Origin of the sequence: Aquabacterium sp. (genome assembly GCF_016195855.1) — a bacterium.
Classification (GTDB): Bacteria; Pseudomonadota; Gammaproteobacteria; order Burkholderiales; family Burkholderiaceae_C; genus Aquabacterium.
The window spans coordinates 285,318-342,988 of sequence record NZ_JACPYU010000010.1 but is presented as its reverse complement, the minus strand read 5'-3'; the positions used below and the strand labels follow the sequence as shown (position 1 = coordinate 342,988).

Below are 57,671 nucleotides of genomic sequence, written 5' to 3'. Positions count from 1 at the left end.
CCTTTGCAATGGGCCAAGCAAACCGCTCTTCGCCGTATTCACGAATGACCTCCGCGATCTCGTCCGCCGAAGCGTGCGCCAGATAGTCGGCCGCGCTCTCGCCCTGCGTGGTGTCCATGCGCATGTCCAGCGGCGCATCGAAGCGGAAGCTGAAGCCGCGCGCGGGGTTGTCGATCTGCGGGGACGACACGCCGATGTCCATCAGCAAGCCATGCACGGCCGGTAAACCCAGGTCGGCCACCACATCCGCCCACGACGAGAACGGCGCATGCACGATCTGAAAGCGTGGGTCGGTGATGGCGTTGGGGCCCTGCGTGGCGTGCGCGATCGCCTCCGGATCGCGGTCCAGCGCGATCAGGCGCGCCTGCGGACCCAGCTTGGACAGCAGCAGACGCGAGTGGCCGCCGCGACCAAAGGTGGCATCGACGTACACGCCCTGCGGATGCGGGCCGACGGCCGGATCCCACAAGGCATCGACCGCCTCGTGCAGCAGGACAGTTTGATGCTGCCAAGGTGTGACTCCTTCCTGCATCGCGTCAGAAGGTGAAGTCTTGAAGCGCCTCGGGCATGGGCTGAGCCATGACCTCGGCTTCGTGTGCGGCGTACTTCTGGGCATCCCACAACTCGAAGTGGCTGCCCATGCCCAGCAGCATCACATCCTTGGTGAGGCCGGCTGCGGCACGCAGTTCAGGGGAGATCAGCACGCGCGCGGCGCTGTCGATCTCGACGTCCATGGCATTGCCCAGAAAGATCCGCTTCCAGCCGGCTGCCGACATGGGCAGGGCGGCAACCTTGTCGCGGAAGGTTTCCCACGCGGGGCGCGGGAACACCATCAGGCAGCCATCGGGGTTCTTGGTGATGGTCAACTGGCCCGCGCAAAGGGCTTGCAAAGCGTCGCGATGGCGCGAGGGAACGGCCATCCGCCCCTTTGCGTCCAGCGACAACGCTGATGCCCCTTGAAAGACCAAGCTCACACAAAACCCCACGAATTTGCACTAAATCCCACTTTATCGCATCCGCACCCCCAAAACAAGGGAAAAGCAAAAAAAAGTTCAATGAAATCAAAGACTTAGATGCGATTGCGGCGGAAAAATGCAGAAAAAAAGTCCTTATGAATCAAGGACCTGCAATAGGGTCTGGAAGTGGAGGATGAGGAATTTCCCCCTTTGGGGCTGGGGTATCTCCCCACCGCAGCGCAGGCCGCCCAAGGCTGGCTGAGGGATCGGCGCGGATCGAAGTGGGCCCCAAGCCGATGCTTTTCCCGGCTTGAAACCCGGCCGCCGCGTCCCATCATTCAAAACAGGCTAGGCAGATTCCCACCTGCCAGCCCTCTGATCGCGGGAAAGATGCCCGACTTTCCTGACATGGATCAATCAAACTCATTGCGAATCGTTCGCATTTAAATCTAGAATGGCACCATGAAATCGCAACGCCACCCTCATCACAGCACGTCGCCAGCCACCACGCTGGACAAGCTGCCCGTGCGGGCGGTGGCGACGATCCAGGACATCAAGGCCGGCCACCACGATGGCGGTGCCCTCAAGCGCCGGCTGATGGAGTTGGGTTTTGTTCCGGGCGAGCGCGTGCAGGTGCTGCGCCGCATCTTCTTTGGCCGTGGCCCCCTGGCTGTCCGGGTGGGCACCAGCACCTTCGCCATGCGCAAGCTGGAATCCTCGCTGATCGAAGTCGTTGTGGCCTGATCGCTCAGCGTTTGTATTGTCTCATTGGCCAGTAGCAGGAGCGACTCCATGGCGGCAGCGACACCCGATGTGTCAACCTCTCCGCTGATCGCCCTGGTCGGCAACCCGAACTGCGGCAAGACCGCCCTGTTCAACCGCCTGACGGGTGCCAAACAGAAGGTCGGCAACTACGCTGGCGTCACCGTCGAGCGCAAGGAGGGGCAGTTTGTGTCCCCCAAAGGCCAGGCCTGGCGCCTGCTGGACTTGCCCGGCGCCTACAGCCTGCTGGCCGCCACCCCCGATGAAGCCATCACCCGCGATGTGATCGCCGGCGTGCGCGCGGGCGAATCGGCCCCTGTAGGCCTGGTCTGCGTGGTGGACGCCACCAACCTGCGCCTGAACCTGCGCATGGTGCTGGAGTTGCAAACCCTGGGCGTGCCCATGGTGCTGGCCATCAACATGATGGACCTGGCCACCAAGCGCGGCATCCACATCGACACGGCCAGGTTGCAACAAGCACTGGGCATCCCGGTGGTCGAGGCCGTGGCCGTGCAAGCCGGTGGCGAACGGGCCCTGCTCGCACAGCTTGACCAGCTGGACTGGGCCGGCCTGCCCAAACCCTCTGCCCCCCGGCCCATGCAGCGCATTGCGCAAACGCCGGTGGAAGACACCCACAAGCGCGTGAGCGCGTTGCTGGCCACCTGCGTGACCATGCCGGAACAAGGCTCCCACCTGACCGCCGTGCTGGACCGCTATGTGCTGCACCCGGTCATGGGCCCGCTGATCCTGGCCGGGCTGATGTTCCTGGTCTTCCAGGCCGTGTTCACCTGGGCCAAGCTGCCCATGGACCTGATCGACAACGGCATGGGCCTGGTGGGCGACTGGGTCAAGGCCCACATGGCCGACGGCATGCTGCGCAGCCTGCTTGTGGACGGCGTGATTGGCGGGGCCGGCAGCGTGCTGGTCTTCCTGCCGCAGATCATCATCCTCTTTGGCTTCATCCTGGCCCTGGAAGACTCGGGCTACCTGCCACGCGCCGCCTTCCTGCTGGACCGCATCATGGGCAGCGTGGGCCTGTCAGGCCGCGCCTTCATCCCCTTGCTGTCCAGCTTTGCCTGCGCCATCCCCGGCATCATGGCCACACGCACCATTGCCGACCCGCGCGACCGCCTGGTCACCATCCTGATTGCCCCCTTGATGACCTGCTCGGCGCGCCTGCCGGTGTACGCCTTGCTGATCGCGGCCTTCATTCCTGGCCGCACGGTGTGGGGCATCTTCAACCTACAGGGCCTGGTGCTGTTCGCGCTGTACATGGCGGGCATCCTCTCGGCCATGCTGGTTGCGCTGGTGCTCAAGAAGCTGATGAAACAAGGCAGCGCCCAGCCTTTGCTGATGGAGCTGCCCGACTACCACGTGCCGCACCTGCGCAACCTGGCACTGGGCCTGTGGGAGCGCGCCAGCATCTTCGTCAAGCGCGTGGGCACCATCATCCTGTCGCTGATGATCATCCTGTGGTTCCTGTCGAACTTCCCCTCGCCACCGGATGGCGCCACGGGCCCGGCCATCCAGTACAGCCTGGCAGGCATGGCCGGCCGCGCGCTGGAGGTGATCTTCGCCCCCATTGGCTTCACCTGGCAGATCTGCATTGCGCTGGTGCCCGGCATGGCGGCACGTGAAGTGGCCGTGGCCGCCCTGGGCACGGTCTACTCCATGTCCCAGACGGGTGACGAGCTGAGCAGCGCACTGCAAGGCCTGATCGGTCAATCCTGGTCGCTTCCCACCGCCCTGTCGCTCATGACCTGGTATGTGTATGCGCCGCAATGCCTGTCCACCTTGATCGTGACCCGCCGCGAGACCAATGGCTGGCGTGTACCGATGATCATGCTGGGCTATATGTTCGCCCTGGCCTACCTGGCCTCGTTTGCGGTGTACCACCTGGCCCTGCGCTGGGGAGCCTGACATGCATCTGGACTGGCAAACCCTCGCCACCCTGGCCATTGGCCTGGCGGCCGCGCTGTACCTGGCGCGCCGGTGGTGGCCGGGGCTGCGCGGGCTGTTTGCCGCGCCCAACGCCAGCCCGCCCACCGCGGCCTGCTCGTCCAGCCAAGTGGCATCACCCTCCTCATCCTGTGGGAACGGCTGCGGCAACTGTGGTCACCAGGCCACCCCAGCCAAGGACCACCGCATCCAGGTGATCCGCACCCGGCAGGGTTAATCCGCTAGGGAAACACGCCAACCCTGCCAGGCATCGGGACTTCGGACCCCACAGTCGGGGGATGCATCCCCCCCGTGCCGGGGATGGCTGGTGGCGCCTCCCGCTTCCTACACTGAGCCCATTCAGAATTAATTCAGGTCAAACCCCTGTCATCCGCACAAAATGCGACCGCTGTACGCCATTGCGCCGTTGGCCTTGTTGCTGGCACTCTTCGGGCCCACGCCCCACGAGGCCGACAAGGTGCTGGCCGACTTCATGGACCACTTCCTGGGCCACAAGGCGTCACAGCAGCTTGACAACAGCACGGACGCCCGCGCCAACAAGCCTGCACTGGCCGGCGCGGTGGTGGAAACCGCCTTCAGCCGCTGACGCCCGCTGATAACCGCTTGCCGCCCGGCAAAGTCGATTTAATTGCCCCCTGTTTGACGCAGCCTTGTGCCGGCGCATTACACTGCGCTCTGCTCCGGGGTGTGCCTCACGTTCAAACGTGCTGGCGCTGAGATGGAATACCGAACCCGCTGAACTTGATCCGGTTCATACCGGCGAAAGAAGAGCTGTACCTGATGCGAGTGGTCCGCCCTCGCCCCTTGCGTCCAAGCATGGATGAACCAGGGGCCTGATCACAACTCGCAGCGCCTGACACCTGTCAGGTTCCAGGCACCCCTCGGAGCATGTGTTGCCACTGCCATCCGAAGGAGCTGCCCATGAACGCACCCGATCCAGCTGTCGCCCTGCAAGCGCTTGATGAACTGACGCGCCTGACGCGCGAACCCCTGCCTGCGTCACGCAAGGTTTACGTGCAAGGCAGCCACGATGGCGTGCGTGTGCCCATGCGCGAGGTCAGCCTGACCAACGGCGAGGCCGTCACCCTGTACGACTGTTCGGGCCCGTATACCGATCCGAACGTCAGCATCGACGTGACCCGTGGCCTGCCGGCCGTGCGCGAAGCCGCCGTGGTGGCCCGTGGCGACACCGAAACCTACGAAGGCCGCTCGATCCAGGCCGTGGACGATGGCCTCAAGCCTGACGAACACCATGACGAGCGCATGGCCGCCCTGCGTGCCGCTGCCGCCGGCCTGCAACGCACGCCGCGCCGCGCCAAGGCGGGCCACAACGTCACGCAGATGCACTACGCGCGCAAAGGCATCATCACCCCCGAGATGGAGTTCGTGGCCCTGCGCGAGAACCAGCGCCGCCTGGATCTCGCCGAAGACTGGCGCAACAAGTACGGCGTGGACGCCGAACGCGAAACCCGCCTGCGCGGCAACCCCATGGGCGCCGCCATCCCCCGCGAGATCACGCCCGAGTTCGTGCGCGAGGAAGTGGCCCGCGGCCGCGCCATCATCCCGGCCAACATCAACCACACCGAGCTGGAGCCCATGGCCATTGGCCGCAACTTCCTGGTCAAGATCAACGCCAACATCGGCAACTCGGCGGTCACATCGAGCATCGAAGAAGAAGTGGAAAAGCTGGTGTGGGCGATCCGCTGGGGTGCCGACAACGTGATGGACTTGTCCACCGGCAAGCACATCCACACCACGCGCGACTGGATCGTGCGCAACAGCCCCGTGCCGATTGGCACCGTGCCCATCTACCAGGCGCTGGAGAAAGTCGGCGGCGTAGCCGAAGACCTGACCTGGGAAATCTACCGTGACACGCTGATCGAGCAAGCTGAACAGGGTGTGGACTACTTCACCATCCACGCCGGTGTGCGCCTGCCCTTCATCCACCTCACGGCCAACCGCCGCACCGGCATCGTCTCGCGTGGGGGCTCCATCCTGGCCAAGTGGTGCATCTCGCATCACAAAGAGAACTTCCTGTTCACGCACTTCGAAGAGATCTGCGAGATCATGAAGGCGTATGACGTGAGCTTCTCGCTGGGCGATGGCCTGCGCCCGGGCTCGCTCAGCGATGCCAATGACGAAGCCCAGTTTGCCGAGCTGAAGACGCTGGGCGAGCTGACCCAGATCGCCTGGCAGCACGATGTGCAGACCATGATCGAAGGCCCTGGCCACGTGCCCATGCACCTGATCCAGGCCAATATGGACGAGCAGCTCAAGCACTGCCACGAGGCGCCCTTCTACACACTGGGCCCGCTGACCATCGACATCGCCCCGGGATACGACCACATCGCCTCGGCCATCGGCGCGGCCATGATCGGCTGGATGGGCACGGCCATGCTGTGCTACGTGACGCCCAAGGAGCACCTGGGCCTGCCCAACCGCGACGACGTCAAGCAAGGCCTGATCGCCTACAAGATCGCCGCGCACGCGGCCGACATCGCCAAGGGCCACCCCGGTGCCCGCGCCCGTGACGATGCGCTCTCGCAAGCGCGCTTTGACTTCCGCTGGCAGGACCAGTTCAACCTCGGCCTGGACCCGGAGACGGCACGCGACTTCCACGACGAGACCCTGCCCAAGGACGCCTCCAAGGTGGCGCACTTCTGCTCGATGTGCGGCCCCAAGTTCTGCTCGATGAAGATCACGCAGGAGGTGCGGGAGTTTGCCGCGGCACAGGGCGTGGGCGAGGGCGAAGCCCTCACCCGTGGGATGGCCACCAAGTCCGAAGAGTTCAAGAGCGTGGGCGGCGAGCTCTACATCCCCATCAAGGCCGAATCGACCAAGCAACAAGGTTGAGCCACACCATGGTCACCTCACTACGCATTGGCATCGCCGGCGCGGGCGTGCTGGGGCGCCTGGCGGCCTGGCAACTGGCCCGCCTGGGTCACCAGGTCAGCGTCTTCGATCCGGCCGAGGGCCCCGGCCCCAGCTTTGACGGGCAAGGCGCGGCCGGCTTCACGGCCGCCGGCATGCTCAGCCCGCTGGCCGAGCTGGATGCCGCCGAAACCGATGTGGCCGAGCGCGGCTGGCATTCGATCGAACGCTGGGCGCAGATCACGCAAGAGCTGGCTCGCCTGCACCACCGCCCGCCCCACTTCGACCGCGAAGGCAGCCTGATGGTGGCCCACGGAGCCGATCTGGGGGCCGCGCGCCGTGTGCTGTCGCGCATCGAAACGGGGGCGCGCCAATGGCCGCAGCAGCCTCAGGCCCTGACACCCACCGCCTTGCAAGCCCTGGAGCCCGCCCTGCACGGCAGCGCCGGCCCCCTGCACGCCTGGTTGTTGCCAGGCGAAGGAGCGATCTGTACCGTGGGCACGCTCAAAGCCCTGCAAGCCACCGCGCCCGGCGTGCAGTGGCACTGGCAGCACCGGGTTGAGGCCTTGTCCGCGGGCCAGCTCAGCAGCATCAGCCCCGACCACCCCGAGCCGCAAGCCCACGCCTTTGACTGCGTGATGGACCTGCGTGGCACCGGCGCGCGGGCGTCGACCCCGGTACGCGGGGTGCGCGGCGAGGTCATCTGGCTGCATGCACCTGGCGTGGCCCTGCGCCGCCCGGTGCGCCTGCTGCACCCGCGCCATCGTGTCTACATCGTGCCCCGCCCCGGTGACGTGTTCGTCGTCGGCGCCAGCGAGATCGAAAGCGAAGACCGCTCGGCGGTGTCGCTGCGCTCGGCCGTTGAGCTCATGGCCGCCGCCCACAGCGTGATCCCCGCGCTGGCCGAAGCCCGCATCCTGCGGCTGGACACCAACCTGCGCCCCGCCCTGCCCGACAACCGCCCCGAGATCCACACCGAGCCTGGCCTGATCCGCATCAACGGCTTGTACCGGCACGGCTGGCTGCTGGCGCCGTCCCTGCTGGACGAGGCCTTGTCGCGCGCGGGCCTGGGCGCCTGACGCCACCGAATCCGAGGCCACCGAGCATGAGCCCCACCGCACCCGCCCTCATCACGATCCGCACCGACCAGGGTGCCTTGCAGTTGCCTGCGGGCAGCACGCTCGGCCACGCCCTCGACCACCTGCTGGCGGTGCTGAACAAGCAGCCCGAACAAGTGGCCACCGCCGTCAATGGCGAGTTCGTGCCGCGTGGCGCGCGTGCAGACCATGTCCTGCAAGACGGCGATGCCGTGCTGTGCTTTTCACCAATCACTGGAGGCTAAACATGGCCCCCAGCTCACTTGCGTTCGCGGCCCCCGAGGGGCGCGCATCCCTTGGGGCGGCCCGGCGGGATGCATGCCCACCGCTCACTCACTGAAAGAGACCTGACATGGCAGACACATGGTCCATCGGCGACAAGCCACTCTCTAGCCGCTTCCTGCTGGGCACCGCCGGCTACCCCTCACCCCAGGTGCTGCGCGAAGCCATCGAGGCTTCCGGCGCCCAGGTGCTGACCCTGGGCCTCAAGCGCACCCTGGCCGTGCCCGGTGGCGGGGGCGACAACGGTTTCGTGCAGATCATTCGTGATGCCGCTCGTGATCTGGGTGCGAACCTGCTGCCCAATACAGCCGGTTGCCGCAGCGCCCGCGAGGCCATCAACCTGGCCCACATGGCGCGTGAGCTGCTGGGCACGCACTGGATCAAGCTGGAGGTGGTCGGCGACGAGCAGACACTGCAGCCCGATCCCTTCGAGCTGGTCGAGGCCGCACGGCAACTGGTCAGCGATGGCTTCGAGGTGCTGCCTTATTGCACCGACGACCTGGTCAGCGCGCAACGCCTGGTGGACGCCGGGTGCCGCATCCTCATGCCCTGGGCCGCGCCCATCGGATCGGGCCTGGGCCTGCTCAACCCCTGGGCCCTGCGCACCCTGCGCGCACGCCTGCCGCACATCACCCTGATCGTGGACGCCGGTCTGGGGGCCCCCTCGCACGCCGCCGCCGCGATGGAGCTGGGCATGGACGCCGTGCTGCTGAACTCGGCCGTGTCCCAGTCCGGCAACCCGGTGGCCATGGCCCGCGCCTTTGCCCACGCCATCCAAGGCGGGCGAGCAGGCTTCACGGCCGGCCTGATGCCCACCAGCGATGTGGCCGTGGCGACCACACCCGTGGGTGGACAACCCTTCGTGATTCTTTAAGCCCCCCCTACGCGCTGCGCTGGCTTGCAGCCCGCGCCCTCCCGAAGACGGGAGGGCCCTTCGCCAGGCTCGGACAGTCCTCAAGGACTGTCCAAGTCCGGGCTTAGCCCCCCAGGGGGCACCACTGATGGACCGGCGGAGCCGGATCCATGGTGGTTGCTGGATCTTCTGGCTACTCGTTAATGATGGCGTTCTTTGATGGCTGACACATCGTCTCTTCCTATCATCTGGAGCATCGCCGGGCACGACAGCAGCGGTGGTGCCGGCCTGAGCGCCGACCAGCGCGCCGCCGACGCCATGGGCGCGCACTTGTGCCCCATCGTGGCTTGCGTCACGGCCCAGCACTCATCGGGTGTCGAGGCGATCTTCCCGCTGCCGCTCAACCAGCTCCAGGCCCAACTGCAGGCGCTGAGCCAGGACATGCCCCCCAAGGCCATCAAAACCGGCCTGCTGGGGAACGTGGACCTGATCCGCGCGGTGGCGGCCTGGGTGAAACAGCTGCGCGAGCACCACCCTGAGCTGCCCCTGGTGATCGACCCCGTGCTGGGTGCATCGGCCGGCGGCGCGGCCTTCAGCGACGACGCGGTGGTGCAGGCCTACCGGCGTGAGCTGCTGCCCCTGGCCACCTTGATCACGCCCAACCGCGCCGAGGCCCTGCGCCTGCTGGGCAAACCGGCACGCCACGATGGCGACGCCAACGAACTGCCCGATCTGGCCTCGCTGCTGCGCTCGATGGGCGCACAAGCGGTGGTCATCACCGGCGGGGACGCCCCGCAAGCCGACTGGGCTGTGGACTGGCTGGACACGCCCCACGCGCAAGGCTGGCTGTGCAGCCGCCGCGTGCCCACCCGCCATCACCATGGCAGCGGCTGCACCTTCGCCAGCGCCGCCGCCAGCGCCATGGCCCAAGGGCATGTGAGCGCCGACGCGGTGGTGCTGGCCAAGATGCTGACCACGCAAGCCCTGCTGCATGCCCATGAAGCCGGCCATGGCCCCGGCCCGGTCATGGCCCACATGGGCCAGCCGCTCGGGCCCCTGCCTTACCTGGGCATCGGCCGGGCCCTGCCCTGGCAGGTTCTGCATGGCGACAGCAGCGGCGCACCCTTGTTCCAGCCCTTCGAGCCACCGGCCGACGGGCTCTACGGCATCCTGCCCGACAGCGCACAACTGGATGCCGCGGCCCAGGCCGGGCTGCGGTGCCTGCAACTGCGACACAAGGCCAGCGAGGGGGTGCTGGCCCACATCGAAGCCAGCACCCACGCCTGCATCCAGCACGACGCGCTGCTGTTCGTCAACGACCACTGGCAACACGCCTTGCAGCAAGGCCTGCAGCCCGAGCTGAAACTCGGCCTGCACCTGGGCCAGGAAGACCTGCTCGCACTGGACGAGCCGGCACGCCAGCAGCTGCTGGCCGCCCGCGGGCGCGTGGTGCTGGGCCTGAGTTCGCACAGCGCCTGGGAGCTGGCGCGTGCGGCCGGCTGTGGCGCCAGCCTGATCGCCTGTGGGCCGGTCATGCCCACCACCACCAAGGACATGCCCTGGACCCCGCAGGGTGAACACAATCTGCGCTGGTGGACCCGGCACAGCCCGGCACCCGTGGTGGCCATTGGCGGGCTGCTGACCCCGCAGGACGTCGAACGCTTTGCAGCATGCGGGCCGGCGGCCCTGTGCGTGGTGCGCGGCCTGGGCCAGTCGGACAGCGAGATGCGCGAGCGCGTCCCGCCACTGCGCGCCGCCGTGCGCACCGGGCGTGCACGGGGCCTTGAGCAGGGCGCCCGGCCCCGACGCGGGCTGGATCTGCCCCAGCCCGTGCTGTAGTTGCACAACGTGGCCCCTACCCTGCGGGCGACTCGCTTTTCAGCCTGCACGCTTTCTGATAGCGTTGGGGACACCCGGGTGATGTCAGCAGCCTGGTTACAACAAGCGGAGGAACGCCCTGATCACGCCCCCCGTCCGTCGGCCGCCAGCCTGGCGCCTCTACCTGTACGTGCTGGCGCCTGCCTTGGTGATCGTGGGCCTGGTGGGTGCACTGGCCATCGGCAGTGTCAAGGTGCTGGGGGCGGTGCGAGGCTATGTGGGCGGCGAAAGCCTGTGGTCCAAAGCGCGCAGCGAAGCCGTGCAGCACCTGCGTGAATACGCCAGCAGCCACGCCCCCTCTGAGTTTGTCCAGTTTGAAGCCGCCCTGAAGGTCCCCCTGGGCGACCGGCGCGCGCGCGAAGGCCTGATGCAGGCCCACCCGGACATGGCCGCCATCCGCCAAGGTTTCAAGGATGGCGGCAACCACCCCGACGACATCGACGGCATGATCCAGCTGTTCCTCTACTTTGGTCAGCAGCCCCTCTTCAAACCGTCGATCCTGGCCTGGGTGGAGGGCGACGGGCTCATCGCGCAGCTGCAGGACACGGCCCGGCGGCTCAAGCAACAGGTCGGGCAGCAAGCCTCGCCTGCCGACATCAAAGCCACGCTGGCCCGCGTCAATGAGATCAACGTCCGCCTGTTCCAGGCAGAAATCGCCTTCAGCCGCAACCTGGCGCACGCCTCCCGCATCACGGAACAACTCCTGATCGGCACCATGGCGCTGACCGTGGTGGCCCTGTCGATGGCCGGCTATGTCGTCATGCGCCGTGGCCTGCATCGCCAGCAAGCCTATCAACAGGATTTGCGGCGCGCCAACCGGCGCTGGGAGCTGGCGGTGGTCGGCGCGGAGCTGGGCCTGTTCGACATGGACGTGGACGGCACCGAGATCACCCTGGACGCGCAGGCAGCAGCCTTGTATGGCCTGGGCCGAAGCGCCGTGACCCTGCCTGGCCGGACATGGCTGGAGAGCGTGGTGCCCGAGGACCGACGCCGGGCAGACCAGTTGCGCGAGGAAGCGGCGACCGGCCGCGGCCTGTTCCGGCTGACGATGCGCATCGTGTTGCCTGATGGGCAAAGCCGCTACCTGGAAACCATCGGCAGCCTGTCCGAAAACGGCGACGCAACCAAACCCAGGCTGACGGGCGTGGTGCGCGACGTCACCCAGGAAAAGGCGCGCGCGCGCCTGGCCCTCGAGCGCGATGCGGCCGAGCGGGTCGCCTCGTCCCAACGGGGTTTTCTCTCACGCCTGAGCCACGAGCTGCGCACACCGCTCAATGCCATCCTCGGCTTCGCCCAGCTGCTGTCGATGGACCACCTCCACCCCCTGCCACCCACCCAGCACAAGCAGGTGGAATGGATCCTCGATGCGGGGCATCAACTGCTCAAGCTGGTGGAAGACGTGCTGGACCTCAGCAAGGTCGATGCCGGCGAGATCGGCATGCGCCTGCAGGACTGCGATCTAGGGACCGTGCTCGACAGCAGCCTGGTGCTGATCGAATCGGCCCGGCAGAAAAACGACATCAGCCTCATCAACCGCGTATCGGGCGGTTCCCTGCGGGTGGCCGCCGACGCGCAACGGCTGCAGCAGGTGCTGATCAACCTGCTGACCAATGCCTGCAAATACAACCGGCCTGGTGGCCACGTGACCATCGACGCGCACGAAGAGGCGGACCAGGTGCGCATCGAGATCGCCGACAACGGCATCGGCCTGACGCCTGAAGACGCGGCCTCGCTGTTTCAACCCTTCAGGCGGGTGGCCGCGGCGTCCGTGGGGATCGAGGGCTCAGGACTGGGCCTGTACATCGTCAAGCAGCTGGTCGAGCGCATGAGCGGCACCGTGACCGTCAGCAGCGAACCCGGCGTGGGCTCGCGCTTCACCGTCAGCCTGCCCAAGGCCGCGCTGCCCGATGAGCCTGTCGAGATCACGGCAGCCGCGCCTTCCGACGCCCTCCATCCCGAGGCGATCAAATCCGAAGCGCTCAATGGCTGAGCGTCTATGGCTGAGCTCAGTGGCTGACTGACTCGAACTCACCCTGGTCCAGCCACTCCCGCAGGCTCTTGACCATGTCGCGGTCGTGGTGCAGCCAGGCGTTGTGCCGGTACTCGTTGTAGTAGGCCTCTTCCGCGGTTTGCTCGCCCAGCGCCACGTACACGAACCGCAGCACCATCTGCTTGGCCTGGGGCTCTTCGATGGTGATGGTCAGTCGGATGGGGGCCGTCTCACCGTGTGGCTGGGGCGTGAACTGCAGGCTCTGTTGGGCCACGGCCTGGACCTCGTCCTGCATCACGTGCTGGCCAAAGCGCAGGGTGCGCGCAAACACGCCCGGCGCGGTTTCCTGCCAATCGCAGGACTCGGGGCCATTGGGGAAACGCTGCGGTGTCTGCACACGCACCATCAGGCCCAGCCAGAGTTGCGCACGGGTGAAGCCAGGCACCACCGTCTGCACGGTGACCTGGGGGGAATTGATTTCAATGATGTGCTCGAAACGCATGAGGTGAGCTTACTGCAAGGCAGATCAACACCAGACGGTGCGGTGGTTTTCACATGGCTGAAACGGCGCACGCTGGCTTGACGCGAATATCAGCGCACGTCATCAGGATGATCTCAACGTCACCCAGGTTAGCCCTTGGGCAGACTACACTCGCACCTGCTTGTTTCGTCAACTCCTGCCGCGTTCAGGCGCGGCCACCCGCCCATGTCTCAGTGCACGACCTCCTCCCAGGCTGAAGCCTCGTCCGCGAAGTCAGCGGAACCGGCAGCGAAACCCATCCAGATCGTGCCCAAAAAAGCCGTGCTCAACAGCCACGGCTGCGGCGGGGACTGCACGGACCACGACGACAGCAATGCCCCCTGGCCCCGCGTCAAGGTGCTGGAGTTGCTGAACCTGCCCTTCAACGACCTGATGTGGCAGGCCCAGCAGGTGCACCGCGCCCACTGGGATGCCAACGAGATCGAACACGCCACGCTGCTGTCGGTCAAGACCGGCGGCTGTCCGGAAGACTGTGGCTATTGTCCGCAATCGGCCTCGCACGACACGGGCGTGGAAGCCAGCAAGCTGATGTCGCCCGACGAGGTGCGCGAAGCCGTGGTGGCCGCGCGCGATGCCGGCGCCAGCCGCTTCTGCATGGGTGCCGCCTGGCGCGCCCCGAAAGACCGCGACATCGAGAAGGTGGCCGAGCTGATCGGCGTGATCAAGGACGAGGGCCTGGAGGCCTGCTGCACCCTGGGCATGCTGACCGACACCCAGGCCAAGTCGCTCAAGGACGCCGGCCTGGACTACTACAACCACAACCTGGACACCGCCCCCGAGCTGTACGGCGACATCATCTCCACGCGTGACCTGCAGGATCGCCTGGACACCCTGGGCCATGTGCGCAGCGCCAATATCAAGGTGTGCAGCGGGGGCATTGTCGGCATGGGTGAGACCCGTGAAGGCCGCGCCGGCCTGATCGCGCAACTGGCCAACCTGCCCACCTACCCCGAGTCCGTGCCCATCAACGACCTGGTACGCGTGCCCGGCACCCCGCTGGCCGACACCCCGCCACTGGACCCGCTGGAGTTCGTGCGCACCATCGCCGTGGCCCGCATCACCATGCCCACGGCGCGGGTACGCCTGTCGGCTGGCCGCCAGGCCATGAGCGAGGCCGTGCAGGCCCTGTGCTTCCTGGCTGGCGCCAACTCCATCTTCTATGGCGACAAGCTGCTGACCACCGGCAACCCCGCCTTCGACAATGACCAGGCCCTGATGAAGAAGCTGGGCCTGCGCAGCGGCAAGGCCGTGACCGCCCGGGTGAATGCAGCCTGAAGGCCGTCCCCGTGCATGAGGGACAGCACCGCCGCGTAGGCTGAAACCGACACCCGGTTGTTCCCTCAATTGGCGACCTCATGAGGACGCCATAATCATGTGACTCCCCTACCCCAGGGAAGGAGCGCATTGATGCCGGTCACTCGTCGCCAGCTGTTCAGCCTGCGGGCCACCGTAGGCTATATCGTTTTCGCTGGCGCCTGGATCTTGCTGTCAGACCGGATCCTGGAGTCCTTCAGCGATCCGCGCACGATCGCGCGTTACTCCACGCTCAAGGGCCTGATCTTCATTGCCCTGACGGCCGCCATCTTGTGGGTCACCTTGCAGAACGTGCCCCCGGAAGAGGACATTCGCCTGGCCGACGAGGAGCCTCATCAGGCCATCGGCATGCGGATGCTCTGGGGCATCCTGCCCCCGGTGCTCGGCGCAGCCATTCAATGGGCCTTCTGGCCGCACATCACGCCCTTTGCCTGGCTCCTGCTTTACCCCGCGGTATTCACGGCCGCGTGGCTGGGCGGCTGGTTGTCGGGCTTCATGGCCACGGCCTTGTCGGCCCTTCTGTGCTGGTATGCCTTCGTGCCACCGCAGATGGTCTGGACGCTCGACAAGCCTGCATCGGTCATCGGCATCGGTGTCTTCTTTGCCATGGGCACCCTTGTCAGCCTGGTCATGGCCTGGCTCAGAAGGGCCGAGCACCGCGCAGGCAACAGCAAGTTCGAAGCCCTGGTCGAGCAGACGCTGGCGGGCATCTACATCATCCAGGGTGACCGCTTTCGCTACGTCAACCCCGAGTTCGCACACATGCTGGGCTATGACGACCCTGACCAGATCATCAACAAGGTCTCGGTCAGCGCCGTGGTCTCCCCTCACGACCGGGCACGTGTGGCCGAGCATTTGCAAAGTCGATTCAACGACCCGAGCAAGGAAGCCCGTTATGGCTTCACCGCTTTGTGCCGGGATGGCAGCACGATCGAGCTGGAAGTACATGGCCGGGGGCTGGACACCACCACAGGCCGGGTGATCATTGGCCTGGCGCTGGACGTGAGCGAGCGGCGCCGGACCGAACTGGCGCTGCAGGAGAAACAAGCCCTGCTCGACCGCATGAGCCTGCTGGCCAAGGTCGGCGGCTGGCGTGTGGACGTGGACACCAAGCTGGGCACGCGCACCGATGGCGCCGCACGCATCCTGGATCTGGACCCCAGCCTGCCCGAATCACTCCTGTTCAAGGACGGCCTGCGCTACTTCCAGGGCGAACATCATGCGCTGATCACCCAGGCGATCAGGCGGGCCATCGAGCAGGGCCAGCCCTATGCCCTGGAGCTGGAGTTGATCAGCGCCAAGGGTGTGCGCAAATGGATCCGCACGCAAGGTGAGCCCATCTGGCAGGACGGGCGCGTGGTGCGCATCGAGGGCGCGCTCCAGGACATCAGCGAGGTGCAGCAAGCGCGCGCCGCCCTGCAAGCCCATCAGGAGCGGCTGGAGCAGACGGTGCGCGAGCGCACGGCCGAGCTGGAGGTGGCCCGCCAGGAAGCCGAGCACCTGGCGCGGATCAAGTCCGAGTTCCTCGCCAACATGAGCCACGAAATCCGCACGCCGCTCAACGGGGTGCTGGGCCTGGCGCAAATCGGCTACCGCGACCACAAGGGGCCGGCCCGCGAGGTGTTCGAGCAGATCATCGCCTCGGGACGCCTGCTGCTGGGCGTCATCAATGACATCCTGGACTTCTCCAAGATCGAGGCGGGCAAGCTGCACATCGAATACCAGCCGCTCGACCTGCATCAACTGCTGTGGCGCTCCAGCAAGCTGGTGCAGGACAAGGCCAGCGAAAGAGGCCTGAACCTGGTCGTCGACATGGATCCTGATCTGCCGACGTCCTGCCTGGGTGATGCCTTGCGCCTGGAGCAGATCCTGCTCAATCTGCTGTCCAACGCGGTCAAGTTCACCACCAACGGCACGGTACGCCTGACCGCCTGCGCGCGCCAGGATCGCCTGGTGCTGAGCGTGACCGACACCGGCATCGGCATGACACCGACCCAGTTGGAGGGCCTCTTTCGCCCTTTCGAGCAGGCCGATGGTTCGACCACACGGCAATACGGCGGCACCGGCCTGGGCTTGAGCATCACCAAACGGCTGGTGGAGATGCTCAATGGCGTCATCCACGTGCACAGCACACCCGGGCAAGGCACGCGCTTCGAGGTCGTGCTCCCGCTGATCCTGGGCGAGCAAGCCGCCGCACCGGCGTCTGCGGCCTCGGAGGCCTGGATGGCATCCGCCCCCGCCCCGCTGGACGGTGTTGAAACCTTGCGTGCCCCCAGGCTGGCAGGTGTGCGCGTCCTGGCCGCCGAAGACAACCTGGTCAACCAGATGGTGTTGACCGAGCTGCTGGGCTATGAAGGCGCACAGGTGACCATGAGCGAAAGCGGCAGCGCCGCCATTGCGCAACTGGCCCGAAACGGCACCCAGGCCTATGACCTCGTGCTCATGGACATCCAGATGCCCGGCATGGACGGCTACGAGGCCACCCGGCACATCAAGGCCATGGCCCCGCACCTGCCGGTGATCGGCCAGACGGCCCACGCCATGGCCGAAGAGCATGCCAAGTGCCGAGAGGCCGGCATGGTGGACCTGGTGATCAAGCCCATCGAGCTGGAAATCCTGGTGCAAACCATTCGCCGGCACGTTCCCGCCTCGACCACCTCGGTGCACTGAGACAGGCGAAGCGGTCATTTGGCCGTGAAAAACGTGTTTAGACCTGACATGGCCTGACCGGCCAACAGCGCACGATAGGTGCAAGGTGAGCGTTTGTCTCGCATCTGCCCCCGTTGCCCCTCGCGCCATGGATAAAAAACAGCAAGCCCCCCGGTCCGGTCGTGCCGCGACCAAAAAAGCCCCAGCCCGCCAGGCCAGCACCGCCAGCAAGCCGCGCAAAGCGGCCTCAGGCGATGTGATCCCCTCCAGCCGGCAACGCCGCATCGAGGCCATCGTGAGCGATCAGGCCACCGAGGCGGCACAGCAGGCCAAGCTCGCCGCCCTGCACGACATCGTGCGGCAGACGCCGCCACATGATCTGGCCCATGCGCTGGAGGCGGTGCTCAAGGGCTCGGCCCCCGATGACGCGGCCCTGCTGCGCGCGGCCTTGCAGGGCAAGCTCAACGGCAACGCCCCCAAGCTGAACCCCGACGAGGAGCTGGCGCCGCACTGGCGTGATGCCACGGCCTACCCCTACAACAACCTCATGGCCCGCAAGAGCTACGAGAAGCAGAAGTACCGCCTGCAGGTCGAATTGCTCAAGCTGCAGGCCTGGGTGAAGGCCACCGGCGCCAAGGTCGTGATCCTGTTCGAGGGACGTGATGCGGCCGGCAAAGGCGGCACCATCAAGCGCATGATGGAACACCTCAACCCGCGCGGTGCGCGCGTGGTGGCGCTGGAAAAACCCAGCGATGTGGAGCGCGGCCAGTGGTACTTCCAGCGCTATGTGCAGCACCTGCCCACGGCCGGCGAGATCGTGCTGTTTGACCGCAGCTGGTACAACCGCGCCGGGGTCGAGCATGTGATGGGCTTTTGCTCACCCGAGGAATACCGCGAGTTCATGCGCCAGGCGCCCGAGTTCGAGCGCAACCTGGTGCGGTCGGGTGTGCACCTGATCAAGTTCTGGTTCTCGGTGAGCCGCAAGGAGCAACGCCGCCGCTTCAAGGAGCGCGAGACGCACCCGCTCAAGCAGTGGAAGCTGTCACCGGTTGACCTGGCCTCGCTGGACAAGTGGGACAACTACACGCGCGCCAAGGAAGCGATGTTCTTCCACACCGACACGGCCGACTCGCCCTGGACGGTGATCAAGAGCGATTGCAAGAAGCGCGCGCGGCTCAATGCCATGCGCTACCTGCTCTACAAGCTGCCCTATGCCAGCAAGGACCTGGGCAATGTGCCCCAGCCCGACCCGCTGCTGGTGGGGCGCGCCAATGTGGTCTACGAGCGGGGTGAGACGCCGGCAGCGCCGCACGACGAGAACTGAGCGAGGCGGCTCCGTCGCGCGGTCAGTCGGGTGGTCAATCGCGTTTCTTGGGCACCCACGCCCAGACCATCTCGCACTGAATGGGCTCCTGGCCCGATTCGTCGGTGATGGTCACCGGCACGGTCACTTCGCCCTTGTCCTGCGTGAGGATCTGCTGGATCTGGTCGGGGCGCAGCTGGGCCACGGCCTTCATGTCGCCCACCGAGCGCTTGAGGTAATCCACCTTCATCGTCTTGATCAGGGGCAGCTTGTCGTCGGGCACGTTCATGCCCACGCAAAAGCCGGTGGCCGTTTCGGCCAGCAGGGCCATGGCCGCCGCGTGCACACCCTTGATGTGGTTCTGCACCTTGCGGCGGTTGCGGATGCTGACCACCACCCGTGCGTTGCTGAGCTCTTCAAAACGCAAGCTGGCCGTGCCCACCAGTGGCACCACATTGCCCAGCACGAAGCTGGTGAGCCAGGGGCTCAGCGTGCCAGGCAGGCCCTGGAACTTGGCAACGGTGCGACTGAGTTGATTGGGCTTGCTGCTCATGCGGACTCCATGTGAACTGGGGCCGCATGGTAGCGGATTGCAGCCCCCGAATCACGCCCCGGCCGATGAAGGGGTCGCCAGAAGATCCGCGAGCACGGCCGCATCAAAGGCCGGTGCATGGGGTGCGATCAATGCGCGCTGGTCCGTGCCACTCACGCCCATCCAGCCCGCCAGGACGGCGGCCAGCTGGTCCACGGCCATCGAGGGCAGCAGCCGACCCTGGCCGATGTCCTGCGCGCCCAGCAGGCCGGGGTCGGGCAAATCGCCATAGAAGCGCCCGCCACGCACGGCACCACCCAGGACGAAGTGGTAGCTGCCCCAGCCATGGTCGGAGCCATCGCCATTGCTGCTGAGCGTGCGCCCGAAGTCGCTGGCGGTGAAGGTGGTGACCTGATCGGCCACACCCAGCTCGTTGGTGGCGTCGCCAAAACTCTTGAGCGAGCTGGCCACCTGGCCCAGCAGCACGGGGTGTCGGCTCATCAGGTTGTCGTGCATGTCAAAACCGCCCAGGGTGACAAAGAACACCTGCCGCTTGAGGCCCAGCTTGCTGCGTGCGGCGATCATGCGTGCCACCATCTTCAGCTGGGTCGCCAGGCTGTTGTCCGCGGCGAAGGCCGTGGTCAAGGCGCCGGTGCCAGACAGCGCAGCGCTCAGGTTAACTTGCGCGTCGATGGCCCGGCTCATCACCTGCGCGTGCGCGCGCGCCATCACATGCGTGCTGCTGGTCTGGGTCACCACGCGCTTGAACAAGGCCGAGCAGGCGGCCGAGCCATACATGGTGCCGTCTATGGGCTGCAGGGGCGCGGGCCCGTAGGGGTTGAGCATATAGGGCACCACCTGCTCCCCCGAGACATACACCGCGTTGCCTGCGAGGTTGATGCAGGTGAAAGCAGCCTGGCCATTGCCCGAGGCGAACAGATCCCCCATGCGCCCACCCCACCCCGGCTGCGCGCCCTCCTGGTGGTAGGACTGCCAGGCGGACTGCTGGTCATTGTGCGAGAACAGCTTGGGGGGCAAAGGCACGTTCTGCGCCTTGTAGCCTGCCAGCGTGGTGGGCTGAACCAGCGGCCCGATGTTGAGCAGCACAGCCAGCTTGCCGGCATCGAAATACGGCTTGATGGGCGCCAGCGCAGGGGCCAGGGCCATCTGGCGGGCACCTGTCAGTGGCACGGTGGGTTGCAAGGCTGTGGCCTGCAGGCTGCTTTGCGCCAGCGACAAACCACCGCGCGCGGCGGCATACAGCGCGTAGCTGGCGTTGTCGAACGGGATGAGCGTGTTGGCGTGGTCGTTGCCGCCTTGCAGGAACACGCACACCAGGGCCTTGTAGCCGTCAGCGGTAGACGTGGCTGCAGCGGCATCGGCCATGGCCGCCAGGTTGAAGGCCCAGGGTGCTGCCGTGCCCATCATGGACAAGGCGCTGGCACGACGCAGGAAGGCGCGGCGGCTCGCATCGATTCGAGACATGGAGGGGCCTTTCTTCAGCGTTGAACCAGAAACTCGGGCGAGCACAGCACGGTCAACATGGCGGTGACCACACGCCGTTTGGCGCCATCGGGCAGGTCCAGCGGCAAGGTGGCCAGGGCCGTGCTCAGGTCCGACACCAGCGCGGCCGACAGGGTGCGCCCGGTGAACAAGAGGTTGATGCGGTCGACCAGCCTGGCGGGGTCGCTGGCCAGCGGCAGCCAGTCGCTGTAGTCCACACCGATGTTGGCCGCGCCATTGGGCAGGATGCCGAACAGGAAGTTCACGTAGCCGATCACCGAGGATTCATCGGTGATCTGGAACTCGGGGGCCACCAGGCCCTGCTGCGCCATCGTCGTGTTCAGGGGCACATAACCGGGCCGAAAGAAGTTGAACACCGATGGGGACCGCAAGGGGCTTTGCCCCAGGCGCTCTGGCGAGGACAGGTCACCCACGCTCCACAGGCCATCGCTGCTTTGCAGCTTGACCACGCGTGCCCATTGCAGAAAGCGCAGGATGGGTTCACGCAGCTTGCCCATCTCATCGTCGGGCAAGGGGGACAGCCTCAGGCGGGCTTCACCGTCCATCAACACGGCGCGGATCACTGCCTGCATGTCACCACGTACCCCGGCCCCGTTGTCATTGAAGGCACGGGCCACGCGGGAGATGTAGTCGCCGCTGGGGTTGCTGCTGGTCAGGCGCTGGATCAGCTGGCGCGCGATGAAGGGCCCGACATTGGGGTGCGCAAAAATGGTATCCAGGGCCTGCTGGAAGGCTTGCTGCCCCGGTGTGCTGCCCGCGATGGTGGTGCCCAGGAAGGACTTGTCGAGCGTGCTGTGGTCAGCCTGGTTGAAGGCCATGGGCCTTTGTGTGTAGCCGGGCGTGGTGCCGTCGTACCCGTCCAGATTCCAGCCGGTGAACACGCGTGCCAGGCCGGTGATGTCGGCCATGTTGTAGGTGTCCACGGGCTCCCCATTGGCGCCGAGCTGGGGGGTGCCGTCGAGGTTGAGCCGCACCAGGCCAATGGTGAACAGCTGCAGCAGCTCGCGTGCGAAGTTCTCGTCAGGGCGGCGGCCACTGTTGTCTTCCTTTCGGCTGCCGCTCATGCTGAGGTAGACGCCCATGGCGGGCGACAAGGCCACCTGCTCCAGCAGCTGCCGGAAGTTGCCAAAGCAATGGGCTTCCAGCATCTCCCAATACGACACGCACAGCATCTGCCCCCAGGGCACCGGCATGTTGCGCACCGACACCACGAAGATCTCGGACAAGGCCAGCACCACACGCTGGCGCAGCACATCGGGTGCGTTGACGAGGCGGAACCACAAGGCGTTGTCCACCCCCACGTCGGTGGACTTGTACTGCGCCGCATGGAAGCCCATGTCGCGCGCCCAGTTCCACAAGGGCGTAGACAGCGGCATGGCGAACTGCTTGTCCAACCAGGCGCCATAGCCCAGTTGCGTCAGGTCGGCGCAATCGGACGGGGTGCATGCCAGGCTGGCCTGGCCCAGGAAGCGCGCGGCATCGTCCTCGGTCGGCGGGCCCAGTTGCTCATCGGTGCAAGCGGCCAACAAGCCCGCAGCCACGCCCGCAGCGGCCAGCACGGCCAGGGGCCGATCGGCCCGTCGCGCTGGCGACACGTCCTCGGATGCTTCCATGACACGCTCCCCATTTGATATTCATGGGGCGCGAATCTACGTAATGCCGTCGCATGAGACGCAACCAGATGTTGACCTGGCAAACCCTGATCAGAAGAGCCCGGCCAGTGGGCTGGCCCCAGGGAAGTTCGCCAGGTGCGGTGCGATCTGTTGCAAAGCAAGGGGATCTGTTACGCCCATCCAGCCGGCCAGTGCGGCCGCCAGGTGGTCCACCGAGGTAGTGGGCAGCAAGCGCCCCTGGCCGATGTTGTGCTCACCGGCCTCGAAGTCGCTCACGTCGGGCCAGGTGCCATAGAGTTGACCGCCCTTGACGGCGCCGCCCAGCACAAAGTGGTGGCTGCCCCAGCCGTGATCGGAGCCGTCGCCATTGGAGGTGAGCGTGCGCCCGAAGTCGCTGGCGGTGAAGGCCGTGACCTGGTCGAGCATGCCCATGTCACGCAGGTCATTGTCCAGCTGTGCCATGGCCGCAGCCAGTTTGCCCAGCAAGACCGGGTGCGTGCCCTGGAAGTTGTCATGCAGGTCAAAGCCGCCCATCGACACGAAGAACACCTGGCGCTTGACGCCACCGGCGCCGCCCAACTGGCCATGTGCCGCGATGATGCGCGCCGCCGTGCTGAGTTGCTGGGCCAGCGCGTTGCCGTCAACGTAGCGCGCAGGCGGCACGCTCACGCTCGCAAGCTGCTCGATCAACTGGCTGTTGGTGTTCATGGCCCGGCGCATGATGGCGCTGTGCTCCTTGGCCAGGCGGTGGACAGTGGGTTGCTCGGTCGAGACCAGGGATCGGAACGCGTCCACACAAGCTTGCGAGCCGAACAGGTTGGCGGCGTCCTTGGCCTTCAAGGGGACCGGGCCGAGGGGGTTGACCATGAACTGCCCGGCTTGTTGCCCGGCCAGGTACACGGCATTGCCGGACAGGTTCACGCAGGTCAGCGAGGCCGCTGCGTTCCTGGACAGGCCGGCATCGCCAATCAGGCCGCCCCAACCGACAGTGCTGCCTTCTGCGCCATAGGACTGCCACACCGATTGCTGGTCGTTGTGGGAGAAGAGCTTGTCGGGCAGGCTCACGCTGTGCTGCTGGAACTGCGCTTTGGTCGTCGGCTGGTGCAGCGGGCCCATGTTGAGCAGGACGGCCAGGCGCCTTTGATCGTTGAAGAGCGGCCGCAGCTTGTCCAGGGCCTGGGGCAAGGCCAGCGTGGGGGTACCGACCGCGCTCGGGGTGACGGGCTGCAGTTGCCGGGTGAGCAATTCCGCACGGGGCAGGGCCAGTGCCCCTCTGAGCCGCGCATACAAGGCATAACCGGCGTCGTCAACCGGGACGATGGTGTTGCCCTGGTCATTGCCCCCATGCAGGAAGATGCAGATCAGGGCCTTGTAGTCGTCTGTAGGGCTGGCTTGGGCGGCAGCGGCCTGCGCCATGGCGGCCAGGTTCATGGCCCAGGGTGCGGCCATGGTGGCCAGGGACAAGGTGCCACTGCGGCGCAGGAAACCTCGGCGGGTGATGTGGTTGTGGTTCATGCTCTTGGGCTCCCTCAGCGCTGGATCATGTAGTCCGGCGACGTCAGCATCAGATAGAAAGCGGCCTTGACGCGGTTGGCCAGGCGCACGCTGGTATCCGCTGGCATGGTCTTGATCGCTGCCACGATGACGTCGACGGTGACGCTGGCCAGGTTGCGTGCCGTGAGCATGAGGTTGAGCCGGTCCACCAGCTTGGCGGCATCGGTGGCGATGTCTGTCCATTCGCTGTAGTCGACCACGATCTTCATGTCGGGTTCGCCATCCAGGTGGGTCAGCATGAAGTTGGCATAACCCACCACGGTGGACTCATCGGTGATCTGGAACTCGGGTGCCACGAAGCCATCGGCGCTGACCCCGGAGTTCAGCGGCACATAACCCGGCCGGAAGAAGTTGAACACCGAGGGCGCACGCATGGGGCTTTGCGCCAGCCGATCGGCGGTGGACAGATCAGGAATGGACCAGGCACCATCGGACGATGTCAGGCGCGCCAAGCGGCCCCATTGCAGGAAGCGCAGCATGGGTTCACGCAGCTTGGCGCGCTGCACGGCCTCGATGCCGGTGAGCGTGTCTCGGGCCATCCGGTCCGTCAGGATGGCGCGGATGACGGCCTTCATGTCCCCGCGGATGCCCTGCCCGTTGTCAACGAACTTGGCGGCCACGCGCAGCACGTAGTCCGGCGTCGGGTTGCTCATGACCAGGCGCTGGATCAGCTGCCTGGAAATGAAGAAGGGCACGTTGTGGTGGGCACAAATGTGGTCCAGGGCCTTTTCGAGATCGCCCCTAGCGTCATTGGCTTTGGCAGGAATGGTCAGGCCCAGGAAGGTCTTGCTGGACTCGTCATGCAGCGCTGGATTGGGCACCATGGGCCGACGCGTGTAGGACGGCGTGGTGTCGCTGGCGACATACGTTGGCGGCGTACCCGGCTTGTCCACATCGAAGTCCCAGCCGCTGAGCGCCTTGGCCAGCTGCATGACGTCTTCATTGCTGTACGTGTCTTGCGCGGTCGGCAAGCCGTTGTTGTCAAGCACCTTCAAACCAATCGTGAACAGCTGCAGCAGTTCGCGTGCGTAGTTCTCGTCGGGGCGGCGCCCACTCACGCTGTCGGCCTTCTGGCTGCCGCGCATGCTCAGGTACACGCCCATGGCCGGCGACAGGGTGATGCGCTCGATCAGTTCACGGAAGTTGCCAAAGCAATAGGTCTCCAGCGTGTCCCAGTAGGCCAGGCAAGCGAACTGCCCCCAGGGAATGGGCAGGTTGTTCATGGAGACCACGAAGATCTCGGACAAGGCCAGCACGATGCGTTGGCGCAGCACATCCTTGGCATTGAACAACCTGTACCAGAGGATGTTGTCGACGATGGCGTTCTGGTTGATGTTGCCAGCTTCTTTGGCTTGCCCCAGGTCCATGGCAAGCTGCCACAACGAGCCAACGGGCGCCACGGCGAACTGCTGGTCCAGCCAGGTGTTGAAGTCCAGCTTGCTGGCGGTCAGCGCCTTGACCTCGGCGGTCGTGGCACCCAGGCCAGCCTGGTCCAGAAAGCGCACCGCCTGCTCTTCTTGCTGCGGCGTGACGGTCTGGTCCACCTGAGCGGGTTGCGCGGTGGCATCTGTTTCAGGCTTGCCATCGCCCGCCCCGCAAGCGGCCAAGGCCGCACTGCTGATGGCGGCCAGGCCCCATGTCCTGCTTGAAGTGGTTTCAACTTGCTCGGACGCACGTGCGCCCACAGGCGCCGCCAAGGCGCCCTCTTCCCTGTTGTTCATTATGCCTGCCTGATTTGTCTACGGGCAGACTCTAACGCAGCGACCGCAGGGACTCAATGACAAAGCCGACACACCCCTGCAAACAGGGGCAGCGTGTTCTCACACCTTGAAAGACAGGGCGGCCAACGCGCCCGGCTTGTCCTGAAACGCCTTACCAGGCATCCACAAAGGGGCGCTTGCGGCCGCTGCGCGGCACAGGCTCGGGCATGGCCGCCAGGCCGCGCACCAGCCAGCGGCGGGTATCAGCCGGGTCGATCACGTCATCGAGCTCCAGGTGGGCGGCCATGTTGAGCGCCTTGCCCTTCTGGTAGGCCGCGGCCACCAGGCCATCGAACAGCTGCTGGCGCTGGACCGGGTCTTCAATGGCATCGAGCTGCTTGCTGAACCCCAAGCGCACCGCGCCTTCAAAACCCATGGGCCCGAACTCGCCGGTGGGCCAGGCCACGGTGAAGTCCGGTGCCAGCAGGCTGCCGGCCGTCATGGCCTGTGCGCCCAGGCCATAACCCTTGCGCAGCACCACGGTGAAGTAAGGCACGGTGAGGCTGGCCGCGGCCAGGAACATGCGCGAGAAGTGCCGCACGGTGGCGGTCTTCTCGGCATCGGGTCCCACCATGAAGCCCGGTGTGTCGCACAGGGCGATCAGGGGGATGTCATAGGCATCGCACAGTTGCATGAAGCGCGCGGCCTTGTCGGCGCCCGGCGCGTCGATGGCGCCGCCCAGGTGGCGCGGGTCATTGGCGATCAGCCCCACGGGCCGGCCCTCGATGCGGGCCAGCGTAGTGATCATGCCGGGCGCAAAGTCGCGCCGCAGCTCCAGCACCGAGGCCGTGTCGCACACGGTGTGGATGACCTCGCGCACGTCATACACCCGGGTGCGCTTTTCGGGCACCACGTGGCGCAGCGTGCGTTGATCGGCGCATTGCCAATCGCTGCTGCGGCCCTGGAAGTAGCCGATGTACTGCTGGGCCACCTTGACGGCGTCCTGCTCGTTGTCGACCACGATGTCGATGACGCCGTTGGGCGCCTGCATGCTGACGGGGCCCACCTCTTCGGGCGCGAACTTGCCCAGGCCGCCGCCTTCGATCATGGCGGGGCCAGCCATGCCGATGGTGGTGTCCCGCGTGGCGATGATGAGGTCACAGCAACCGGCCAGCGAGGCGTTGCCCGCAAAGCAGCGGCCGTTGACGATGGCGATGGTGGGGGCCTGCCCGCTCAGGCGCGCCAGGCCCAGGAAGGTCATGTTGTCCAGCAGGCTGACACCGGGGTATTCGTCGTTGGGGCGGCCACCACCGCCTTCGGCCCACAGGATCAGGGGCAACTGGCGCTGCAGGGCCAGGTGCAGCATGCGGTCGGTCTTCTTGTGGTTGATGATGCCCTGCGTGCCGGCGAAAACGGTGTAGTCGTAAGCCAGCACCATGCAGCGTGCTGCCTGCTCGCCGAACTGCGCGGCGTTGACGGTGCCCAGGCCCGCGATCAGGCCGTCGGCGGGGCTGCGTGTGATCAGCTCGGCCTCCTTGTGGCGGATGCGTTGGGAGGCCAGCGCGAGTGCGCCGTATTCGATGAAGCTTCCTTCGTCCAGGAAGTCGCCCACGTTCTCGCGTGCGGTGCGATGCCCCTTGGCATGGCGCTTGGCCACGGCCTCTGGCCGGCGCTCATCCAGCGTGACGGCATGGCGCTCGATGACGTCGGCCAGATCGGGGCGGATGTGATCGGGGTCCAGCACCTGGTCCTGTGCGGCATGGGCCTGCCCGTCATCGGCAGATGGGTCGAGCGCCAACAAGGGCTGCCCTTCGTTGACCACGGTGCCCACCTCGGCCAGCACGGCCTCCACACGGCCACCTTGCGGGGCCATGATCTCGAACTCCATCTTCATGGCCTCGATCACGGCCAGGCGCTGGCCGGCGCGCACGATATCGCCGGGGTGCACCAGCAAGGTCACGAGGGAGCCCGGCACGCTGGCGTTCACCGCCATGCAGCCTTCAGGCAGCACGTTGCCACCGGAGGCTGCGGCCACATGGTCCGGGTGCCAGGCGTGTTGCAGCTCACGTGGGCGGGGCTGCTGGGTTGCGGCTTGCAGCAAGGCGGCCACATGCAGCTGCAGCCAGCGTGTGCTGACGCGGTTGGTGGCCATGTCCTCATGCGCCAGCAAGGCCTGCAGGAAGGCGATGTTGCTGTCGACCCCATCGAGCCTGAACTCGGCCAGGGCGCGGCGCGTGCGCTGCAAAGCCGCATCAAAACCCAATGGGTGGTGCACGATGACCTTGGCCAGCAAGGTGTCGAAGCCCGGATGGGGCTGCATGCCGGCATGGCCGTGGCCATCGACACGGATGCCAGGGCCAGCCGGCGGCTCGTACGCGCGGATGGTGCCGCCTGCGGGCAGCGCCCGGCCATCCGAGCCCATGCGCTCCACGTTCACGCGCACCTGGATGGCGCTGCCGCGTGGGCGGGCGATGTCAGGCTGCTGCAATTGCAGGTCCGCCAGGGATTGGCCTTGCGCAAGCTGCAGTTGGGCCTGCACCAGGTCCAGGCCGGTGATGGCCTCGGTCACGGTGTGCTCGACCTGAAGACGCGGGTTGGCCTCCATGAAATAGTAGGTGAAAGAGCTGGGGTGATCGAGGTCCAGCAGGAACTCGAAAGTGCACAGGCCACGCAGCTTCACGGCCTGGGCCATGGTCACGGCGGCGTCCAGCAGGTGCTGGCGCAAGGCGGGGTCCAGGTCCGGCGCAGGCGCGATCTCCACCAGCTTCTGGTGGTTGCGCTGCACGGTGCAGTCACGCTCCCAGGCGTGGCTGACGGCACCGCTGCCATCACCCAGAACCTGCACCTCGATGTGGCGGGCGCGGCGCACCAGTTGCTCGACATACAGCTCGCCACGGCCAAAGGCGGCCAGTGCCTCCGACTGGCAGCGTTCGAAACTGGGCGCGATGTCATCGGCCTGCTCGACGATGCGCATACCGCGCCCACCGCCACCGGCGAGGGCTTTGATCATCATCGCTGCCTGACCGGCTTGCTTGGTGGCCAGTTGGGCAAAGAAGGCTTGAGCCTGTTCCAGGGTGACCGCGCTGTCGATGCCTTCTGTCACCGGCACCTGGCAGCGGCGCGCCAGGGCGCGGGCCTGGGCCTTGTCGCCCAGCAGGTCCAGCACCTCGGGTGCGGGGCCCACGAAGATGAGGCCAGCCGCCGCACAGGCACGGGCAAAGTCGGCGTTCTCACTGAGCAGGCCATAGCCAGGGTGCACGTGCGTACAGCCTTGGGCCTGGGCCGCGGCCACCACCTGCTCGATGTGGAGGTAAGCGGGCACGCCCTTGCCGGGCAACACCTGCACGGCGTCCATGTGGCAGGCGTGCTGGGCGTCCTGATCGTCTTGCGCCACCAGGCCCACGGTGCGCCAGCCCAGCTCACAGGCTGCGCGGGCAATGCGGATGGCGATCTCGCCCCGGTTGGCAATCAGCAAGACGGGTTGGGCAGCAAGGGTGGGCATGGCGCGGTGAGGATGGCTGTCGGTGACCGACGAAGCCTTGATCCTAGCCGCTGCGCCGGGCCCGACGCGGCGAGCGCGTCCCGCGGGCGCTACACGCGGCGCAAGGCCTGACGGATGCGCTCGACCGTGTCCTCAATCCGAGCCTTGCTGGAGACCTCCAGCCCGAGCGAGCGCCCGATCTGGTTGACGATGGCCGGGTTGAGCGGCAGCCCGCCCTTGTCGATGGCGACGATCAACTCGTGCGCGCGGCGCACCTCGGGTGGCCAGTCACGGCGGGGCGGCATCAAAGCACCCAGCCCGCGCTGGCACCACTCGGGCATCCACCTCATCGCACGTCACCTCGCCGCGCCAGCGCAGGGCGGTCAGTCACGCAGGTACGTGGGTGGAGCGGAGGTGTGTTCGGCATGGGCAAGCCAGCAAGACAATACCCTGCTTATCGGATGAAAACCGACCGGACTTGAGTTCAGGTCAGCCGCTCCGAATCAAAGCCCACCCGCACCGCCCCCCAGTGCCGGCCATGGAGGTAAATGGGCATGGAGAGGTCGTTGATGACCTCGCCAGTGTCGCGCAGGTAGCTCTGAAAGAGGAAGGCCTTGGTGTTGCGCGCCAGCTTCTGCCCGACGGGATCATCGAAGATGCGTTTGGAGCGGCAATGAACCAGGTCGGTCTCGTACACACCCGTGGGCCGCTGAGAGAACTTGGTGTTGTGCGCAGGCGCGTAGCCCTTGTTGTCCACCGCCAGGGCATATACACATCCTGGCAAGGTGACCAGGACTTGATCGAACAGCGCCTGCAGCGCAGCCTCGACTGTGTCGTCGTAGCCCGTGGTGTAGCGCGGCGGGTTGGCGCCTTCGATGGCGCGGTAGTGCTGATCGAACACATTGCCCCCACGGGCCAGCACGCCGGCGAGGTAGCGGCTCACATCGTCCCGGAGGTTCTCCGTAGCGACCACCAGCGTGTCGAACACCGTTCCGCCTGTGCGGAACTCGGCCAGTGCGGTCTGGATGTCTTCGGTGTTGCTGCGCAACTGGTCCACGCGCCGGGCCGAGCTGCTCATGGCATCGTGCACCTCGTTGGCAACCTTGGCTACGCCGTCAATGCGGTCGTTCATGTCGCGGTTGACGCCGGCCAACTCCTGCACGGAGGCGCCGATGGCCTCGACGGCCTCGGTCATCTGCCGAAAGTCGGTCACGAAGGACTCGAAGCGGCCCACCGTGGCCGCGATCTCGCTGACCGACGCCACCACGCCGCGCTGGATGAGGGCCGTGCCCTCGGCAGTCGAGTCCACCAGCTTGATCATCTCGTCGCTGCGGTTGCTGATCTCCTTGGTCTCGGCATTGACGCGCTCGGCCAGGCTGCGCACCTCCTTGGCCACGACGGAAAAGCCCTTGCCTGCCTCACCCGCACGGGCCGCCTCAATGGCGGCATTGAGCGCCAGCAGATTGGTCTGCATGGCGATCTTCTGGATGATGCCGCCAATCTCGCCGATGGCCTTGGCACGGTCGGCGAGCATGTTGACGGTCTGCGTGAACGCGTCGACCGACTGCTCGATGGTCAACATGCGCGCCTTGACGCGTTCGAGTTCCTCCATGGAGGCCACGGCCGAGGACAGGTTGCGCGTGGCTGTCTCAGCCACCCCCACGGCGCCCGATTCAACGCTGCTGGACAACTCGATGACCCGCGAGGCGGAGGCGGCGAGGGCCTGGGCATCATGGCGTTGCTGCTCGACCTTGACCGAACTGGAGTCCACCTCTTTCTTGAGGTGAGCCACATTGATGGCGGTCTGGATGCTGCCACCTCGCGCCGTGAGGACCAGTTCACGGATGCGTTTGAGAAAGCGCAAGAACTCCCTCGCGGCGGGCGTGATGCCGGGCACCGATACGTCCAATGAGGCCCGCCCCTTGTTCAGGGCAGCCAAGGCACCCGTCAGCGAGCTGGATGCCAGCATGCGACGCCACCACGAAGTGCGGGACATGGCTCACGCTCCCTTAGCTTGGACACAGCAAAGATAGCCAAGCCAGGCGCGCTCGCCTAGTCACACAGCGTGATTAATTCTTTTATTTTCGGACGCACCAGGCTTGTGCGTGCGAATTGCGCCACATTTGCACAATTCGCACTCAGTACTCCCCCGGGTATGCGCCTTCAGGACCCCGTCAGGCAGCCACCTCGGCCAGACGCGCCTTGAGCTGGGTGTTTTCGGCTGTCAGGTCCGCGATGATGCGTTGCAAGCGGCTGATGAACTGCGCATCGGTTTCGCCCTCTTGCTGCGTTGCAGCAGGTTTTTCCTCAGGCGAATCCAGCAAAGCCCCCACGGCGGCAGCACGGGCCTGCGCCTTGGCTTCGCGCACCTGCTTGGCGGCCTGTCGCAACTCTTTCTTGCCACCGGCGGCTGCGGCCACCTGCTCTTCCACAGGCAAGGAGGCCACGATGGCGGCGGCGTTGATCGAGATCTCCCCGGCCTTGACGGCCGCGACCAGCTCGGGGGCCGCCGTCTTCTGGATCTTTTCGATCTGGCTGACGGTGGTGGCGCTGATGCGGGCGGCCTTGGCAATGGCCTCGCGGCTGTTCAGCGGCTCGACGGGTTTGGCGGCAGTGGCCGGCGACTCGGTCTGGTCAGCGGGGTTGACATGCGCCGCATCAGCGGGTGCGGGCTCGGTCTGAGGCGGTTGTTGCACGCGCGAGGCCAGGATGTCCTTCTTGCGCAGGGCCAGTACACCGCGCTGGAAGTCCGACACGCTGCGGCGGCCCAGGTGCTGGTCGATCATCCACAGGTGGACATCGTCCATGGACTTGAACGTCGGGTTCTGGATAGTGTTGAAGGGAACGCCATGCTTTTGGCAGATGCCGTAGCGGTTGTGGCCGTCGACCAGCACGTCGCCCCACAGGACCAGCGCATCGCGGCAACCTTCGGCCAGGATGCTGCGTTCCAGCGCGTCGTGTTCTTCGGGGGTGAGCGGGTCAATGTAGACACGCAGTTCTTCCAGGACTTGGATGTTCATGGGGCGCGGGGCGGGTACTGCTTTTCAGTCGGGATGCGGGGCGCCAACAAGCGGAAGCGAGAAAGGCGCGGCAAGGGGCGACATTCTAAGTGGGCTTGTTTTTTTGGGGTGCGCTTTGGTGGTGCTGCCCGAGGTGAGGGCTGAGCCGATAGCTGGCAAGACAGCCCTGCGCGGCGCAAGCAACCGTTGAGCCACTCAAGCGGGGCGATCAAAGGCTGAGGTGGCATGCGGCGGGGCGCCTTGGTGGTGCCGAGCAGCGGAACGCCAAGGTGGGCGCACGCAGTGCGCTTCGTGCTCTGACTCGCTGGCGTTGTTCGAGCGCAAGGGCCGAGGGCCCTGTGGCGAGTTCGCCAGCGCCACCTTGACGTGAGCAGCGCAGGGGAGCCCCGCTTGCAAAGCGGGGCCGCCAACAATGAAGCCGGACGCACGCCACCTCGGCCGCGCCCCGCGCTGCACCGCCAAAGCGATACAGCCTACTAACGAACACTCACCGGCAAATGAGCAAGATGGCCTTACTTCAACTCCGCCGAACTCTTGCCCAGCAGCCGCCGCGCAATGATCAGCAACTGGATCTGCTGCGTGCCTTCAAAGATGTCAAGGATCTTGGCATCACGCGACCACTTCTCCAGCAAAGCCGTTTCCGTATAGCCGATGCTCCCCGCCAGCTCCACGCACTTGAGCGCCACATCCACACAAGTGCGCCCCGCCTTGGCCTTGGCCAGCGATGCTTCCAGCGAATTGGGGCGGGCGTTGTCGGCCATCCAGGCCGCCTGCATGGTCAACAGGCGTGCCGCTTCATAGTCAGCCTGCATGCGAATGTAGTCGGCCACAGCGGCAGGTTGACGGTGCACCGGCTTGCCGTAGTCCACGTCGATGCCGCAGCTCTTCAGGATCTGACCCATCTCTTCGATGCAGGCGCGCGTCAGGCCCACCGCCATCGCGGCCACCAACGGGCGCGTGTTGTCGAAGGTCTGCATCACGCCAGCAAAACTCTTCTCCGGGTTGACTTCGGGGTCACCCAGCAGGTTGGCCTTGGGCACGCGGCAATCCTTCAGCAGGAAGGCGGCAGTGTCGGATGCACGGATACCCAGCTTGTGCTCCAGGCGCACGAGGTCGAAGCCCGGTGTGCCCTTCTCCACCACGAAGGACTTGATCGCTGCACGCCCCAGGCTCTTGTCCAGTGTGGCCCACACCACGACCAGATCGGCCCGGTCGCCCGAGGTCACGTAGATCTTTTCGCCATTGAGCACGTAGTGGTCGCCATCCAGCTTGGCCGTGGTGCGGATGGCCGCAGAGTCCGAACCGCAACCTGGCTCGGTGATGGCCATGGCCGCCCAGCGCCCCTTGAAGCGCTTGAGCTGCTCGTCATTGGCCACGGACGCGATGGCCGAGTTGCCCAGGCCCTGGCGCGGCATCGACAGCAGCATGCCCACGTCGCCCCAGCACAGCTCCATGATGGACAGCGCTGTGGACAGGTTGGTGCCATTGCGGTTGCCCACGGACTTGTCGTTGGCATCGCGGCGCACGCCGGTCGCACCGGTGCCACCCACTTCGCTGTTGCCCTCGTTCATGCCGTCGATCACGGCGGCCAGCATGTCCAGCTCGACCGGGCGCTCGTGCTCGGCCAGGTCGTACTTGCGCGAGATGGGGCGCAGCACCTCGGCGGCGGTTTCCTGGGCCTGGCGCACCAGGGGCTTGAACTTGCGGGGAATATCCAGATTGATCATAAAAATCTCTCGTAAGGCGTGGGCTCATCGCACGAGCCGAATCAGATCCAGCGAACACCATGGATCCGGCTCTGCCGGGCCGTCGGTGTTGCCCCCTTGAGGGGGCCGCCGAAGGCGGTAGGGGGAGGGCTCAGCCCTGGGTTTACAAAAGCAACCCACCTTCCATGACGCCCACCGCGCGCAAATCGCGGTACCAACGCTCCACCGGGTGCTCCTTCACGAAGCCATGCCCGCCCAGCAACTGCACGCCATCGTTGCCGATCTGCATGCCCTTGTCGGCACACAGGCGGCGCGCCAGCGTCACCGCCTCGTCAGAAGGCAGGTCGGCATCGACCAGGCTGGCCGCACGCCAGGTGAGCAGGCGCATGCCGCCCAACTCGATGGCCATGTTCGAGATCGCGAACGCGACGGACTGGCGGTGGCTGATGGGCTCGCCAAAGGCCTCGCGCTCGTTCACATACGGGATCAGGTAGTCCAGCACGGACTTGGCGCAACCCACCGCCAAACCACACCAGGCCAGGCGGCCCAGCTGGATGCATTCGTTGTACACGGCGGGTTTGGCCTCGCCCAGCAGGTTGCCTGCCGGCACGGCGACCGACTCCAGACGCAAGCGCGCACAACCTGCCGCACGCAAGCCCATGCTGCGGTCTTCTTCGATCGACAAGCCCTTGCTGGACGACTCGACCAGGAACAATGCGGGGCCCGCGCCCTCCAGGTGCGCCGCCACGATGAACAGCTCGGCCGTTTTGGCCAGCGGCACCATGGACTTGAGCCCATGCAGCACGAAGCCGTTGCCCACGCGCATGGCACGGGTCTGCAGCACATAGGGGTCGAACAGGGCCACGGGCTCCTGCACGGCCAGGGCGGCAGCCGGGGGCTTCTCGCCGGCAAAGTCCGCCAGATAACGCGCCTGCTGATCCGCATCACCCCACAAGACCAGGCCCGTGCTCACGGCAGACGGGGCCAGGGCGGCAAAAGCCAGGCCCATGTCACCCTCGGCCATGGCTTCGGCGATCAGCGCATTGGTGATGGCCGAACGCTCGGCCCCCATGCCACCGAGGGATTCGGGGATGCCCAGGGCCGTGAAGCCCAGCTCGGCGCATTGCGCCAGCAAGGACTCGGGCGCCGCATACGCTGCGTCAGCTGCTGACGCGGCCGGGCGCAATTGCTCCATGGCGAAAGTGCGTGCCGCATCCTGCAAGGCGGCCTGGTCATCGCTCGGGGTGAGGTCGAACAGGTCGCCGCTGCCGCCGCTCTTGGGCAGGCGCTGGGGCGAACCCAGGGTCTTCACCGCCTTGAATGCCCGGTTGGCCGCCGTCACGGCTTTGAAGCCGACTTTGGTCCCCTGGTAGAGCACCTTTTCGGTCGGTTTGCGCAAGTTGAGCTTGTCCAGTTGCGGATTGGCTGCCATGCGGCTCAAAGAACGCAGGCCGAGTCGTGTGAGCGAGGTCATGGGTTGGATAAGATGCCGAGGTTGGATGAACAGTGGCAGGCATCTTGCCCAATGCCCGCCGCCAATACTTGCCCCTTTACGCCAGTCCAGTTGACCGGCCTTGCCAGAACACGCCACCAGATGTCCCCTGCCGCGCCGACCCTGAAGCCGGATACCTACGCCTCGGCCCTGCGAAGCTGGCTGATCGCGGCCCGGAACGCGGTCGAGCAACGGGGGGTGGATGCCGACGCGCTATTGCAGCAGGTGGGGCTGGACCTGTCCACTGCGACAGACCCCATGGCGCGCTACCCCGCTCACCTGGGCCTGGCATTCTGGCAAAAGGCCGTCACCCTCATCGGTGAAGAGATGCTGGGCATGGACGTGGCCTTGCAGTTCGTCCCCCTGAACTTCAACGCCCTCGGGTATGCCCTGATGGCCTCCGAGAATCTGGCGCAGATGTACCTGCGCCTGTCCCGCTACGCCCACATCGTGACCGACGCGGCCGACATCCGCTTCGAGGTGGGCCCCGGCGCCGGCCGCCTGAGCGTCACCGGTGACCCAGCCCTGCTGGCCACGGTCGACGACGCCACCCGCTGGAGCATCTTCGACTACGCCATGCTGACCGTGGTGCGCGGCTCGCGCATGCTCTACGGCAAGGACTTCATGCCCCTGGAGTTGCGCCTGCAGCGCCAGCGCCCCAAGGACCACGCCCGCTTCGAGCGCGTGCTGCGCTGCGTGCCCGTTTACGGCTGCGAAGACAACACCCTGGTGGTGGACCTGGCCACGCTCAACAAGCCGCTGTCTTATGCCAACACGGACGTGGTCAAGGCCAGCGAGACCACGCTGGACCGCTACAGCTCCAACCTGGGTGAGCGCCAACTGACAGAGCAACTGGCAGGCGTACTCAAGGAGCTGCTGCCCAGCGGCGAGCCCCTTCAGGACGACGTGGCCCAGCGCCTGAACATGACCCTGCGCACCTTGCAGCGCCGCCTGTCCGAGGCCCAGACCTGCTATCGCGATGTGCTCAATGACACGCGCCACCAACTGGCCCTGAGCTACCTGGGCAGCGAGCAGTATTCGGTGGGCGAAATCGCCTTCTTGCTGGGCTTCTCCGAGGTCAGCGCCTTCACACGCGCCTTCAAGCGCTGGACGGGCTGCTCGCCACGCGAATGGCGTAACCAGGCGGCATAAAGCGCAATCGGGCGCCGCCACCTACACTGTCACCCTGCCCCCGCGTTTCGATTTCGCCATGCGCATTGAAGACATCCGCCAACGCATGCAAGCGCTCGGCGCCAAACCCATTCACATCCAGCGTGTGCTGCGCCTGTGGTCGCAAGCCCTGCCGCAAGAAGGCGGCAAGCGACGCCCCGAAGACTTCCTGCCACTGGAGGTGCGCGACGCCATGCCCGCCCTGCTGGCCGACATCGACAAGCTGGCCCGCATCCGCTCGGAGCACCCTGGTGAAGATGGCTCGGCCCGCTTGCTGGTCGAGCTGGCCGATGGCCAGACGGTCGAAAGCGTGCTGCTGCCGCGTGATGGCCTGTGTGTGTCTTCGCAAGTGGGTTGCGCCGTGGGCTGCGTGTTCTGCATGACGGGCAAGGAAGGCTTGCTGCGCCAGGTCGGCAGCGCCGAGATCGTGGCCCAGGTGGCCCTGGCCCGCACACGCCGCAAGGTCAGCAAGGTCGTCTTCATGGGCATGGGCGAGCCCTCGCACAACATGGACAACGTGCTCGAAGCCATGGACCTGCTGGGCACCATCGGCAACATCGGGCACAAGAACCTGGTGTTCTCGACCGTGGGTGACCCGCGCGCCTTCGATCGCCTGCAAAGCCTGGAAGTGGGCCGTGTTCGGCCGGCATTGGCCCTGTCGTTGCACACCACCAAGGCCGATCTGCGGGCTCAGCTGCTGCCCCGTGCCCCACGCATGACACCCGAAGAACTGGTCGAACGCGCCGAGGTGTACGCCCGCCAGACCGACTACCCGATCCAATACCAGTGGACGCTGATCGACGGCGTGAACGACAACGAAGAAGAGATCGAAGGCATCGTGCGCCTGCTCAAGGGCAAGTACGCCCTGATGAACATGATCCCCTACAACACGGTGGACGAACTCGACTTCAAGCGCCCCTCGTGGGAGCGCGCCGCCGAGATCGCCCGCACCCTGCACCGCCGCGGCATCCTGACCAAGCTGCGCCAATCGGCAGGCCAGGATGTGGAGGGGGGTTGCGGGCAACTGCGCGCCAGAGACCTGAGCGGTGCCAACCAGTCCAGGCCCGTGCGCATCGTCAGGCGCGAGGCGAGCAACGCAGCCGACTGAAATAGACCTTCCGCCCGAGCCCCACCTCGGTGGAGCGCCATCAGGCGCGAGGTGGGCGACGCAGCGAAGTAAAGAAGGAGGATCGGGCACAGCCCGATCCGGGTGACATGAGCGGAGTTGTCCACCTCGTGCCGACCGCTCCAGCACTTCAGGCGCAGAGCGACCAACTTCGCTCATGTCCCCCGTGCCCGGCTACGCCGGTCCCTCCTCCTTTACTTCGCTGCGTTGGTCGCACTGCGCCAGCCGCTCACCCCTGCTGCGTCAACCTGAACTGCTCCACGTACCACGGCAAGCAACCCGGATTGGCCATCGCATCCGGGTTCACCACCTTGGCCAGCGGCTGCCCCAGGAACACCTTCTTGATCGGCACCTCCTGCTTCTTGCCCGACAAGGTGCGCGGAATCTCTGGCGCCTGCAAGGTCAGATCCGGAATGAAACGCGGCGACACCGCCACCTTGATGGCCTCGTTGATGCGCCCCTGCACACCCGCATCCAGCGCATGCCCTTCGCGCAACACCACGAACAAGATCATGCGGCTCTCGCGCCCCAGGTACTCCAGATCGATCACCATCGAATCCAGCACCTCGGGCAAAGCCTCAACCGCCGCATAGAGCTCGCTGGTGCCCATGCGCAGGCCATGGCGGTTGATGGTCGCATCGCTGCGGCCGTAGATCACACAACTGCCATCGGCATCGATCTTGAGCCAGTCACCGTGGCGCCAGATGCCCGGGTAGACATCAAAGTAGCTCGACAGGTAACGCGCGTTGCCCTGGTCGCCCCAGAAGAACAGCGGCATGGAGGGGATGGGTTTGGTGCACACCAGCTCGCCCACCTCCCCGATGACAGGCTGGCCCTGCTCGTTCCAGGCCTCCACCGACGCGCCCAGGTAACGGCACTGCAAACGCCCCGGCACCAGTGGCAGCTCGCGGTGGCCACCGATGAAGACACCGCAAAAGTCCGTGCCGCCCGAAATGTTGCTCCACCAGATGTCTGGCGTGCCGATGCGGGCAAACTGATCCGTGCCCCAACGCTGCGTTTCTTCCGACAAGGGTGAGCCGGTCGAGCCCAAAGCGCGGATGCGTGACAGGTCGCCGCACTGGCTCAGGTCCACACCGGCTTTCATGCAGGCCGCATAAAACGCAGCCCCTGCGCCAAAGTAGCTCACCTGGTGGCGTGCGGCAAAGCGCCACAACACCGTCCAGTCGGGCGCCTCCTTGCTGCCGCCCGGGCTGCCATCAAACAGGCAGATGGTGGCACCGCTGATCAGCCCGCTGATCTGGCTGTTCCACATCACCCAGCCGGTCGAGCTGTACCAATGGAAGCGCTCACCCAGGCTGTTGGGCTTGTAGCTGCAACCCACGTCACCGTGCTTGTTGCCGGCGGCGCTCACCATGAGGATGCCGCCATGGCCATGCACCAGGGGCTTGGGCAGGCCTGTGGTGCCGCTGGAGTACACGATCCACAAAGGGTGATCAAAATCCAGCCATGCGGGCTCGAAGGTGCGCACGGCCTCGTCATCGCGGGCGATGGCTTGCGCAAAACGCAGGTCGGCCCGGACCGGCTGCGCGGCGTAGGGGCTCTCCAGCACGATGAGCTTTTCCACCGTGGGCAAGGCGGCGCGCAAGCCCTCCACCACGGCGCTGCGGTCCAGCCCCTTGCCGGCGTAGTGCACACCTTCGGCGGCGATGAGCACGCGCGGCGTGATCTGCTGGAAGCGGTCGGTCACCGCTTGCGTGCCCATGTCCGGCGCGCACACGCTCCAGATGGCGCCCACGCTGGCACAGGCCAGGAAGGCCACCACCGTCTCGGGCACATTGGGCAGGTAGGCGGCCACGCGGTCGCCCTTTTGCACACCCAGGTCCTGCAGCGCCAAGGCCAGGGATGCAACCTGGCGGCGCAACTCGGGCCAGCTCAACTCGCGCACCTGCCCCAACTCGTTCTCGCTGATGATGGCTTGCACGCCCGCAGCCTGCGCGGCATCCACATGCCGCAACACGCGCTGAGCGTAATTGACCTTGGCACCCGGGAACCACCTGGCACCCGGCATGCGCGCATCGGCCAGCACGGCATCGTAAGGCGTGGGCGAGTGCATGCCCTCGTAGTCCCAGATGCTTTGCCAGAAGGCGGGTTGGTCATTCACCGACCACTGCCACAAGGCATCGTAGTTGTCGAAGCTCAGGCCGCGGTGTTCACGCAGCCAGTCCTGGAACAAACGCATCTGGGGCAGATAGGGAGGGCGCATGCTGAAACAGATAGCCGTGACGATGTGGTGACTTTATCCCAGCGGGCCTCGTTGAATATCCCGCACAATTTGCCCATCCTCGCATCAAGGTAGCACGATGAGCAGTTTGACGGTGACACCCCAGGGCCATGACTTCAGCGCCTTGCACGCAGCCATGCAAAGCCATGTGGACAACAACATCCTCGCGGGCGTGTCCTCTGCCGTGCTGCTGGGGCAGGACCTGGTCGACCTGCACTGCGCCGGCTGGGCCGACAAAGAGCACCAGCACCCCATGCGCGCGGACCACCTCTTTCGCATCTACTCGGGCAGCAAGCTGATCACCTCGTATGCGGCCTTGCTGTTGCTGGACGAGGGCCGCATCCAACTGGATGACCCCATCGAGCGCTACATCCCGCAACTGGGCCAGCGCATGGTCCTGCGCCCTGGTGCCACCTCGATCGATGACGTCGAACCCGCGCAAGGCCCGATCACCATCCGCCACCTGCTGAGCCACCAGTCCGGCCTGAGCTACGGCCTGCTGGACCCCGGCACGCTCATGTTCAATGCCTACCGCGAGCGCAAGATCCTCAGCCCCCGTCGCACCCTGGTCGAGATGATCGATGCGCTGGCGGGCCTGCCACTGCTGTTCCATCCCGGCAAAGGCTGGGAGTACTCGATCGCCACCGACGTGGTCGGGCACCTGATTGAAGTGGTCAGCGGCCAGCGACTGGATGCCTTCCTGCTCTCGCGCATCTTCGAGCCGCTGGGCATGGTGGACACGGGCTTTGTGGTGCCCCCAGAGCAGCAACACCGCCTGGCCGCCTATTACATGGGCGCGGACTTCACCAAGCCCATGCTGCCGGGCCTCACGCGCAATGACAACGCGCCCTACCCCCAAGCCAACCTTCAGCCCGTTCCCTGGCTGTCCGGCGGTGGCGGCCTGGTTTCGTCACTGGCCGACACCCTGGCCCTGCTGCGCAGCCTGATGCCAGGTGGCCCGGCCCTGCTCAAGCCCGCGACCATCACGATGCTGATGTCCAACCAGTTGCCCGATGGCCAATGGATCCGCTTCCCGCGCTTTGGCGACGTGATCGGCAAAGGTTATGGCCTGGGTGGCGCGGTGACCCTGATGCCCTCACCCTTTGACCCGCAGGGCTCGACCAGCGAGTTCCAGTGGGGTGGCCTGGCCGGCACGCACTGGTGGCTCAACCCCAGGGCCAATATCGCCGGCGTGGTGATGACCCAGCGCGACATGGCTTTCTGGCATCCCTTCTCGTTCGAGCTCAAGCAACGGGTCTACAAGGCCCTCCAGCAATGAGCGCGTGGCGCCGCGCGCACCCACCCGCTACCTGGACACCATTTCCCAGTCAAAGCTGTTCAGGTACTTGTCGACGACCTTCCTGATGTCGTTGCGGCTTTTCAGGCGCGCCACGGCGCCCTTCAGGGCCGCAATGGTTTCTTCATCGGCCGTCTTTTGCGAGAAATGCAGCTCGAAGGTCTGGGCGCTCAGGACCAGGGGCTTGCCCAACTGCTCCTTCTTGATACCCAGCTGGTGCGCGTTGTAGAAGAGCCCGATGGATGAGCCCAGCGCGGCATCAATCCGGTCATTCATCAGCATCTTGAGCATTTGCGAATAGTCGGACACCTGGTACTTCTGGATCTCGGTCTCCGCATCAAAGGCATCATCAAAACGCCCCCCTCTGGGCGTGCCGACCCATTTGCCACGCAAATCAGCCAGCGATCGAACCTTGAGCGAGGGCTTGCCCACAACGATGGTGGGCAGGCTCAACACCCCAGCCACCGGGATCGCCGAGCTGCTCAGTTCGGCGCTTCGATAACGCAACACGAAGTCCGCATCACCACGCGCCACCACATGGGCCGACCGCGCATAAGGCGTGATCTGGTTGGTGTAGCTGAACCCGGCCTCCGTGGCGATCAGGTTGCCGATCTCGTACATCATGCCGGTGGGCTTGCCATCTTTCCCGATGAAGCCAAACGGCGCCGACTCGATGGTGACGATGCGCAGCTCCTTGGCCCCAGCGCCATGCAAGCACAACAGCGACAACAAGCCGACACAAAGCGATCTCAGTCGTTTTTTGAATGTCTGAGCCCCAAGACCCATACCGCAAGACATAAGCCCCTCCCTTAATAGGGGGCATTATGACTTCAATGCAGCGGCTCACCTAGGCCATGCACACAGGCGCGTTGGCAAGATGCTGCGCCGCCTGCAGCCAATCGTTCAACATGCCCACCGACCACCCCAGGCGCTGCTGCAGGTGGCTGGCCAGCAGCCAGTGCCTGGCGCGCGCCTCATCGAACGGCCCGAAGTTGGCCACGTACAGCGCCAGCATCTTGACGCTCAGTTCCAGCTCGTCGTTCTCACCCACGGCAGGGTCGAAGTAGCGCAGGTAGTCGTTGGCGCTGTGGTGGATGTAGCGCCCCGTCGGCAACTGCTCGCACAGCGCCACGTACTCCTGCGTCTGCAGGATCCAGGCGTGCCACACCTCGTCGATGTCCTTGGACACGGGGATCGCGCCCGTGCACTCGTGCGAGATGAACAGGAAGCGCAGCGTCTCCTCGATGCGCAAGTCCAGCTCCTGCGCGGGCAGGCCACTGAACTTGCACTGGAAGTAATGCCGCATCGGCGCGTCGAGGAGCGCGTCGCTCAGCATGGGGTGCGTCGCCATCGCCTTGGCCTGCGCGCCTACTTGCCCACCATCGGACCTACCCCAGGCTGCTCGATGCGCAACCTGGCGTTGGGGCAGCAGGTGCCGCCATCGGGCTTGCAGCAGCCATCACGCGCCATGCGGGCGATCACGCCGCGGTCAATCAGATGGGTCAGGGCGTCTTCGTTGACCACCCTCACCCGCTTGGTGAGTTCCTGCATCAGGCCTTCAAGGCGAAGCTGCGTGACGGCTTCAAAGGTCTGCAGCGGCACCGCTAACTTGTCGTTGCTCATGGCGTTCATCCTCTTGCTAAGGTGAGCCTTGGTGCGATCGCATCGCGCCTTGCTCGATGGCATCGTAGGAGCGGGGCCTCATCACAGCATCCCCTACGGTTGGGGGCAAGCGCCTTTGAACTAGGGGGCGCAAGCTAGGGATACCGCGCGGGAAGTGCGTCCCTATGATCCGTGAACCAAGACAGGAGGTGCCGCCATGTCGGTCATTGTCCCCAACGTCATTGGCATGGGCCGCCCCGATGCCGAAGCGGCGCTGCAAGCCCGCCTGCTGCGCTACATCGCGCGCTTCCCGTTCGCCGCAGACGGCGATGGCCGCGCCACGGTGCAGAGCCCACCTGCAGGCACATTGGTGCCCTCGTTCACCGTGGTCACCGTGTCCTACCCCAGCCCCATGGGCCCGCTCGACGACACCTCGGTGCAAGGGCCGACGCTTCGCGCAGGTACTTACGAAGGCACGATCAAGAGCGTGCTGATTGGCAACCCCTATGGCTCGGGTCAAGGCGCCTGGGTATCGTTCGACACGCAGATGGACGGCGGGGCGGTGAGCTTCACCGGCGTGCTCTATTTCGACCATGCCGTCGCGCCTGCCGCGCCACCAGACCGCACCGAATGGATGCGCCGTGGCGCGATGCTGGGGGCCGCGCAACGCGCGTTCACGCATGGCCACCGGGTCCGGCTCATCACCAGCAGCGACCTGTTCATCGTGAGCATCGAGCTCTTCGCGTAACGCGCCAGACGCATCACCAGGATCACCCATGCCCTGCCCAGGCGGTTCGGTTGACACGCAGCAGAATGTCCTCGTTGAGGACTTCCTGTTTGTTCACCCGTTCTCAGGCGCCAAGCGCTATCTGCCAGCCGATCGCGCCGGGCTGGTCACCGCGGTCATGCAAGCGGCAAGCGAGGGCCGCAGCCTGCGTGCGCTGGGCTCGAACTGGTCGCTGTCCAGCGCGGGTGTCGCACAAGACGTCATCGACACGAGCTTGCTGTCGCGGCACGTCAGCGCACCGTTTCCCAACCGCGGCCAGCCACTGCCCGACGAGCGGCTGCGGGCAAGCAGTGACTTGCTCGAGCGCACCTGCGCCGGTGATGCACGCCTGCAGGGCCGCTACTTCGTGCACGTCGAGGCCGGCATCAAGATCCGCCACCTGCTTGAAGACCTCGCGCGCTGCGGCCTGGCCTTGCCCACCATGGGCGATGGTGCGGGCCAGTCGCTGATCGGCGCCATCTCAACCGGCACGCATGGCGGCGACTTGAAGGTGCCACCGCTCGTCGAGTGGATCCGTGCGGTGCACCTCGTCAGCGCGACAGGACGGGAGCTCTGGGTCACCGCCAGCGACAGCGCATGGGGGTTCGCACCCCAGGTCATGCAGTTGCCGGGTTGGTGCCCGGACACCCGTTTCATTGCAGACGACGACACCTTCGCCGCGGTGCGGCTGGGCGCGGGCCGCATGGGCGCCATCTATTCGGTCGTTCTGGAGGTCGTCGAGCAGTACACCCTCGTCGAGACAAACTTCGAGTACCGCTGGCGCGAGCTCGGCGCGCAACTCCTCAGCAGCCAGCTGGGGCCCAACGGCCCCACGGGCGTGTTCGACGCGCCCTTGCGTGATCTGGATGCAGGCTTCTTCCGCACGGAGGTACTGCGGCGCACCTACTACCCCGCGGTCGTGCAGGACGCAAAGTTCACCTATGTGCGCGGCCCCGAGAAGTGGCCGAATGTGCCGGCCTACTTCGATGCACACCCCGAGGTCTATACCCGGCTGCTGGCCGACCTCAAGCTGAGCGCGCTGGCCGACGACCTGCGCGGTGGCCCGCTCATGCCCTTGCACCACCTGAACATCGGCGTCTCGCTGAGCGACCCCGAGCGCTGCTGGGTGCGGCGCCGCTGGAAGCGCGAGCAAGCTGTGCACGAGCACGATGTGGCCCCGGCGGCCGATGACAAACTGGTGGCGTCGGTCAAGGCCAACAAGCAGAACCCGCCGGGCATCGTGGACGCGCTCAAGGATCAGCTTGAAATCGACCCCTTCCTCAACGTCCTGGGCTGGCTCACGCACAACGCAAAGAAGCAGCGCCTGGACTGGTATCTGGACCACGAGATTGCGCACCTGGCGCAGCAGCACCTGGCCATTGGCGCCACGAGCGGCGAAGAGCTGTTCCTGGTGCTCTACAAGATCGCCATCGACAGCGTGCTCGACGCAGGCAGCGACGTGGCGCAGGCCGTGTCCGAGGCCATCGGCGGCGCGTTCGCCAAGCTGGCGCGTGCTGGCCACGCCAGTGGCGGCCTCAACCAGAACATGCTCGATGCGCACGACTATGGCCTGGACGGCGCGCAGTGCGGCAACTCTGCCGAGTACCACTTCGATGCCGCAGGCCCCGCCTATCTCGCCTTCATTGACGATGTGATCGGGCTCGCGCGCAAGCACTTCCCGGTTTTTGGCTACATCGGCATCCGTTTCACGCCCGTGGCCTCGGCCCTGATCGCCATGCAGCGCTACCCCTTGACCGCGTCGGTCGAAGTGGCCACGCCGCGCTCACGCCTGGACGATGTCTATGCCAACTTCTGGTCCGAGTTGCACGATGCGGCGCGCGCACGCCAAGGCATCCCCCACTGGGGGCAGGAATTCAGGCTCGGCGAAACGGAGTTGGCCGCGCTGTACGGCACGCGCCTGCGGCGCTGGCGTGAAGTGCTGGCCGAGGTGTGCGGCGGGGCACCGCAGGTGTTCAGCACGGCCTTCAGCCGGGACAAGGGGCTGGAGCCCCTGGGCGGCGCCAGCGGCACCGATGACGACGCCATTGACCTGTTCCTGGCCGGGCTGGCTTCAGGCGACGACTGAGTGCACCGTGGCTGGCCGCCAAGGATCGGGAGGCGTCTGCGATCAGGCGCGCCCTTGTTGATCGATCCATTCCATGGCGGCGGCAAAGCCATGGTCTTGGGCATCCTGAATCAGCGCAAAGCGCCGCCCCTGCGTGTCCATGGCGACCTCTTCCTCCGTCTCGGACCCACGCACATAGGCCTTGACCACAAACTGACGCGCCGGCGCATCCCAGCTCGTGACCACGCGGATGCGAAACCCGCTGTGGGCACCGATGGCTTCCTCCTGATCCGCACTGTGGGTGACTTGATGGTCCATGACAAAGCTCCTGCTGCCATCCGTTCATCTTAGGCACAAGGCGTGAAACAGGAAAGCCCTTGGTGCGCAACCAGTTCAGCGGTGATGCACCTCGATCGTGGCGTGCACGATCATCCAGGATGAGGTGACCAATCGCCACTCAATCGCGTACCGGGCGACAATGGGCCAGCGCGATGCCTTTCAGCAAGCGATCGCGCTCACGCTGCCATGGGTAACGGTCCTCATACAAGCGGCCGCCAGTCGCTTGTGCACATTCAAAGGAGGCCATATCCCCGTTTAAGACGGCATGAACCGCCCCGTCCTGACCCGCAATTTTGAGCGCATACGCCAGATCCAAAGCCTTGTCGATCTGAGCCGGGTGTGATCTGGCCCCCTTGAGCCAAGACACCCAATCTGGATCGTAAGGCGCCGTATACGCCGCGGCCTTGATCATCTTGATGCCTGGCTGCGTCTTGCCATTGAACAGCAACATCCAGCCATAGTCCATCGACAGGCTGTCGTGCCGCCCCAAAATGCCCTGGATGTAGCGCGAAGTCTCCAACACGCGCAAAGCCTGCGGTGCATCGCCATGGCTCATGTAGAACCATGATTGCGCGCGGATGATGGGGCGCATGGCACAACGGCAGCCCTCGTCATGCTCGGCGCGCTCACGCAGCGCTTCCAAAGCCTGGCGAGCTTGATCGGTGTTGCCTCTTTCGTCATCCGCCTCGATGAGACGTAATCGCAAATCGATTGTCGAGCGCAAGTCCTTAGGGCTGATTTGCTCAGCCCAGGCCACGGCATCCCGCATCGCGGGCACCCGCTCATCGGGCGGCTGTGCACCAACCTCTCTCCACACACGGTCAAGCTCATTGGACAACAGACCGGATGCGGTTTCGTGCTGCCCGTCTCGCCCCGATCTCACCAGCGCAGCAAGCCGATCACGGCGCAGCAACAAGGGCAGCGCTTCAGCCTCCCTCACCGCCAGGTCAAACAACCTCGGATCTTTGGGCTCCAAGCCACGAGCCGCATCCTGAACGGACTTCAAGTTGTCCGCATCAACCGCATCGCCAAAATCGCGGTACCAGGCTTGGTCAAAATGGCGCTGCGCAGACGTGAGGTGATCGCCCAGTTCAGTGTCATTGCTCACCATACCTGCATAGCCCAGTGCCGAGCCTCCCCAGACCGCGACCAGGACGCCAAGCACCCCGGCGCTTTCCCACCACCGTGGCGCGCTCATGATCTTGCGCTCGATGAGGCTCTTGACGATGGCATGCAGCCTGAATGCGTTGGCGGTTGGGAAAAGCGTCCGGGCCTGTTCGAAGAGCGCCCTCACCCGGATCGACAGATCCTGGCCCGCTTCAGCTTCCATGTCGATTCGGCTGACACGCCAAAGCACGGGCAGCATCATCCCCAACCAGACAAGCAACCCCCAGAACACGGGCTGCTTTGTGTAGATCGCCATCGCCAGAAAAGCCAGCCAACTCATCCATACAAACCCCATTCGCATCCGGGGCCAGCGCCGGAACACGATGCCATCAATCAACTGCCCGCCATCCAGGGGACTCAATGGAAGCAGATTGAAGAGGTTGATCGCCACCGCCAAACTCGCCACGCGTTGCCAGTCGATGGCCGCATCAGGGACGGGGGGCACAAAGTACAAATAGGCGGCACCAGCAAGCAGGCCAGGCATCGGGCCTGCCAGCAGCACGATGGCTTGCTTCCAGGCCGCAATGCTGGCGGGCCGCCCTGTGACCATCGCCCCCATGAAGGGCACGAAGAACATGCTCATGTCCTTCCATCCGAACCAGCGCATGGCCAGCGCGTGACCACCCTCATGCACCAACAGGATGGCCATCAAGGCCAGAGCCTGCACCCAATCGAATGCCCAACCCCACAACACCAGGGTCAAACCCATCGAGAGCACAAGCACTGCGGCCTTCACGTTGTGTCGCGCAGGCCGCGAAGACAGCAGTTGTTCATTGAACAGATAGCACTGCGCCAGGAAGCTGGCTTGATGTTGGCCTCGCGTCACCCGACTTTGATAAGGACGCAGCAATTGGCGACGCACACGCATCATGGCCCAGGCAATTCGGATGGCGGGCATCAAGCCATAGTGCCAGCCATCGCCACCGGACACCAACTGCCCGCGCTGCCTCTGCAGATCAAACCAGGCTTCCGCGCGCCCGGCCATGCGCTCAGCCATGCGACGGATTGCCGCCGGTTGCATCAACGGCTGGGCGGCTGGATCCAATCGTTCACGATGGGCAGCCAGGTGATCGGCCAAAGCAGGCAAGTAGACATCCTTGACCAATGCCTCATCGCTGCCCGACAGCCCCATGAAACCAAGGCGGTTCTGGGTGATCAGCAAGCGCCCCTGGGCGTCCTCACTGACAAATTGCACGGGATAAATGGACAGGAGCGATGCACAGAACGTGACCGTCGCCATGACAGGCTCGTCTCGATGCTGCAGATAAGCCACCGCAATGGGATCGAGCCGCGCGCTCAGTCCCCGCTCCATCGTCCCCGACCACATCAGCTCGAAGCCCAGGTCCCGCAACTCATCCAACCAGGCTTGCTGATCAGACGTCAAAAGGTCGACCTTGGCTGGCGCATCAAAGTCCAGCAACACCTTGACAGGCGTCACAGGCGTACGCAGCAGCTGCACCAGAACCGTCATCAGGATGATGCCTTGATATACGAACCAGATGCAGAGCAGCACCCCCGCCCATCTCAACACTTCATCCATCTGCCCATCCCCGCTAACGTCATGCAGTCGATCATCTCTCAATTCTCAATTTGAGTGCCCGCACTGATGGAGACCTGGGCGAACATGCGTCTGAAAAAATCCTTAAGCCACCTGCGGCCCCTGGATGAGACCGGCATGGCGGCCTGTTCGTCCGAAGAATGACCGCTCGTTCGCGGTGTGGAGTGCCGATCCGCGCCGCCGGATAATCACCTATGGGCTGTTGGTTGCGTCATGCAAGCTGGCCCGCGCAATTTTCAGGGTGGAATATGAAGAAAATGGTTTACGTGGCGATCGGCCTGATCTCCACGGTACTGCTTGCGTCTTGTGGCGGCGGCGGCGGTGGCTCAACAGCGGGTGCAACCCCGTCTGCCCAAGCACCTCAAGGCAACGACGTGACACTGGCGTTCAGTGTGGACACCTTGAATGCTTCCGTCATTGAGGGAGGCCAAGGCGTAGCCACCATGACCACCAAAGTAACCAACCCTTCGTCTGCCGACCTCTGGATCGGGGTGGAAGAAACAGGCAACATCATCGAGAGCGGTGATCCCAGCTTCCCCTCCTTTGACGAATTCACCCTGCAGCTCACCTTCAGGAAAGAACTGCCTCCGGGGTCATATGACTCTGCCATCCTGGTCCATCTGTGCCGGGACGAAAGCTGCGCGTCCGAGTTTCCCAACAGCCCCGCGCGTTTGCCAGTTCACTACGTCGTCAAGCCCAATATCCATGTCCAGCCCGCCCTGGCTCTGGAACGCACAGGACGTGATGCAGCCCCCAGCCAGACGGTACCCGTTGAGATTCCTGCAGAGGCCGGACAGGTCACGGTGCAGTTGAGCACACTGACGCCCGAGGCCATGACGGCATCCTTGTCGGGCAACCAACTGACGATCCAGACCACGCAAGTCAAGGCGGGGGTCTACACCGGCACCGTGGTCCTGACCGGGCAGGCAAACAGTCTGTACCAAGCCTCTTTGAATGTCACCTACACGGTGAAGCCGCCCATCGGCGGCGAGCTTGGCCTGACAGCCGACCCCAGCAGCACCTTCACCGTGATCCGCCAGGGCCAGAGCGCCTCGACACGTGTGAAGGTGACGCGCCCGACCTGGACATCGCAATGGATCAGCCCCAAATTGCTCAACGCAGACAGCGTATTCAGCCTGCGAGATCTGGGCAATGACGAGTACGAAGTGCTGATCAATGGGGCCAACGTCGCCGTCGACAACTATCAGAACACCTTGCGGTTCAGCGCCGGCCCCACGACAGGCAATGTGGATGTCCAGTTGACGGCATCAGTCAATGGCCAATTTGGCGTAGGCAAGTGGGCCCCCCTGATTGGTGTCGCGCTGACGGAAACCAGCACCGAAGCGGACCTGTCCTTCTCGATGCCCGTCACCGTCTACGATAACGCGCCCACCACCTGGACAGCCATCGCCAAGGTGCCATGGGTCACCCTGACCCGAAGCTCCGGCGCCGCGGGTGTCGACGAGCTGACGTTCAAGGTGGACAAGGCGTTCGCTTTGAGTCAACGGCAACTCATGCAGGCCGATGCCATTGACGTGAGCATCAACCGGCCAGGCCTGCTGCCGGTTACCGTGAACGTCAGACTTCTGAATCAGATTTCTCGACTTCAACGGGTTGCCAGCGGAACGTTGATGGGCAGCAGAGGGCGCATTTACATCGCAGGCCAGTTTGATCCCAGCATCGACTCCGCCACCTTGCTGGCCGCAGGCTACTTACGCGTGACTGGCGCGGTCGTAGAAAAATCGGCCATTCTGCCGGGCAACCGCACTTTGGTGCTGGACGTGAGCGGCGCGCAAGCCGGGCAAGCCATCACGGCATCCTGGCAAACCAATCTGGAGTCCAGCCAGGCCAGCGTCAGGGTAGCGATGCCAACAGCCATTGCAGCCGGTTACCAGTCACTGCCCTATGCGCAATACAGGCCCGCTCAATATGTGCCTGGACTGCACGCTCTCTATTGGTCTGGTGCAGGCCAAGTCTGGCGTTGGTCTCATGATGGCGCCACGTGGCAACTCACTCAAGCCTCTGTCGATGGGATCGTGGATGCTGCCATCAACCCGGACGAGTCTCGCCTGTATGTCGCGTCGAACAACCTCATCAAAGGATTCGACCCGGTCAGCCTGGCCTTCATCAATCAGGGCAGCTATACCCATCTTGATGGCCTGATGACCGGCGTCGCCTTTGACGCACAAACCCCCGTTGCCATGCGTGCGCTCACACTGCTGGAGGACGGCCAAACGTTTGCGAGCATCAGTGTATCGGGCACCTCCGCGGAACACGGCGTGGCCTGGATTGCGGGTGGCGACGGCAGCTATGGCTCCAGCATGACCGCTTGGGATCTGGCCTTGGCGCCCCATCAAGTTGAGCCAGATCGCCGCACCCGCACGTTCCCCGGCACCTTGGCAGGATCGGGCATGGTCACCAGCCCCGGGGGGCAGATGCTTTACTCGGTCGATCCGGACGGCAAGATGTGGGCGTATTACGCCGACCGGGGTGGCGCATGGGTCGACGCAGGCTACCTGCCGGCAGGCAAGCAATTGGCATCCGTGAGCAACGATGGCGCCATCCTTCTGCGCACTGACGGTGTCCTGCAAATGTGGAACAACATCACCACACCCAGCTTGTCGACACTGCTGCCCTCAACACACGTGGCAGGCGGCTACGGCTTGACACCAGATGGACACTACGCGCTGATCTACGGATACCGTATCACCAGCGAGCCCAGTGGTGACCGAGCACGGGAGGCGACAGTGTGGATCGTTGACCTGCAAGGCATCACGATCAGCGTGCCGAACGGCGCCAGGATCACGGGCGCCATCAGCCTGCCGGACGCGCTGGGCTGCACAGGCACTTTCGCACTTGGAGAGAGCTGTAAGCATGTGGCCCATGTGGTGAGCGACCCCACAGGAAGTTCAGCTTTTGTTCTGGGTCCGCGTGGCGTCGCAGCGATCTTGCTCTCGTCGGCCGTCGCGCCCTCAAATACAGGTTCGCCCTCAAGTGCCCAAACCACCAGCAAACGTGCTCAGTCTCAATCGATCAGCACACCGCGCAAGCGCATCTCCCCAACGATGCAGGTGATCCGCCAGTAGTGTGCCGCTCATGAGGCGCCACGATACAGGGCGCCGCTGAGCCACCGCTCAGCGGTGATGCACCTCGATCGTGGCGTGCACGATCTCTTCATGCACCTTCAAGGCCTCCCGGATCAGGGCGGGCGTCAGGGCCTTGTCGCCCGTGACCACGGTCAAGGCACAGGCATATGCGCCCTTGCCAACCCGCCACACATGCAGGTCGGTCAGGTGGCTGTCGGCATGGGCATCCAGCTCGGCCATCACCTCGCGGATCTCGTCCACCACGGGGTGGTCCATCTCGCGGTCCAGCAGCACCTTGCCGGTCTCGATGATCAAACCCTTGGCCCACACGGCCACCAGCACCGCCCCCACCAGGCCCATCACCGGGTCCAACCAGGACCAGCCGTACATCCAGCCGCCAATCAGCGCCAGGATGGCCAGCACCGAGGTGGCCGCGTCGGCCAGCACATGCACATAGGCTGACTTGAGGTTCAGGTCATGCTGGTGCCCATGGCCTTCATGCGCATCGTGATCGTGGTGTGCATGACCGTGGTCGTGCCCATGATGGTGCCCGTGCCCGCCATGATCATGGTGGTGGTGATCGTGTGCACCACCGAGGATGAGGGCACACACCAGGTTGACCACCAGCCCGATCACCGCCACAAACAAGGCCTCGCGGTAGTGGATGGGCTCAGGTGTCAGCAGGCGCTCGACCGAGCCGAAGACCATCACCCCCGCCACGCCCACCAGGAACACCGCACTGGCAAAACCCGCCAGCACCTCGATCTTCCAGGTGCCAAAGGCAAAGCGCGGGTCACGTGCATAGCGGCGTGCTGCAGCATAGGCAAAGGCGCTCAGGCCAATGGCCACGGCGTGTGAGCTCATGTGCCAGCCATCGGCCAGCAAGGCCATGGAGTTGTACCACCAGCCGGCGGTGATCTCCAGGGCCATCATGGCCAGCGTGATCCACATCACCAGCCGCGTGCGGGTTTCGGCCTGCTGGCTGCCCTCGTCAAAGATGTGATCGTGTATCCACTGGGACAGGTCGGTGTCACGCATACAAAGTCCTTCTTTTTGCCTGGTCTGTCGCCTGCTCAGGCAAACAACTTGTCGATCTTGAACAGGGTCAGCAACCCCATCACCGCGAAGATGGCCGCAGCGATGCCGTGCACCAGCTTCATCGGGATTTTCTCGGCGAAGCGGTTGCCCACGAACACGGCGGGCACATCGGCGATCAGCATGCCCAGTGTGGTGCCTGCGATCACCCACAGCGGGTTGGCATAGTGCGCAGCCAGGGCCACGGTGGCCAGCTGCGTCTTGTCACCCATCTCGGCCAGGAAGAAGGTCACCAGCGTGGCACCGAACACGCCCAGCTTGTGCGCCACCTTGGTTTCTTCCTCTTCGATCTCGTCGGGGATCAGGGTCCAGATGGCCATGCCGATGAAGCTCAAACCCAGCACCCAGCGCATGATGTCCGGGCTGACCATGGAGGTGATCCAGGCGCCCAGTGCACCAGCCAGGCCATGGTTGACCAGGGTGGCCGCCAGGATGCCCAGGATGATGGGCACGGGGCGCTTGAAGCGCGCGGCCAGGATGAAGGCCAGCAATTGGGTCTTGTCGCCGATTTCAGCGAGGGCGACCACACCGGTCGATACGAAGAGGGATTCCATCAGACGTCCTTGGCTGGTGCGTGCGCATGACCATACGCCGCCCACCAGCCGTGAAGCAGCACATGGTCAGACGTCTTGCCAAGAAAAAAGCCGCAGGTTGTTGAGCAACCTGGGGCTGTAACCGCCGGCGCCATGGCCCCAATTGTTGTGAACAGGGCCAATCATGTTGACGCGGGCCACCTCGCGATGAGGTGCAGCTACTCCCGAATGACGGGTGCGAGTGTACCAAAGATGCGACGCGCATCCCCCGCGCGGGGGGCTCAAACCGCGGGCACACGCAAACAAAAACCGGAATCCGCCACGGCCCCTCTCGATGGGGCAAACCCACCTTGGGGGGATGCGAGCAGGCGGCCAGACGCATTCAATGGCGACCTGTCAGCACGGTCCGGCGCCACGAAGGCACGCCAGAACAACCACCCCACCGCGCTGCACCGTGCAACCCGATTTTTTCTTTTTGGAGAACTTTTGTGAACGTTTCAACCCGCCAGCGCATCAACCGCAGCGCCCTCACCCTCGCCAGCTTCGCCGCCGGTTTTGCCGCCACCTTCCTGCCCCTGACGGCCATGGCCGCCGCCACCCTGCAAGTGGTGCAAGGCAGCGGCGAGTTCCAGACCCTGGACACCGCCGTCACCGTGACCGCCCCCACCGCCTTCACCATGCAATGGACCACCGACCAGGTGGGCGCAGCAGGCGGCACCTGGAAGGTGACGGACGCCAACAGCCAGGTCGTGGCCAGTGGCGAGGCCACCCCCGCCCCGGCCGTGGGCCACTTCCTGCGCTTCAGCATCCCGCAAAACGCCTTCCTGCCGGCTTCGACCGCCACCACCAAGCAGTACAAGCTCAGCATCCAGCCGCACAACGGTGTGATGCAAGCCATGGGCACGGTGTCGCCCAATGTCGTGGTCACGCAGGTGCCGGCCACCACCACGCCGCCCATCGTGTTCGGGCCCAGTGCCAACTTCCCCAAGGTTGACATCATCAACTACGAAGAAAAGATCGGCGTGGTGCCGCTCACCCAGCTGCACTACGCGGGTGCCGACATCACCCTGCGCGTGACCAACAAGAGCAAGGCCGTGACCGACCCCGCCTGGCTGGCCGTGAAGGACACCAACCTCTTGATGCGCCAGAACACCTCGGGCGTGAGCATCCCTTCGCTGCAACCGGGCGCGTCCACCACGGTGAGCGTGCACCTGGATGCCGTGCTGCCGCCACCCACATCGCAACTCCCGGAAGACCAGCAATACAGCCAGTGGAACGCCCAGTACCGCAATGTGTGCGGCCCGCAACTGAGCAGCGTGCTGGACTGGCGCGGCCCGCAGGCCCAGACGCCCATTGGCTCGCATCTGGAATCCCTGCTGGTCCAGGAAGGCTGGAGCGACTACGCCAAGGTGCCGCCCAGCACCCCCATCTGCCAGGGCACCCAATGCGTGCGCGTGTGTGACATTGAAAAGAACATCCACGCGCAGCTTGATGGCAAGGTGACGGGCTACTCCTTCTTCGTGGGCCAGTACCCCAAGTTCACGGGCCATGGCGATGCCCGCACCTCGGCCGACGCACCGGAGACCGCGTTCAAGTCCAACACCAAGATCACGGTGGCCAGCGTCAGCAAGCTGGTGACCACGATTGCGGCCGTGCGCCTCATCGACCAGAAGGCCGCCAGCATGCCCTTGGGCCTGGACACCCCGATTGGCGCCTACCTGCCCGCCGACTGGGCACCGCAGAGCAACTACATCAAGAGCATCACCTTCGCGCAGCTGCTGGGCCAGCGCAGCGGCATCAAGGACTACGGCAACGTGTCCATGGACTATGCGCAGCTCAAGAAGTTCTTCACGCAAAGCACCAACGCGATGGCCAACACCTCGTGCCAGGGCTCGGGTGTGAAGAACCCCGCCAACCCGGTGAACGTCAATGACCAGAGCTGGTGCTACAGCAACTACAACTTCGCCATCATGCGCGTGCTGTTGCCCAAGGTCGCCGGCTTTGCCGAAGACGCCAACCAGGCCACCCGCCCGCAGACCCTGGCCAATCAGTACACCAGCCTGGTTCAGCAGAACGTGTTCAACCTCGTCGGCCAGAACGGTGTGACCTGCAAGCCCCCTGTGGCCTCGACCAACTACGCCTTTGCCTACAAGGGCCCGGCCAGCAATGCCCAGGGTACGGACTGGGGTGATGTCTCGCTGATCTGCGGTGCCGCTGGCTGGTACCTGTCGGTGGAGGACATGGCCAAGGTGATGCTCAGCCTGAACGCCAAGGACGGCAAGATCCTGGCCGCATCCGGTGGCAAGGACCTGTTCGAAACCATGCGCAAGCGTGGCCTGGGTTGGGACGTGGACAACAACGGCGAGCTGGAGAAGAACGGCGGCTGGGGCGCCAACTGTGATGGCAACAACGTGTGCGACAACATCACCACCTCGGTGGCCATGTTCGGCCCCGTGACCGGCCCCCGCGTGCTGGGTGTGCTGTTCATCAACTCCAACATCACCGGTGGTGGTGGTGCGCAAGGCGTGCTGGAGAAAGCCTACAACCAGTCGCTCTACATCAAGCCCTGATGCTCGGGCACCTCGTTGTCAGCCTGACGCACAGGCAACACCACCCTGAACGTGGTGCCCACACCCATCTGGCTGCTCACGGAGATATGGCCATGGTGCTTGTTGACGATGCCGTAAGACAGCGACAAGCCCAGGCCCGTCCCTTTGCCAACCGGCTTCGTGGTGAAAAAGGGATCAAAAATCCGCTTGAGGTGCTCTTCCGGTATGCCGTGCCCTTCGTCGGCAATTTCCACAAAGACCTCATCGGCACTTGCCATGCCCGTTCGGATCGTGATCTTGCCGCGCCGCTCATGCATCGCATGGGCGGCATTGACCAGCAAATTCATCAACACCTGGTTGATTTGAGAGGGCATGCATTCGACGTCAGGAATCTGGCCGTAAAGCTTGACCACCTCGGCAACGTACTTGATTTCGTTATGCACGATGTTCAGCGTGCTGTCCAATCCTCTGTGCAGGCTGGCCCATTGCCACTGCGCCTCGTCAACATGAGAAAAGTCCTTGAGATCCTGCACGATCTGCTTGACGCGGCCAATGCCATCGTTGGACTCTGCCAGCAAGGCAACAAGGTCTTCGCGCAGGTACGCCAGATCAAGCGTGGCGCGCATGCCCGCCATATGGGATCTGGCCTCGTCGGCCAAATCTCTTTCGTGCACCTCGTAGGCCGCGATCAGTTCCAGCAAGTCATCAACATACTTGCGCAAGGTGCCAATGTTGGACCCCACAAAGCCGATGGGATTGTTGATCTCATGCGCAACGCCAGCGGCCAGTTGGCCGATTGACGCCATTTTTTCTGCCTGCAGCAATTGATGATGCGCCTCCTCGAGGCGCTTGATCAAGGCTTGCTGATCAGCCTTTTCCTTCAGCAAGGCTTGTTCTACAACCTGCCGCTGGGCCAACTGCAGATGCAACTGCGCGTTGCGTTCAGTCAACTCCTCCGACATCAATTCCAAGGTGCGCTCGATGGTATTGCGGTCCACATCGGCATCACGATAGGCGTCACTGATCGCGGAGAAAAAGGCATCCAACTCCCCCGGCACCAACGAGACCGTCGACAGGTGCCGAAGAATCTGACGTTCGAGCAGCTTGTGGTAACTCACGATTCTGCAAAGGTTGTGATGGTCATGGTCTGGTTGTGCAGTTCGCACTTTGTCACGCCGCCGTGCGGGCAGATCTCGCCGTATGAGTAAAAGCCGGCCAGCAACGCCTGCGGGCCCATCACCTGACGAACCCCTTCGAGCTCTTCCTCCACACGCTGCTTGAGCACCAGCTTGCGCCCCACACAGCTGATCAGAACGGCCAAAGCAGGCTCGAAGCTGTCCAGGCGTTGCAATCCAGAACGTGCAGCGCCCGCCGCGCCGTCAATCAATCGATCGAAATTGGCCTTCATCAGCGTGGCGTGCGAACCCTGCGGCACGTCGCCCGCAAAGGTGATGCTCCCACTGACCTCATCCACCGACAAGATGGTACGCACGACGCTGTCATGGATATGGTCGCCACGCAAGGACAAGGGGAAGGACAAGGCACTGGACGGCAACTGAGCCGCGTAATCCTTCCCCAGGTAGCGTTTGTAGAGCGCCAGGGCCGGCTGACCGTCCAGCTCATACAGCACATTGCCTTCAGAGCGCGTGACCAGACGCTCTGGCCCAAAGGTATCCCACCCACCCAAAGACCCATAGCCGACTCGCAGCCGATCGCCATAAAAGCCAATGGCGACAATGGCGTTCTCCATGACCTCACCTCCAGCGCAGACCCTTGTTTGCTTGAAGCGGTCACCATCACCAGCCAGGCCACCGGTGACCGCCACAGTGGGCGGCAGGTTCTCACGCAAGCCTCTCGCCAGAGCCGTGCCATTCACTGTAAGCCCATCGGAAAGCACCATCACATGCACCAGGCCCGGCAGATTCAGTGCACGGCCCAACGTCGTGCCAGCCTGGTAGCTGTCGGGCATGCCATCGACCCTGGCCGTGGCCATGCGCAC

The 57,671-nt window shown here is 64.9% G+C and carries 43 protein-coding genes, 1 pseudogene and 2 riboswitches (2 of these 46 cut by a window edge); of the genes and pseudogenes, 20 read left to right on the top strand and 24 right to left on the bottom strand.

Going from position 1 to position 57,671, the window contains the following annotated elements; translation table 11 throughout:
- Positions 1-532: pseudogene (gene rsmH / locus HY019_RS09940) on the bottom strand (16S rRNA (cytosine(1402)-N(4))-methyltransferase RsmH); its annotated part reaches 428 nt to the left of the window's first position; the annotation flags it as partial.
- 4 nt (positions 533-536) lie between these two features.
- Positions 537-968 (bottom strand): division/cell wall cluster transcriptional repressor MraZ, encoded by a 432-nt coding sequence (gene mraZ / locus HY019_RS09935; protein ID WP_035041702.1) that lies wholly within the window; start codon positions 966-968, stop codon positions 537-539.
- Positions 969-1,418: 450 nt separating this feature from the next.
- Between mraZ and HY019_RS09930 the strand changes: the two genes are divergently transcribed.
- From HY019_RS09930 to HY019_RS09885, 10 genes are all read left to right on the top strand, one after another.
- Positions 1,419-1,700 (top strand): FeoA family protein, encoded by a 282-nt coding sequence (locus HY019_RS09930; protein WP_290691419.1) that lies wholly within the window; start codon positions 1,419-1,421, stop codon positions 1,698-1,700.
- A gap of 48 nt (positions 1,701-1,748) precedes the next feature.
- On the top strand, positions 1,749-3,638 hold the full coding sequence (gene feoB / locus HY019_RS09925) for a ferrous iron transport protein B (RefSeq protein ID WP_290691416.1): 1,890 nt from the start codon (positions 1,749-1,751) through the stop codon (positions 3,636-3,638).
- A gap of 1 nt (position 3,639) precedes the next feature.
- Positions 3,640-3,894, top strand: coding sequence for a hypothetical protein (locus tag HY019_RS09920; RefSeq protein ID WP_290691412.1), 255 nt, complete (start codon positions 3,640-3,642; stop codon positions 3,892-3,894).
- 162 nt (positions 3,895-4,056) lie between these two features.
- Complete coding sequence (locus HY019_RS09915) at positions 4,057-4,263, top strand: hypothetical protein (protein ID WP_290691409.1); 207 nt, start codon at positions 4,057-4,059, stop codon at positions 4,261-4,263.
- Positions 4,264-4,348: 85 nt separating this feature from the next.
- A riboswitch (TPP riboswitch) is annotated at positions 4,349-4,462 on the top strand.
- Positions 4,463-4,598: 136 nt separating this feature from the next.
- Entirely contained in the window at positions 4,599-6,530 is a 1,932-nt protein-coding gene (gene thiC, locus HY019_RS09910) for a phosphomethylpyrimidine synthase ThiC (protein WP_290691406.1), read from the top strand.
- A gap of 8 nt (positions 6,531-6,538) precedes the next feature.
- The gene (locus tag HY019_RS09905) at positions 6,539-7,627 is read left to right on the top strand and encodes an FAD-dependent oxidoreductase (RefSeq protein WP_290691403.1); all 1,089 of its coding nucleotides are present in this window, start codon (positions 6,539-6,541) and stop codon (positions 7,625-7,627) included.
- A gap of 26 nt (positions 7,628-7,653) precedes the next feature.
- Complete coding sequence (gene thiS, locus HY019_RS09900; RefSeq protein ID WP_290691399.1) at positions 7,654-7,890, top strand: sulfur carrier protein ThiS; 237 nt, start codon at positions 7,654-7,656, stop codon at positions 7,888-7,890.
- 107 nt (positions 7,891-7,997) lie between these two features.
- A complete protein-coding gene (locus HY019_RS09895; protein WP_290691395.1) occupies positions 7,998-8,801 on the top strand; it encodes a thiazole synthase in 804 nt (267 codons plus the stop codon).
- Between the two features lie 198 nt (positions 8,802-8,999).
- Positions 9,000-10,619, top strand: coding sequence for a bifunctional hydroxymethylpyrimidine kinase/phosphomethylpyrimidine kinase (gene thiD, locus HY019_RS09890; RefSeq protein ID WP_290691392.1), 1,620 nt, complete (start codon positions 9,000-9,002; stop codon positions 10,617-10,619).
- A gap of 169 nt (positions 10,620-10,788) precedes the next feature.
- Positions 10,789-12,648: a sensor histidine kinase gene (locus HY019_RS09885; RefSeq protein ID WP_290691387.1), complete on the top strand. Its 1,860-nt coding sequence runs from the start codon at positions 10,789-10,791 to the stop codon at positions 12,646-12,648.
- Between the two features lie 16 nt (positions 12,649-12,664).
- On the opposite strand, the gene HY019_RS09880 is transcribed toward HY019_RS09885, so the two are convergent.
- Positions 12,665-13,150 carry an AtaL-like protein gene (locus tag HY019_RS09880; protein WP_290691384.1) on the bottom strand — a complete coding sequence of 162 codons (486 nt, stop codon included), beginning with the start codon at positions 13,148-13,150 and terminating at the stop codon, positions 12,665-12,667.
- 204 nt (positions 13,151-13,354) lie between these two features.
- On the opposite strand from HY019_RS09880, the gene bioB reads away from it, so the two are divergent.
- The 3 genes from bioB (at position 13,355) to ppk2 (ending at position 18,476) form a co-directional block, all read left to right on the top strand.
- Entirely contained in the window at positions 13,355-14,464 is a 1,110-nt protein-coding gene (gene bioB, locus HY019_RS09875; RefSeq protein WP_290691379.1) for a biotin synthase BioB, read from the top strand.
- A 132-nt stretch (positions 14,465-14,596) separates the two neighbouring features.
- Positions 14,597-17,173: an ATP-binding protein gene (locus HY019_RS09870; RefSeq protein WP_290691375.1), complete on the top strand. Its 2,577-nt coding sequence runs from the start codon at positions 14,597-14,599 to the stop codon at positions 17,171-17,173.
- 127 nt (positions 17,174-17,300) lie between these two features.
- On the top strand, positions 17,301-18,476 hold the full coding sequence (gene ppk2, locus HY019_RS09865; protein ID WP_290691372.1) for a polyphosphate kinase 2: 1,176 nt from the start codon (positions 17,301-17,303) through the stop codon (positions 18,474-18,476).
- A 34-nt stretch (positions 18,477-18,510) separates the two neighbouring features.
- Here ppk2 and HY019_RS09860 read toward each other — a convergent pair whose 3' ends face one another.
- The 11 genes from HY019_RS09860 to HY019_RS09810 all read right to left on the bottom strand — a co-directional run bounded on the left by HY019_RS09860 (position 18,511) and on the right by HY019_RS09810 (position 35,059).
- The gene (locus tag HY019_RS09860; RefSeq protein WP_290691368.1) at positions 18,511-19,008 is read right to left on the bottom strand and encodes a DUF4442 domain-containing protein; all 498 of its coding nucleotides are present in this window, start codon (positions 19,006-19,008) and stop codon (positions 18,511-18,513) included.
- 51 nt (positions 19,009-19,059) lie between these two features.
- Positions 19,060-20,472 (bottom strand): DUF1501 domain-containing protein, encoded by a 1,413-nt coding sequence (locus tag HY019_RS09855; protein WP_290691365.1) that lies wholly within the window; start codon positions 20,470-20,472, stop codon positions 19,060-19,062.
- A gap of 14 nt (positions 20,473-20,486) precedes the next feature.
- On the bottom strand, positions 20,487-22,124 hold the full coding sequence (locus HY019_RS09850; RefSeq protein WP_290691362.1) for a DUF1800 domain-containing protein: 1,638 nt from the start codon (positions 22,122-22,124) through the stop codon (positions 20,487-20,489).
- A 90-nt stretch (positions 22,125-22,214) separates the two neighbouring features.
- Positions 22,215-23,639 carry a DUF1501 domain-containing protein gene (locus HY019_RS09845; RefSeq protein ID WP_290691359.1) on the bottom strand — a complete coding sequence of 475 codons (1,425 nt, stop codon included), beginning with the start codon at positions 23,637-23,639 and terminating at the stop codon, positions 22,215-22,217.
- Positions 23,640-23,653: 14 nt separating this feature from the next.
- Positions 23,654-25,399, bottom strand: a complete 1,746-nt coding sequence (locus HY019_RS09840; protein ID WP_290691355.1) for a DUF1800 family protein — start codon at positions 25,397-25,399, stop codon at positions 23,654-23,656.
- Between the two features lie 151 nt (positions 25,400-25,550).
- Complete coding sequence (locus tag HY019_RS09835; RefSeq protein WP_290691352.1) at positions 25,551-28,880, bottom strand: carboxyl transferase domain-containing protein; 3,330 nt, start codon at positions 28,878-28,880, stop codon at positions 25,551-25,553.
- An 89-nt stretch (positions 28,881-28,969) separates the two neighbouring features.
- Entirely contained in the window at positions 28,970-29,209 is a 240-nt protein-coding gene (locus tag HY019_RS09830; RefSeq protein WP_290691349.1) for a hypothetical protein, read from the bottom strand.
- A gap of 134 nt (positions 29,210-29,343) precedes the next feature.
- Positions 29,344-30,855 (bottom strand): methyl-accepting chemotaxis protein, encoded by a 1,512-nt coding sequence (locus tag HY019_RS09825; RefSeq protein ID WP_290691346.1) that lies wholly within the window; start codon positions 30,853-30,855, stop codon positions 29,344-29,346.
- 178 nt (positions 30,856-31,033) lie between these two features.
- The gene (locus HY019_RS09820) at positions 31,034-31,879 is read right to left on the bottom strand and encodes a plasmid replication/partition related protein (protein WP_290691343.1); all 846 of its coding nucleotides are present in this window, start codon (positions 31,877-31,879) and stop codon (positions 31,034-31,036) included.
- 512 nt (positions 31,880-32,391) lie between these two features.
- Complete coding sequence (locus HY019_RS09815; RefSeq protein ID WP_290691340.1) at positions 32,392-33,606, bottom strand: acyl-CoA dehydrogenase family protein; 1,215 nt, start codon at positions 33,604-33,606, stop codon at positions 32,392-32,394.
- A gap of 142 nt (positions 33,607-33,748) precedes the next feature.
- A complete protein-coding gene (locus tag HY019_RS09810; RefSeq protein ID WP_290691337.1) occupies positions 33,749-35,059 on the bottom strand; it encodes an acyl-CoA dehydrogenase family protein in 1,311 nt (436 codons plus the stop codon).
- 120 nt (positions 35,060-35,179) lie between these two features.
- Between HY019_RS09810 and HY019_RS09805 the strand changes: the two genes are divergently transcribed.
- The gene (locus tag HY019_RS09805; protein ID WP_290691334.1) at positions 35,180-36,229 is read left to right on the top strand and encodes an AraC family transcriptional regulator; all 1,050 of its coding nucleotides are present in this window, start codon (positions 35,180-35,182) and stop codon (positions 36,227-36,229) included.
- Positions 36,230-36,287: 58 nt separating this feature from the next.
- The gene (locus HY019_RS09800) at positions 36,288-37,355 is read left to right on the top strand and encodes an RNA methyltransferase (protein ID WP_290691332.1); all 1,068 of its coding nucleotides are present in this window, start codon (positions 36,288-36,290) and stop codon (positions 37,353-37,355) included.
- Positions 37,356-37,602: 247 nt separating this feature from the next.
- Here HY019_RS09800 and HY019_RS09795 read toward each other — a convergent pair whose 3' ends face one another.
- Positions 37,603-39,597, bottom strand: coding sequence for an acetoacetate--CoA ligase (locus HY019_RS09795; protein WP_290691329.1), 1,995 nt, complete (start codon positions 39,595-39,597; stop codon positions 37,603-37,605).
- Between the two features lie 97 nt (positions 39,598-39,694).
- Here HY019_RS09795 and HY019_RS09790 point away from each other — a divergent pair, with 97 nt between their 5' ends.
- The gene (locus HY019_RS09790) at positions 39,695-40,894 is read left to right on the top strand and encodes a serine hydrolase domain-containing protein (RefSeq protein WP_290691325.1); all 1,200 of its coding nucleotides are present in this window, start codon (positions 39,695-39,697) and stop codon (positions 40,892-40,894) included.
- A 27-nt stretch (positions 40,895-40,921) separates the two neighbouring features.
- On the opposite strand, the gene HY019_RS09785 is transcribed toward HY019_RS09790, so the two are convergent.
- The 3 genes from HY019_RS09785 to HY019_RS09775 all read right to left on the bottom strand — a co-directional run bounded on the left by HY019_RS09785 (position 40,922) and on the right by HY019_RS09775 (position 42,535).
- Positions 40,922-41,644: a transporter substrate-binding domain-containing protein gene (locus tag HY019_RS09785; protein ID WP_290691322.1), complete on the bottom strand. Its 723-nt coding sequence runs from the start codon at positions 41,642-41,644 to the stop codon at positions 40,922-40,924.
- 115 nt (positions 41,645-41,759) lie between these two features.
- The gene (locus HY019_RS09780) at positions 41,760-42,263 is read right to left on the bottom strand and encodes a hypothetical protein (protein WP_290691319.1); all 504 of its coding nucleotides are present in this window, start codon (positions 42,261-42,263) and stop codon (positions 41,760-41,762) included.
- Between the two features lie 17 nt (positions 42,264-42,280).
- On the bottom strand, positions 42,281-42,535 hold the full coding sequence (locus HY019_RS09775; protein WP_290691316.1) for a hypothetical protein: 255 nt from the start codon (positions 42,533-42,535) through the stop codon (positions 42,281-42,283).
- A 196-nt stretch (positions 42,536-42,731) separates the two neighbouring features.
- Here HY019_RS09775 and HY019_RS09770 point away from each other — a divergent pair, with 196 nt between their 5' ends.
- On the top strand, positions 42,732-43,262 hold the full coding sequence (locus HY019_RS09770; RefSeq protein WP_290691313.1) for a PASTA domain-containing protein: 531 nt from the start codon (positions 42,732-42,734) through the stop codon (positions 43,260-43,262).
- A gap of 28 nt (positions 43,263-43,290) precedes the next feature.
- Complete coding sequence (locus tag HY019_RS09765; protein ID WP_290691310.1) at positions 43,291-45,366, top strand: FAD-binding protein; 2,076 nt, start codon at positions 43,291-43,293, stop codon at positions 45,364-45,366.
- A 42-nt stretch (positions 45,367-45,408) separates the two neighbouring features.
- On the opposite strand, the gene HY019_RS09760 is transcribed toward HY019_RS09765, so the two are convergent.
- Positions 45,409-45,663, bottom strand: coding sequence for a hypothetical protein (locus HY019_RS09760; RefSeq protein ID WP_290691308.1), 255 nt, complete (start codon positions 45,661-45,663; stop codon positions 45,409-45,411).
- 139 nt (positions 45,664-45,802) lie between these two features.
- Positions 45,803-48,391 carry a site-2 protease family protein gene (locus tag HY019_RS09755; RefSeq protein ID WP_290691306.1) on the bottom strand — a complete coding sequence of 863 codons (2,589 nt, stop codon included), beginning with the start codon at positions 48,389-48,391 and terminating at the stop codon, positions 45,803-45,805.
- Between the two features lie 926 nt (positions 48,392-49,317).
- Here HY019_RS09755 and HY019_RS09750 point away from each other — a divergent pair.
- Positions 49,318-51,495 carry a hypothetical protein gene (locus tag HY019_RS09750; protein ID WP_290691304.1) on the top strand — a complete coding sequence of 726 codons (2,178 nt, stop codon included), beginning with the start codon at positions 49,318-49,320 and terminating at the stop codon, positions 51,493-51,495.
- 48 nt (positions 51,496-51,543) lie between these two features.
- Here the strand turns inward: HY019_RS09750 and dmeF are convergent, their stop codons facing one another.
- Entirely contained in the window at positions 51,544-52,533 is a 990-nt protein-coding gene (dmeF, locus tag HY019_RS09745; RefSeq protein WP_290691300.1) for a CDF family Co(II)/Ni(II) efflux transporter DmeF, read from the bottom strand.
- Positions 52,534-52,568: 35 nt separating this feature from the next.
- The gene (locus HY019_RS09740) at positions 52,569-53,144 is read right to left on the bottom strand and encodes a TMEM165/GDT1 family protein (protein WP_290691296.1); all 576 of its coding nucleotides are present in this window, start codon (positions 53,142-53,144) and stop codon (positions 52,569-52,571) included.
- A gap of 15 nt (positions 53,145-53,159) precedes the next feature.
- Positions 53,160-53,362, bottom strand: a riboswitch (yybP-ykoY riboswitch).
- A 249-nt stretch (positions 53,363-53,611) separates the two neighbouring features.
- On the opposite strand from HY019_RS09740, the gene HY019_RS09735 reads away from it, so the two are divergent.
- Entirely contained in the window at positions 53,612-55,693 is a 2,082-nt protein-coding gene (locus tag HY019_RS09735; RefSeq protein ID WP_290691293.1) for a serine hydrolase domain-containing protein, read from the top strand.
- Here HY019_RS09735 and HY019_RS09730 read toward each other — a convergent pair.
- A complete protein-coding gene (locus tag HY019_RS09730; protein ID WP_290691290.1) occupies positions 55,678-56,790 on the bottom strand; it encodes an ATP-binding protein in 1,113 nt (370 codons plus the stop codon). The two genes, HY019_RS09735 and HY019_RS09730, sit on opposite strands and share 16 nt — an antisense overlap.
- A protein-coding gene (locus HY019_RS09725; RefSeq protein WP_290691288.1) for an FIST N-terminal domain-containing protein crosses the window boundary here: on the bottom strand, positions 56,787-57,671 show its 3' portion. Its footprint extends 255 nt past the window's final position; the window shows 885 of its 1,140 coding nt (coding positions 256-1,140); the start codon falls outside the window, past its right edge; the stop codon is at positions 56,787-56,789. The genes HY019_RS09730 and HY019_RS09725 overlap by 4 nt, the downstream gene beginning before the upstream one ends.

Excerpts from the sequence above, each read along its gene's own strand:
- HY019_RS09930 (WP_290691419.1), top strand. The coding sequence starts at position 1,419 with ATGAAATCGCAACGCCACCCTCATCACAGCACGTCGCCAGCCACCACG.
- feoB (WP_290691416.1), top strand. The coding sequence starts at position 1,749 with ATGGCGGCAGCGACACCCGATGTGTCAACCTCTCCGCTGATCGCCCTG.
- HY019_RS09920 (WP_290691412.1), top strand. The coding sequence starts at position 3,640 with ATGCATCTGGACTGGCAAACCCTCGCCACCCTGGCCATTGGCCTGGCG.
- HY019_RS09915 (WP_290691409.1), top strand. The coding sequence starts at position 4,057 with ATGCGACCGCTGTACGCCATTGCGCCGTTGGCCTTGTTGCTGGCACTC.
- thiC (WP_290691406.1), top strand. The coding sequence starts at position 4,599 with ATGAACGCACCCGATCCAGCTGTCGCCCTGCAAGCGCTTGATGAACTG.
- HY019_RS09905 (WP_290691403.1), top strand. The coding sequence starts at position 6,539 with ATGGTCACCTCACTACGCATTGGCATCGCCGGCGCGGGCGTGCTGGGG.
- thiS (WP_290691399.1), top strand. The coding sequence starts at position 7,654 with ATGAGCCCCACCGCACCCGCCCTCATCACGATCCGCACCGACCAGGGT.
- HY019_RS09895 (WP_290691395.1), top strand. The coding sequence starts at position 7,998 with ATGGCAGACACATGGTCCATCGGCGACAAGCCACTCTCTAGCCGCTTC.
- thiD (WP_290691392.1), top strand. The coding sequence starts at position 9,000 with ATGGCTGACACATCGTCTCTTCCTATCATCTGGAGCATCGCCGGGCAC.
- HY019_RS09880 (WP_290691384.1), bottom strand. The coding sequence starts at position 13,150 with ATGCGTTTCGAGCACATCATTGAAATCAATTCCCCCCAGGTCACCGTG.
- bioB (WP_290691379.1), top strand. The coding sequence starts at position 13,355 with ATGTCTCAGTGCACGACCTCCTCCCAGGCTGAAGCCTCGTCCGCGAAG.
- HY019_RS09870 (WP_290691375.1), top strand. The coding sequence starts at position 14,597 with ATGCCGGTCACTCGTCGCCAGCTGTTCAGCCTGCGGGCCACCGTAGGC.
- ppk2 (WP_290691372.1), top strand. The coding sequence starts at position 17,301 with ATGGATAAAAAACAGCAAGCCCCCCGGTCCGGTCGTGCCGCGACCAAA.
- HY019_RS09860 (WP_290691368.1), bottom strand. The coding sequence starts at position 19,008 with ATGAGCAGCAAGCCCAATCAACTCAGTCGCACCGTTGCCAAGTTCCAG.
- HY019_RS09855 (WP_290691365.1), bottom strand. The coding sequence starts at position 20,472 with ATGTCTCGAATCGATGCGAGCCGCCGCGCCTTCCTGCGTCGTGCCAGC.
- HY019_RS09850 (WP_290691362.1), bottom strand. The coding sequence starts at position 22,124 with ATGGAAGCATCCGAGGACGTGTCGCCAGCGCGACGGGCCGATCGGCCC.
- HY019_RS09845 (WP_290691359.1), bottom strand. The coding sequence starts at position 23,639 with ATGAACCACAACCACATCACCCGCCGAGGTTTCCTGCGCCGCAGTGGC.
- HY019_RS09840 (WP_290691355.1), bottom strand. The coding sequence starts at position 25,399 with ATGAACAACAGGGAAGAGGGCGCCTTGGCGGCGCCTGTGGGCGCACGT.
- HY019_RS09835 (WP_290691352.1), bottom strand. The coding sequence starts at position 28,880 with ATGCCCACCCTTGCTGCCCAACCCGTCTTGCTGATTGCCAACCGGGGC.
- HY019_RS09830 (WP_290691349.1), bottom strand. The coding sequence starts at position 29,209 with ATGAGGTGGATGCCCGAGTGGTGCCAGCGCGGGCTGGGTGCTTTGATG.
- HY019_RS09825 (WP_290691346.1), bottom strand. The coding sequence starts at position 30,855 with ATGTCCCGCACTTCGTGGTGGCGTCGCATGCTGGCATCCAGCTCGCTG.
- HY019_RS09820 (WP_290691343.1), bottom strand. The coding sequence starts at position 31,879 with ATGAACATCCAAGTCCTGGAAGAACTGCGTGTCTACATTGACCCGCTC.
- HY019_RS09815 (WP_290691340.1), bottom strand. The coding sequence starts at position 33,606 with ATGATCAATCTGGATATTCCCCGCAAGTTCAAGCCCCTGGTGCGCCAG.
- HY019_RS09810 (WP_290691337.1), bottom strand. The coding sequence starts at position 35,059 with ATGACCTCGCTCACACGACTCGGCCTGCGTTCTTTGAGCCGCATGGCA.
- HY019_RS09805 (WP_290691334.1), top strand. The coding sequence starts at position 35,180 with ATGTCCCCTGCCGCGCCGACCCTGAAGCCGGATACCTACGCCTCGGCC.
- HY019_RS09800 (WP_290691332.1), top strand. The coding sequence starts at position 36,288 with ATGCGCATTGAAGACATCCGCCAACGCATGCAAGCGCTCGGCGCCAAA.
- HY019_RS09795 (WP_290691329.1), bottom strand. The coding sequence starts at position 39,597 with ATGCGCCCTCCCTATCTGCCCCAGATGCGTTTGTTCCAGGACTGGCTG.
- HY019_RS09790 (WP_290691325.1), top strand. The coding sequence starts at position 39,695 with ATGAGCAGTTTGACGGTGACACCCCAGGGCCATGACTTCAGCGCCTTG.
- HY019_RS09780 (WP_290691319.1), bottom strand. The coding sequence starts at position 42,263 with ATGGCGACGCACCCCATGCTGAGCGACGCGCTCCTCGACGCGCCGATG.
- HY019_RS09775 (WP_290691316.1), bottom strand. The coding sequence starts at position 42,535 with ATGAGCAACGACAAGTTAGCGGTGCCGCTGCAGACCTTTGAAGCCGTC.
- HY019_RS09770 (WP_290691313.1), top strand. The coding sequence starts at position 42,732 with ATGTCGGTCATTGTCCCCAACGTCATTGGCATGGGCCGCCCCGATGCC.
- HY019_RS09765 (WP_290691310.1), top strand. The coding sequence starts at position 43,291 with ATGCCCTGCCCAGGCGGTTCGGTTGACACGCAGCAGAATGTCCTCGTT.
- HY019_RS09760 (WP_290691308.1), bottom strand. The coding sequence starts at position 45,663 with ATGGACCATCAAGTCACCCACAGTGCGGATCAGGAGGAAGCCATCGGT.
- HY019_RS09755 (WP_290691306.1), bottom strand. The coding sequence starts at position 48,391 with ATGGATGAAGTGTTGAGATGGGCGGGGGTGCTGCTCTGCATCTGGTTC.
- dmeF (WP_290691300.1), bottom strand. The coding sequence starts at position 52,533 with ATGCGTGACACCGACCTGTCCCAGTGGATACACGATCACATCTTTGAC.
- HY019_RS09740 (WP_290691296.1), bottom strand. The coding sequence starts at position 53,144 with ATGGAATCCCTCTTCGTATCGACCGGTGTGGTCGCCCTCGCTGAAATC.